Here is a 55,730-nt window from a genome sequence, read left to right on the forward strand (position 1 = left end):
TCTCCACCGCGTTCGCCCCGTTCACCGAAGGCGTGGACATCCTGGGCGATGGCTCGCTCGTAGCGGTGGAACTGCCGGGCCATTGCCCCGGCCACTGGGGCCTGGCCGTTCGTGACAGCGCCCATGGAGACCACTTCATGGTGGCCGACGCAGCCTGGTCGCTCGATGCGATCCGCCGCAACATGCCCGCACTCGCGTTGTCGAGCGGCTTCCTCGGCAACACAAGCAAGACACGCGCGACGCTGCGAATGCTGAACGAGCTGTCCGTCCGCAACCGCGACATGCGCATCACGCCTTGTCATTGCCCCGAACGCGCCGCGCAGGCGCTGGCACGCCCATGACGCGGCGCATCCTGATCACCGGTGCGCGTGCTCCTGTCGCCATCGACCTGGCGCGTTCGTTCGACGCCGCGGGATACGAGGTTCACCTGGCCGACTCCGTGGTGCCGTGGGCCGCCAAGTGGTCGCGTGTGGGTAGCGGGCGTGTCCACCGCTTGCCACCCGCGCGATGGGCCTTCGACGACTACGCCGCCGCGTTGTCGGCATCGGTAACCACGCTCGATGTCGAACTGGTCATCCCCACCTGCGAGGAAGTGTTCTACGTGGCAGCGGCTGCGGCACAGCGGGGCTTCGCGGACCGCACGTTCGCACCTGGCCTGCAGACGCTGCGCACGTTGCACTCCAAGATCAGCTTCGCGCAGCTCGCCCGAAGCGTCGGGCTGTCAGCGCCGCAAACCTGGGCTGTTGCCAACGCGCAGGAGTTGGCGTCACTCCCGCTCCCCGCAGAGCAACTCGTGTTCAAGCCGGAGTACTCACGATTCGGCACGGCGACTCTGATCCGGCCAGACAGCAAGCGTCTCGCGCGCATCAACTTCGCAGATGGCCAGGTCTGGGCCGCGCAGCGCTTCGTCGAGGGAACGGAAGTCTGCCTCTGGTCTGCGGCCGTGCGCGGGCGAGTCGTGGCCAGCGCCGCGTACCGGCCCGCCTGGCGATTCGGGCACGCGGCATCCTATGCGTTCGAGCAGTTCCATCACCCCGCCGTCGAGGCCGTGGCCACCCGTGTTGCAGCCGAGACGGAGATGACGGGGCATCTCAGTTTCGACATCATCCTCTCGCCACAGGGCGAAGCCGTCCCCATCGAGTGCAACCCGCGCGCCGTGAGTGGCTTGCACCTGTTCGATGGCAGCGCGGCTTTGGCTCATGCGCTGATGGGTGAAGGGCCGCCGCTTCAGCCGCCGCCGGGGTTGCGCTACCTGGCGCCGGCCATGCTTGTCCTCGGCGCGCCGAGTGCGATTGCGTCCGGGCGTTGGGGCGAATTCCTGGCCGACTGGCAGCGTGGCGCCGATGTGCTGGGTCGGCCCGGCGATCGCCTGCCAGCCGTGGGCGCACTGGTCGACGCAGCGCGGTTCGCGATGGCGGGCCTCAAAGGACGGCGCAGCGCGGCCGGCCAGAGCACGGACGACATCGAATGGAACGGCGAGGCGCTGCCTTGATGCCGGCCGTGTTCGACCCGCTGCACGCCGACAGCGCCGCCTGGCCGCAGAGCAACGACTTCGCCCGCGCTTACATGAGTATGGTCGCGCAAGCGGGCGTGAATGCCCTGGTGCGCAACGTGCGCACACGTTGGCTGGCGCTGCGCTCGGGCGAACGCGTGTTCCCCCTCACGGTGAACGACGGCGAAACAGGCGACAGCTACGTCTGTCTGCCGCACAGCGCCTACTGCCTCTACGCCCGCGAAGAGCTCGACATGGTCGATGTGGGCGCCATGAAGCCTGTCGCCAAAGCGCTGATCAGCGTGATCGGCGCGTTGCTTCAATCGGCGGGCATCAATCGCATCGTTCATGTCGACAACTGGCTGCTCTCCACCAACCTCCATGGCGACTGGAAAGGTGACGACATACCGGCCATTCGCGACGCGCTCACAAAACAGTTCCCGCAACACATCATCGCCATCCGTTCGCTCGACGCCTGGTCTTGCCCGCAACTGCTGGCCGCGGTGCGGGCCGACGGCTGGACCTGTGTCCCCAGCCGGCAGATCTGGGTGACGGACGACCTGGAACGCAACTGGCGCGCCAGCCACTCCGCCGGCAACGATCGCCGGATGATGGCGCGCCAAGGTCATCGTGTCGATGAACTGGCGCAGCTGCGCGAAGGCGATGCCGAGCGCATCGCCGCGCTCTACGAGATGCTCTACGTGGGCAAGTACTCGGCGTTGAACCCGGTCTTCACGCCTGAGTACATCGCCGCGACGCACGCGGACGGCACTCTGCGCTACCGCGGGGTGCGCGATGCGGCAGGTGACATCGTCGCGGTGGCGGGGTGCCTCGTGCGTGGCGACGTGCTCACTGCGCCCATCGTCGGCTACGACACCGGCCGGCCGCAATCGGAAGGCTTGTACCGCGCCGCTTGCTACCTCTTCAGCGACATGGCCGCTGCAGCCGGCTTGCGTTTGAACGGCTCCGCCGGCGCCGCCGACTTCAAGCGCCACCGGGGCGCCCGCGGTGAGATCGAATTCACAGCCATGTACGTCGGCCACGTGTCGGCCTGGCGCGCGTGCGTCGTGCGATTGCTAGCCGCGGTGCTGAACGGATTCGCCGTCCCTATCATGAAGAAGAGAGGGCTATGAGATTCCCCCCAGAACGAGCGGGCTGGTATGCCATGGCACAAGCTCGCGAACTGCACCCCAACAAAGCGCTGCGGCGTTACCTGTTCAACACGCCCATTCTTCTCTTCGGGTCGGCGGCACAGCCCCGAGCCGTCGTCGACCGGTGCCCGCATCGCGGCGCACCGCTCTCGCAAGGCCGCGTCGAAGGCGACACGGTTCGCTGCGGCTACCACGGCTGGACGTTCACGGGCGATGGGCGCCTTGCCGACATGCCCTGCCTCGCCGGTGAACTGCCCGGCGTCAAGCTCCACACATTCGAGACGTGCGTTCATCTGGGCCTGGTGTTCATCAAGCTCGGCCAAGCGCCGGATCGGCCGTACACGAATCCCCTGGTCTCGCAGCTCAAATTCTGGCGCGCCCTGCCCGGGGACGCCGACGCGGAGCTGGCGGACGCCGCAGAAAACTTCCTCGACCCTTCGCACACCTACTTCGTGCACAAGCACCTCGTGCGCGGCAAGAAGGCCGTGCCCACCACGGTCGAAGTCACAGCGGGGGCGGATCGGGCCGAGGCGCGCTACTACGGCGAAGGTGCTGCGGGCGGACTCATTCCGGCCGTGATGGGCGAAAAGGAACGCGTGTTGTCCGTCGGTCGGTTCATCGGGCCGAATGTGTCGGAAGTGGAGTTCCACGGACCGGCCGGCGTCAACTTCGTCATGACGGGTTACATGACACCGGCGCGAGACGGCGAAGTCACCGGGTACGGCGTGGTGGGCCTGCCGGGCGGCAAGCCGTGGGCCCGGCTGAAGTTCATGCTGCTGTGGCCGTGGATCCGGCTGGTGCATAGCCAGGACAGGAACATCCTCAAGACCACGCGCGACAACAACGTCGAGTTCGGCGATGTGAAACGTATGGCGGGACCATTGGACGTGTTGCGCCCGCAGATCGACGCCATCCTCGCCGGCAAACCGCCGCCCGCGCAGGCGCAGCCCACTCGCGTCACGATGCTGCTATGAGGGAGGCGGGCTCCACTCGCGACGCACCCGGCGCAGCTTGACGCCGGTGTCCGCTGTGATGCCGCGCACAACGGCGACGTTCACGCCGGCCACGCCCAAGCCGTCGCACAGCCGCTGAATCGACGCCACCACAGCGCCATCCACCTCAGGCGACAGCGCCGCGTCGAGCGACACGCGCACTTGCGCGGGGCCGGTCTGTACGATCCTGAAATCCAGGATGCGCCGGTCGGCGTCCACCACGGCATTGCGCAACACATCGGGCGTGGCCATTCTTTGCCCGCCGTCTGCCGTGGCAAGGAGGAAGATGTCGTCCTGCCTGCCGTCGATGCGCGCCACGGCCTGGAACGGCGAACCGCAGAGGCATGGCGTGTGCGACAGCTCCAGCAGGTCGTTCATCCGGTAGCGCGCCATCACCTGCACCTTGCGCGTGAAGTCTGTCACCAGCGGGCTGAGCAAAGGGCTTTGCGCGGATGGCTTTTCCCAGCCGAAATGCACCACGTCCTCGGCGAGATGCAGCGTGCCATGCGGGCAGGCCACACCGAAGAGTCCCTCGGTTGCCATGTAGATTTCGCGCACACGCCGACCGGTAGCCTCTTCGATGATGCGGCGGTCCAGCGGATCCAGCACCTCCGCACCGCTGAAGAGCGTTTGCGCCTGGAGCATGCCGCGTTCGGCAAGATGGCGCAGCACCTTGGGCTGCGCCACGATGGTGTCCGGCGCGAAGGCCACGAGGGCATGGGCCCACGCATCGACACCACGCGCCAGATCGAAGAACCCGAGCTGGATGCGGCTGCCGCTCGCGGCCGACTGGTACAAACTGGAAAGCCCAGGCAGCGCCAGCGCGACGCGATGGCGGCGCCACAGCGCATCGGGCAGCGCCTTGGCGAGCAGCGTGCCCAGCCAGACGAATCGCTCCCTGTTGCTGATGACGTAGTAGCCGCGGTTGCCGCTGGTGCCGGTGCTCTGACCCACCACGTAGTTGCCGATGCGATCGCCACCCGCGCTCAATGTCGCCTGCACCTGTTCCACGGTGAGGCCGCCGGCGTTGAGCTGCGGGAAGTTGGCCAGGAGCGTGCGCTTGTCCATTGCCGGCAGTTCTTCCAGCAACTTCGCAGATTTGTCACGATAAAACGCGCTGGGACTGACCGTGTCCCGCAGCATGTCGCGGATGCGCGCAGCCTGATAGCGCTCCACATCCGCCCGCGTGCGCAGCCGTTTTGCGAGCCAACGCGTCTTGGCGAAGGCTCCCGCGGCGCTGAGCAGGTCTGTGATGGCGGTCGGCATGCGCTACGCTAAATCAAATCCAGGACGCCACGCAAGGCTGGCACAGGACATGCAAGACAATAACTGGCATAGCAACCCCGAGCCTTTCATGCAAAACCCAGAATCAGACACCCTCAGCTCCACAAAAATCCACCTGATCGGCGGTGAAAAGGGCGGCGTCGGCAAGTCCATGGTGTCGCGCCTCCTGGCGCAGTATTTCATCGACCACGACCTCCCCTTCATTGGTTTCGACACGGACCGTTCCCATGGCGCGCTGCTGCGCTTTTACGCGGACTACGCGTCGCCGGTGTTGATCGACCGGTATGAAGCGCTCGACGAGATCGTCGAAACCGCCGTCGAGCAATTGGGCCGGCGCGTGCTGGTCGATCTGGCGGCGCAGACGGACGCGCCGCTGGTGAAATGGATGGACGATTCCGGCGTGCTGGACATGCAGACGGGCGGGTTCTTCACGCTGACCTACTGGCACGTGATGGACGCCGGCCGCGATTCGGTGGACCTGCTTGCCCGCCTGCTGGACCGCTTCGGCACACGCGTGAACTACGTGCTGGTACGCAACCAACTGCGCGGCGACGATTTCAGCCAGCTCGAAAAGTCCGGTCACCTCGAGCGTGCGCTCACCATGGGCGCGAAGGTCATCTCCCTCAAGCACCTGCAGGACACCGTGGTGCAGAAGATCGACGCCCACAACAGCAGCTTCTGGGCGGCCCAGAACGCGCCCCGCGCGGACGGCCCCGGCCTGAGCCTGATGGAGCGCCAGCGCCTGAAGATGTGGATCAACCATGCGTACGGGGAGCTGGCGGCAGCGGGGGCTTGAGGCGCCTGCGGGCGCTGGGATACGCGTCCCGCCTTGCCTACACCTTGTCGGACTTGGGGTCCAGCAGCTGCAACAGCTTCGTATCGCCTGTCTTGCGGGCGTGATCCGGCGCGGTGGTTCCTTCATAGCGCAACTTGGCGTAGTCCACGCCAGCGCGTTGCATCAGGCGGATGCCTTCGATGTCTCGCCGGACCACCGGGATCAGCGCGGCCGGCATCTTCTGCGGCCCGACCTCGGCAACCGGATTCGCCCCCAGCCGCAGCAGCCGTCGCGCGCCGGCAACGTCGCCTCTGCTCAAAGCGTGCGCGAGCGAATCGAGCTGTTCGCCGTCTTGCATGCCCAACTTCTCGCCCGTGGCGACGAGCTGCTTGATGACTGCAGCCCCCTTGTCACTGGAAGCCAGTGCGTAAAACAAGGCCGGGTTCACGGGGTGGAAAGCGCGCGCCTGGCGCAACAACTCGGCGCGCTCGGGCTCCGCGCTGCCTGCCCACGCCACATAGCGGACCAGCCCTTCCACCAGGCGTTTGCGGTACTCATCGCAAGGCGTGATCGGAATGTCGCGCAACACGGCCTGCGCTTCTGCCGCCTGGCCGCGCTGCAGCACGATGAAGTGTGCGTAGTCGATGGCGAAGCAACCCTTGGCCGGGTATTCCGTGGCCCGCTGCTTCAGCAGCGCCTCGGCACCCGCGAGATCGGTACGCTGCTGCAACAAAGCCAGCAGGTTGGTATAGGCGTCCCAACGCGCCCGGTCGTAAGTGTCTTGCGTCGGCGGCCTTTTGACTGCCTCGCGGTATTTCTCGATCGCGGCGTCCGTCTTGCCCTGCATGGCCAGCACCTGGCCCCAATTGGCCCACAGCCACAGGTTGGGCGGGTTCGTCGCGGCGGCTTCCGCGAAGAGTGCCTCCGCCGGCTTGTGGCGGCCTTGATGCGCATACACGTAACCCAGCAAAACCTTCGCGTTCACACTGTCCGGACGGATCTGCAAGGCCGAACCGATCAGGGTCTCGGCGTCACGCAGGCCGCCAGCGTTCCACGACGTTTTCATGGCGACGCGGGCCAACTCGACATAGGCGGCATCCGTGCCCGGACTCAGGTCCACCAGCGTCTGCAGCAGCTTGCGCGCTTGCTGCAACTCATGGTCCTCGTTGGAGTCGATCATGCTCACCGCCTTTTGCAGCACGTCGTCCACCTTGCCTGCGGCCAACGCCTGCGCAACTTCCGTCTTGACGGGATCGGGCCACTGGATGCGCTGGTTCAGCGTGACTTTGGCAATCTGCTGCTGCTGATGCGTGAACAGCTCCGCGAACACCTTCTCCGTCGCATACATCTCTCGGGGATTGGGATTGCGTAAAACCGCGCTGTGATGATGGGTTCCGGGCTTTGCTGCTTGCGTATAGACAACCAAGTCGATGGGCTTTGGGTTCGTGGGCGACGTGATCACTTGGAAAATCCGCACAGACGCGTACTTCGGCTCGCCCGTGTAAGCGTGGTCAAAACTCACCATCCAGCGCCCATCCGCCTCTTGCTTCAGCGCAAGATTCGAGATGCCGTTCGTCTTTGGAAGGGGACCGGTGGGCACTTCGGCAGCCGGATGCGCGAAGGTCGGTCGGTAGTAATGATTCTGGATCGTCGGCCACGTGAAGTACGCACCGATCAACAGCAGCAGAATCGCCATGAGGATGGCAGGCCGTTTCGACGACATGGGTTTCTCCCTCTCCTTGATTTGTTCTTGGCACTATAGCTGAGCAGTTCGCTCACGGAACAACAGGCAAGGAGATTCAGGGCTGTTTGTCGCGCTCATCCTCCGGCGGTGTGATCGATTCCCGCTCCTTGGGCTTCGGCGACATGAAGTGCGCCACCGCCAGATACCCCAACACACCCGCCACGATCACGACAAAGATTTCGACAGCGCTCACACCAGGCTCTCCTTGCGTTGGGTCAGTTGAACGTGCCGGGTGGAGCCGGCGTCTTCCGACTCGAGTTCATCGTCGATGCGCATCACGAGGCTCTCCGCCGCATCGGCCCATTGCGATGGCGGCAGCAGACGCCGGCACGCGCTCACGAAATCTTCATCGACCGCACGCTGCAGCGAAATCCGGCGCGGCAGGTTCACCGCCACCGGCGGGCACAGCAGCATCTCGGCGCCGAGTTTGAGGCAATACGCCGACGACAGCTCCAGGCGATGCCGCGCCAGCCACAGCGCGATCCACACGCCCACGATCGATGTGTACGTCAGCGCGAGCAACGTCAACACCGCGGCATCCCCCGCCCGCAACACCAGCGCGAGCGGGAGCAGCACCATGATCACAACAAGCAAGAACGCAGCCGCCCACTGAAACGGCCGCAGCCGCTGGCCATACGCCTCCCAACCCGGCGAAGCAGGCGCATCCGCCTCCATCGTCCACGCGAGCTTGAACAGCAGCGTGTTGGGCGGCAGCACGCCGCCGACGAACACGTGCTTGCCCAGCAGCGTGAAGCGCCGGGCGGCAAAGCGCGCGGCCCATTGGCCGCGCACGCCCTGCGCCAGCATCGCCTGGTTGCCCGGCAGCAGGGACACCGAGTCGTTGAGGTACAGCCCGATGATGAGGAGCGCCAGCAGCGACTCGGCCGCCAGCGTCATTCCTTCTGTTTCTTCTTGAAGATCGCGCCGATGCCCGCCAGCAGGGCGACGCCCGCGCCGATGATCAATTTCCAGAACGCCGCGAAGAACGCCGCCGCCGCCGCCCAGAAGCCCTTCTTGGTGGCCATGGCCGCGGCCCCGCCCACGATCAACGCGCCCAGCCCGTAGGCGGCGATCTTGTCGCCCTGCTTGAACTCGGCATACGACTCGCCCGGCACGTATTGAACGGTCTTGAGGGCGGCCTTGAACTCCGCCACGTCGCTCGTGAAGTTGGCCGGATCGGACACCAGCACCGCCGTGGTGTAGCCGCGGCGCGCCAGCAGCTTGGTCGAATAGTTGACGACCTTCTCGCCGCCGTCGGAATGCAGCACCGTGGCCCATTCGAGCCGCTTGTTTTCCGCGTCGTACTGGGGCGGCATCTGCCAGCCGTCGAGAATGAGCGACGGCAGGCCGCGCTTCTTGCGCTCCTGCGCGCCGGCCTCGTTGCCCTCTTTGAGAACGGCCAGCAGCTTGGCCGCGTCGATCTTCTCATCGTCCTTCACATAGCCTTCGGGCACGAAATCGAGCACGGCAAACCACGCCAAGTCCTTGCGCCCGAGCAGGTACGAGTTCTGCCGAGGCAGGTTGCCCGTCAACTGCATGAACTTGTCCGTGGCCGCCGAATCCAGGAACCGCATCCCCGTGAGCGGCACGGTGGCCTTGTCGGCGATCTTGCCCACGGCCGGCTCCACCTGCCAGGGCAGATCACGAATCTTTTGTGAGTTCTCACTGTCTTGCGCGAGCGCGCCGGCGCTCAAGGCGCAAACGACACCAGCCACCAGTGCGGCGCGCGCCGCGAGTTTGCGAAGTCCGGGCATGTGGGTTTCCTCCTGGGGAAGGATTCTGCTGCTTAAGTAGTAGAAAGCCAAGGGGAAAGCGGAAACGTGACGGAACATTTGCCGGATCGCGACATCTGGTCAATACCAAATGAACGCCCCTTACGATAGGCAGCACCGGAGGATCCAATGATTGACATGACCATTGACATGGAGTTGCCCCTTCCTTGGACAAAAGGGAGATTTTTGACCTCAAAGGTGGGGGCCATAAATTACTTGGTAGGTGCCAACGGGAGCGGCAAGTCTAGATTCGCCTCGGTGCTCAGGACTCAGTTGCCGAAAGTTAGATTGCTGAGTACAGACCGTCTTGCCGGAATGGAAGGCGAGGGGGGGCTAAGAACTGTAGTTGGAGACCACTTCCCAGATGGATTCGCGAAGAGCAAATTTGATCGGTATAGGAACGCGGGCTTGGCTGTTGGTTCTGGCATAGACACTCTGATGCTCCTTGAACAGCGGCTTGATTTGAGAATCCAGGTAGAAGCAACGCTGGGCCACATATTCAACAGACGCATCAACTTGGAGTGGGTATCAGGCAATCTAGTGGCGAACGCGACGCTCGGCGCAACAGGAGCTGCATACCGTATCGACCGGGAAGAGTGCCACGGCATCAAGGAACTACTTGTGCTCTTGACTCATCTCTACGACGACGAACACGACTCGATAATCATCGATGAGCCCGAGCTGAACCTTCACCCGCAGTACCAAGCTTTCTTTATGCAGGAAGTCCGCCGGGTTGCGGGAAATCCTAAGGTGGATCGCACAAAGAAAGTTGTATTTCTCATTACCCACTCGCCTTTCATCCTGGATTTTCGGTCCATCGACGATGTGAGGTCAGTGATTTCCTTCGACCTAAAACATGAAGCGCCCCGGCACATCTTTGAAATGTCCGAGTACGAAGCTGCGCGACTGAAATCAATAGTGCCTAGGCTAAACGTTCATCACAAGCAGCTATTCTTTTCGGACAACCCCATCTTTGTTGAAGGAATTATCGACGCACAGATTGTCGAAGCCGTCCAGGAAGCACGAGGCATTTCGACAGCAGCAGCTGGCAGCTGCGTCATTGACGCGGGTGGATGCGAGGAAGTAAATCAGTACTTCACGCTATGCACAGCATTTGCGAAGAAGGCCTATTTTTTGTACGACCTGGACAGTCTGTTCAGCGGCAATCTCCGAGCGTGTGTAAAAGGTTCGGATTCCGTACAAAGCTTTCTAGCCGCAGCTGGAGTAGGCGGGAACTTTGCGAAGTATTGCGGCGAGCTTGATAGTCGTCTAACAGCCGTAATTGATACGTTCCTGGCTTCAACGAACACTCCAAACTCGCTAGCTGATCTAAGATCTTTCTTGACAGAATTCGGCCCGCGCCCGCAGTGGGCTCAAGATCGGTATCCTCGGGCGCGCGCTGCGATGATGTCCGCGATTGGCAGAGTTAGAGCAGACATCATCCTCGCCACCTCCGAGTCGGTAGTGGCTGATGTCGAAGGCAGGCTGAGACAGATCTGTCACGCGCTTAAAGAGAAAAACATCTTGCTTCTGCCCGGCGGCCCCTTGGAGCGATACCTTCCGAGCTTTTCAGGGCATCCGTACAAATTGTCGAATGACGCGAAAAACGCAACGCTCCCAATAGAGCTTGCCGCGCTGGCTTCAGGCATGACGGATCTGGATCTCCGGCAGCGTTACGGCGAACTGTTTGATCTGATCGCCTTGCTTCCGGGGAAAACTGCCGTCGATATGGAAAGCGTGCTACGTGAATACCTCAGCAGTTATGTGCATGACTTGCAAGGGGCGATTTTGACAAATTCCACATGGGAGCTCGAAGAGTTATGCACATTTATGAAGAGGAAGCAGGCCACGACATTGAAGACATTCTCGCTCGCATCTTTGAGTCGCGAAGCGGGTGGCAAGTTTCGGTGTGTCGTCGCGGTCAGTCCTCTAGCGGGACAATCAAGGCGCCATGTTGTTGTCACTGAGACCACGAACGCGGGAATGCGAAGTTTTCCGATTGAAGCTGAGTCAGCTTAAGTCGATCAGTGACCTAACCAATCACGCCGTAGAGGGTACGGACGCGGATTTCCTTATAGACGCCTCGCAATTCTTGGAGCGAACATGGTCCTACTCGAATTCGCCATGGCCCCTCACGGCCAAGGCGAGAGCCTCAGCGCCCACGTCGCGCGCATCCTCGACGTCATCGACAAGAGCGGCGTGCCCTACCAGCTCACGCCCATGGGCACCATTCTGGAAGGTGAATGGGAAGACGTGATGGGCGTGGTCACGGCCTGCTTCAAGACGCTGCAGGCCGACTGCGCGCGCATCGGCCTGAACTTGAAGGTGGACTACCGCGCGGGGCACGAGTCGCGCTTGCGCAGCAAGATCGACAAGGTCGAAGCGCAATTGGGTCGCAAGCTGCGCACTTGATGCGGCCCAAAAAAAGGGCTCCCGCCGAAGCAGGAGCCCTCAAGACATGGATTGCGGGTCGAGCCCGCAATGACAAATCAGTGCTTATCGCAGGAGTTGGCAGGGGCGGCAGGATTCGAACCTGCGATACCCTGGTTCAAAGCCAGGTAACTGAGCCGCTCGTTTACGCCCCGTCAGTTGTTGGTTGGTACGCGCGCCCGGCATCGAACCGGGAACCTCCCGGTTAAAAGCCGGGTGCTCTGCCTATTGAGCTAAGCGCGTGTGTTGGTTGGTCCCCTCGGTCCGAGTCGAACGGACATGCCACGTGGGCACCGGCTTCTGAGACCGGCGCGTCTGCCTATTCCGCCACGAGGGGGGGTGTTGATGGGGTGCGTGGTTGGAATCGAACCAAACGACGGCCGGGATCACAACCCGGAGCGCTGCCACTGCGCCACACGCACCACTTAAGTGAACGCCTATTGCAGGGCAATCCCGCGCGCCTTGGCCCAGCGCACGAGCACGCGCTGTTCGTCCGCGTGGGCCGGCCGGTTCGCGAACCCCCGAACCTGCACAGCGCGACCCTGCTGGTCGACTTCGATGGTGAGCAGCCGGTCGATCTTGTCCTTCGTGCACCATCGCAGCGACCAAATGGATGCGTGGCCCGCAACGCACTTGGCCGCATAGCTCGACACGCAATGACGCATGGCCCGGCTTTCCATCACCAGGTCTTCGGCCTGCTTCAGCTGGCGGACCACGAAGCGCTCGCCCTTGGCTTTGGCATCCTTGTCCGAAGGCTTCCACTCCCAGTCGGCAAGCGGTGAGCCGAACCATGCGGCCGCAGGCGCGACTGCACTCGAGCCACGGTAAGCGCCGCGTCCCGCAGCACGGCGACGGAGTGCCTCGATGCGTTCGATGGCGGCCAGGTCGCGGTGCCACTCATGCATCCGTCGGTTGAGCGACGTCAGCGTACGGCCCTGAATGCTGTAGCCCGGGTCTTGCCGGCGGCACTCTGCCAGATAGTCGCAAAGGTCATCGATCGTCTCCACCGGTGCGGGGTTGACGCAGAAGAACCGCACAACGTCACGCCAGAAACCCATCTCACCGCGCGGTGCGCGCGAGATCTTGGAGCGCGCGATGCACGTCGCGAGAGCGGGTGCGCTGGCGTAGGAGCAAGCAATCGCATGCCACAACGCTTCGTCAAAACCCAGTTCGGCGGGCGGATTGAGAAACGCATGGACTTCCTTGCGCGTCAGCCACTGGCTGGCGCCTGCCTTGAACAGCGACCCACCGCGCGCCGCCACCACGTACCACTGCTTGCGCAGTCGCACTTCTTCGGGCGTCAGTCCGGCGTCGTTGAGCCAGATTCGTTCCAGCATCGCGGGCACTGGATAACCAGCGAAGAGGTGCCGCGCGGCGGCAAGGCGCAGGCGCGCGGGGTCTCGCGTTTTCATTTGCGGGTGCCACGACTGCGGGTCGCGCACGACCTCGCCCGCAAAGCCCGCTTCGGCTTCCTTGATCGCCTTGTAAAAGTCGGGCGAAGGTCGAGGCTGGCGGGCCACGCGGCGAAGCGTGGCTTCGTAAATCTCGATTCGTTGTTGCTCCGCGTCCTGCCGGAGCTGGATTGCGGAGCGTTTCATGATGTCCTTTAGTAGGTAGGTTGAGGTGAAGTGAAAGAAGTGGTGCCGCAAGATGATTGCGGCAATGTGTTGGCGGCTCGTGCCGGGATCGAACCGGCGGCCCTCTCCTCGACAGGGAGACGCTCTACCACTGAGCTAACGAACCAAATAGGTTTCCGGTCACGGGTTCCGGAGCCGCCCAATTTTTGCGGCCGGTTTACGCCCCACGCGTGAGAGCACGGGGCTTCGGGTTTTGGTTGCAAGGCTCGCGGCCGGCCAGTACCGGCGCTGCCTCGCAGCAACTTGTTAAGGAACGTCGCCGCACATTCATGCAGCGTTGCGGCGCGATGGCCGCATGCCCAACGAAGGGCGAGAGAAAAACAAAAAGGCCCGGTTCCATTCAGGAGACCGGGCCTCTGCAAGAGAGATGGGCGGCGTGTGTCTACACGTCTCCCTGACCCGGTTTGTGCTGATCGCGCGCAAACGACATCTCGCCCGCAAAGCGGACCTGATTCGTTGTTGGCTCTCGTAGCGATTTCACGTTGGACCTTTGAAAAATTCTTTGGCGCTTGCGCGCCCTGTTCAATGAGGAGCGGACTGTAAATAGTCTTTACTTGGCTGTCAAGCGCTGCGAAAAACTTTGCGTTGCACGCGAGACACAAGGTGCCATACTGCCAACACGCACTTTGCGAGGAGGCGTCATGCCAAGCATGCTACAGGAGCTCGACGTCGCGATCGTCGGCGCCGGAATCGGTGGGGTCATTGCGCTTCACTACGCGCGGCGGGCCAGGCTGCGCGCCCGCGTGTTCGATGCGCAGCCCGGCGTTGGCGGGCTGTGGCGCCAGCTACCCGCCTGGCAGGACATCCAGATCGCCGCCGCGGACTGGACATTGGGCGATCTGCCGCTGAGCGGAACGTTCCAGCCCCAGATCCTCGCCAACATCCGGGCGTGGGTCGATCGCTTCGACCTGGCGGGGGACATCTCGCTTTCGACACCCGTGCGCGCGACACCCCGTCCAGGCGGCTGGTCGCTTGTCACACCCGGGGGACCCGTGGGTGCCAAGCACCTGGTGGTCGCCACGGGTGCGCACAACCGGCCGTTCACTCCTGCGGTACGGCGCACGGCGAGCACGGTGACGGAACTCCACTCGTCCGCGCTCGAAGATCCGCGCCAACTCGCCGGCAAGTCGGTGCTGGTCGTCGGCGCGGGCGCATCGTCGCTCGACCTGCTGGACCTCGCGATCCAGCACGGCGCCAGCGAGATCGCGTGGGCCCACCGCGGCCTGCGCTGGTTCATGCCGACGCGCAAGCCGAAGGCCATCGCCGGAAGTGTGCGGGACTTCTCGCGCCTGCAGGCGTCGGGCATGACGCATGCGCAGCAAAGCGCGGCGATCGGAGCGGACCTGCGCGGACGCTATGACAAGTTCGGTCTGCAAGCTGTCGTTCCGGCGTTCCCGTTCGACCTTCTGCACCAGCAGCTGATCCCCGGGCGGCACCGCATGATCGAGCACTTCGCATCGATCCGCCGCATGGTGTCGAACGTGGAATCGATCGAAGGCGGCACCGTCACTCTTTCCGACGGGACTGCGCTTCAGCCGGATGCCGTGCTCTGGGGCACCGGCTACAGCACCGACCTTTCCTGGCTCGACGTGCCCGCGCTGGCCACGGTGCGCAACACGCACGACTTGCGGCTGCGCTGCGGCGGCGGATTTCGCAGCCTCGACGCGCCGCAGCTTTACTTCATTGCCGTGGGCCTCGACGGCGTCGGCTCGACCTCGTTCGCGTTTTCACTTTCGTGCCGCTCGATCATGTCGCACATCCGCGGCACTGCGGATCTGGGGCTGGAAGCGGTCACGCACAACATCAACCACTTCGACCTGGTTCCCTTCCTCGCGGCGCGAGACCCGGCCAGCTTTCCAGCAGGCTGGCAGAAGCACTACCGCGAATTGCAGCTGGGCACGCCCGACGACCAGCCGTACCCGATTCCCAGCTGAACCAGTTCGATCTGGACGCCGAGCTGAAGATCTGGATCTCAGTGCGTGTCCATAGCAAGTCGTAACAGATTTCATACGCCCTGTGCCTTTTCGTCGCCTGCAAGTCCAGTGCTTGGGTGCATCATTGAAGGGAGGTCAGCCCTTCTTTGTTCATGCTCGCTCTCGGCCAACCCCAACCCTTGCAGCCAGCACCTCGGCCGGATCAACCCGCCGCGGAGGCACTCGCCAGTTCTTCAGCTGTCGCCGCTAGCTGGTATCAGTGGATTGCCGAGTGCCTGCTCCGCAACTGCACAGTCGAGTCGATGTTGCAGACCATGGTGGCGGCAGGAATGCCGCGCGCTGTGGCGGCGACCGCCGTTCAGGAAATGCACAGCGATCCCGTGTTTGCCGCGGCGATGAGGATGCGTGAGCTGCGGGACAAGCAGGTCTCAGTGATGCAGAACTTGCAGAGGCTGTGGGAGCAGGCACCGTACTATGACCACGTTGAGAAACGGAGCCGAGTCTCAAAGGACGAGTTCCTGACACGCTACGTCTACAGCTGCCGCCCCGTGGTTCTGAGAGACTTAACCACCGACTGGCCCGCCATGCAGCGTTGGAGCCCCGAAGATCTGAAAGCGCGGTTCGGCCATCTGGAGGTGGAGATTCAAGCCGAGCGGTCGGGTAATCAGCTCTATGAGGTGGACAAGCTAAAGCACAGGCGGCAGGTCAACCTGGGCAAATTTGTTGACCGTGTGACGTCCACCGGGGTGTCTAACGACGAGTACCTGACAGCCAACAATGAGCTGCTGCGCCGACCCGAGTTCGCGCCGTTGCTGGAGGACATCGGATCGTTGCCTGATATCTGCGACAGGTCGCGGCTGGCTGAGAGCTCGTCATTCTGGTTCGGTCCCGCCGGAACTGTCACACCGCTCCACCACGACACCCTCATGCTCTTCCACACGCAAGTAGTTGGCCGCAAGCGCTGGCGATTCGTCTCACCTCTGGAGAATCACCGCGTGTACAACAACTTCGAGGTGTACAGCCCGGTGAATCTCGATGCTGTGGACTTGCATCGATATCCGGAGTTCGCGAATGTAAAGGTGCTCGACGTCGTTGTCGAGCCAGGTGAGACGATGTTTCTGCCGCTTGCTTGGTGGCATCAGGTTTCGTCGCTGGATGTGAGTCTGTCGTTCTCCTACTCCAACCTGTCGGTGCCCAACGAGTATTCGTTTGTGAATCCCAAGATCACCAACTGGTAAGTGGGCCAAGCGGCACACAATTGCACCTGTCATCTGCGTGGCAGCAGCGTATCGGACGACAGAGAGTGCGTGGACGCCGCCCCTGCTGACACACGCGGGAGCGATTCCGCGCCATGATGCGCTCCAGAAAAGGAGCCGCCATGACCATCCAAGACCGCGTCGTCAACATCGACGAGCTCGCGCTCGAGCACCAAACCCACGGCGACAAGTTCGAATCGCGCTGCGCGCGCGTGGGGGCGCGCCTGGGCGCGAAAGAGCTGGGCTATTCGTACGACGTGCTGCCGCCCGGCAAGACGGGCTGCCCGTTCCACAGCCATCACGCGGAAGAGGAGATGTTCTTCATCGTCAGCGGTTCGGGCTTGTTGCGCTACGGCAGCGAGACGCGCAAGATCCGCGCGGGTGACTTCATCTGCTGCCCCACCGGCGGTGCGGAAACGGCGCACCAGATCGTCAACGATTCCAGCGAGCCGCTGGCCTTCGTGTCCGTCAGCACCATGATGCCCGCCGAGGTGTGTGAGTACCCCGATTCCGGCAAGATCGGCGCCTATGGCGGCCAGACCTTGCGGCACATGACGCGCCCCTCACACGCGGTGGACTACTGGGACGGCGAGTAAACGGGGAGTAAGCGGCGCATCAAACCGGCGTCGGACTCATCCAGACCGTGCCCCACAGATGGCCGTCCGGGTCGGCCAGGTCCCGCGAATACATGAAGCCGAAGTCTTCGGGCGGGTTCGCGTCGGCCGTGCCGCCGTGGGCCGCGGCTGCGCTGTTCATCGCGTCGACGGCCTCGCGGCTGTCCATCGCCAGCGAGAGCATGTGCCCGGCCGAGCCCGGCGCCGGGAAGGGCCGCTGCGTGAAGGTGCGCCACTTGGGGTGGGTGATCAGCATCACCTGGATCGCCTCGCTCCACACCATGCAGGTGCCTGTGTCGTCGCTGAGTTTCGGGTTCGGCTCGAAGCCCAAAGCCTTATAAAAGGCGGTCGAGGCCGCCAGGTCGGCAACGGGCAGGCTGATGAAGATCGACTTGGTCATGAGGTGCTCACTCGGTTGGTTTAGGGGGACGAGGCTCCGCGTATTCGGCGCCTCCACCCGTACGACGAACGGGGGGCGCCAAAATCGACAAGCCCTACACTCGCTCGAGATAGCTCTGAAACACGCCGACGTGGACGAGCGCGGCGTCGGCGCCGTTCGGCCACAAGTCTTCGGAGCGGAAACGCACGTCGTACGTCGGCTCATCTTCCGCCGCCACCCCATGTGCGTGCGCATCGGGGAATGGGTACGCAGGCGACTCGCTCACGACAACACCGGTCTTGCCGCGGATGTAGCCAGGCAGGCGGATGTGGCCGGGCACAAAATCCAGCCGCACGCGCACACGGTCGCCAGGGCGGAAGCGCTCGCGCTGCGGCGCGTTGCCGCGGCCCGGCGCGCTCGGTGCCGCGAGCGGGAAGGCGCCGCCGGCGCGCTGTTCGAGTTCTTCACGCGGTACCACGCCCTTCTCGACGCATAGCGTTGCGAGGCTGGTGAGCGTGCGCTCGTAGTAGCTGGCGCCCAGGTAGTGGCGCGGCTCCATGCGCTCGATGGCGTGCCGGTATTCGTCCATGTTGAAGACGCCGCGCCGCACGGCGTGGGCATAGAGCGCATTCGCGCGCACTTCCCAGGTTGCGTGGAACGCGGGCGCGTTGAGCGTGTAGCGCACGCGGCCGAAGCCCTGGCGCCCACCGAGGTCGTGAACTCCGTCCATGCGGCTGCTCCTAGAGGCGCGCGACGCCGATCATGGCGTCCCGCGTGACGATGCCGGCTAGCTTGTCTTCCGGCCAACCGATGGTGTGCGCGGGTTGCTCGGGCAACACCATGTAGCGCGTATCGGCGGTGGTGTCCCACACCCGAATCTCCACCTCGGCCGGCAGGTCGAGGCCCATCTCTTTGAGCACCGTCCGCGACTCGCGCACGACGCGGGCGCGGTACTCGAGATCCTTGTACCAGTCGGGCGGCAAGCCGATGATGGTGAAAGCCGTGCACGAACACAGCGTGCAGCAGATCACGTTCTGCACCGTGGGCGTGTTCTCCAGAACAACCAGGTGGCGGTGGTGCTTGGGCATCGGCAAGCCCAGCTCCATGACGGCGGCGCGGCCGTCGGCCATGAGGCGCTCGCGGAACGCAGGATCCGTCCAGGCCCTGGCCAAGACGCGCGCGCCGTTTCGCGGCAACCACTCCTCCTGCGCCATGTGGCCGAGCTCATCGACGGCTTGCGACGCTTCGAACCCGCGCGCATCCAGCGCTGCCTGGATCGCGTCGACGCGCTGCTCGACGGTGGCGGTCTGCCTGACGGCGTAGTCAACTTGAGCCACGAAAACTCCTTGGGCTTGCAGATCGCAAGGATACCGCGCTGAACTGCGAAGGGGCGCCGTCAATCTTTCAAATGGCTAGAACGCTCCGACAAGGAAGCCGCAGGGAACCCTCTTGGCAGGACAAAACAGGGAGCTTTGTCCCATTCATTTCGTTCGTCACGAGGGATCAAAATTGCTTCGGCAATCGACGAATCGATTCCATTCAGCTCTGCACTGCAGGAGGAAGCATGCATCCATTCCGATTGGCTCCCTGTACCTTCTCTTGCTCCGCCTTGCGACGAACTCTTTCCGTGATGGCGCTAGTGGTTGCCAGCGCGGGCTCCGCGGCTGCCGCGAGCTACCAGGTCACGGACCTCGCGACCTTTGCGCAGGGGCATCCGGTGGTCGTGCGCGGACCCAACAGCGACGGGGTGGGCGCCGCCGGGGGCAAGGTCGTGGGATCAGGCGGTGCGAGCGCACAGCGTCGCGGCTTCCTGCTTCGCAACGGCACAGTGCAGATGGTGGCCGGGCTGCCGGGCAGCGACAACACGGTCGTGCTGGGCATCAACGACGCGGCCACCTTCGTTGGAAGTTCCAACACGGCCACGGCCGTGCGGGCCATTGTGGGTGCCTCCGCAGGGCAAGTGCGCGAGCTCGCGCCCCTGCCGGGGGACAAGGGCAGCGTGGCATTCGCCGTGAACAACCTCGGCATCGCCGTGGGCTACTCCAGCGGGGCCGGCGGGCAACGTGCAATCATGTGGACCGCCAGCGGCACGCCGACCGCCTTGCCGGGTGCCACCGGCCTGTCACGCGCGACGGCCATCAACCAGCGCGGCGACATCGCGGGCACGTCCGGTCCCACGGGCGCGCCCCGTGCTGTCGTGTGGCGCGCCGGGCAGGAGCTCGTCGCACTTCCGCTGCCCGCTGGGCAAGCGGCGAGCGAGGCTTATGCTCTCAATGCACGAGGGGATGCGGCAGGCTATTCGGCAGGCCGGGCCAGCGTGCGCCGAGCCACCCTGTGGCCATCGACTGGCGGCGTGGTCGACCTTGGGGTCCTGCCAGGGGGCGGGTTCAGCGTTGCCTACGGGAGCAACGACGCGGGCGCGGTGGTCGGGATCTCGGGCAGCAGCGCCGGTAGTCGCGCCTTCATCTGGACGCAGGCGCAAGGTCTCCAAGACCTGAATGCACTCATTGCACAACCAGCGGGTTTCGTGCTGACGAGTGCGATGGGTATCAACGCGCAGGGGATGATCCTCGCCATCGGGCATGACGTCGATCCCGGGCATTCGCACGGCGGCCATTCGCACGACGACCACGCCCATTTTCCGGTGCGGGTCTTCCTGCTCACCCGCTCGGGAGGTGCCCGATGAACGCCACACGCATTCTCGGTGCCTTGCTGCCGGCACTTGCGCTCGCGGCGTGCCTGTTGCCGGCAGCCGGCAGTGCACAAACGGATCCGGCTGTTGTTGGGCAGTGGGCCAAGCTGGCCAATCTTTCGATCGTACCTATACACACCCATCTGCTGCCGGACGGCAAGGTGTTCATGTGGGGCGGCACGGTTGCGGCATACAGCCAAGCCGACGGAAATACACAGATCCTGTGGGATCCTGCCAACCCCAGTGCCGGAACCCCGGCCGCCAAGATCGGGTATGACGCGTTCTGCACCGGTCATTCGTTCTTACCCGATGGCAGCCTGCTGGTCATGGGTGGGCACATCTCGGACGAGGTTGGCCTCCCGAATGCCAGTCGTTACTTTCCGGCCACCAATACCTGGACGGCCGCGCCCGACATGAATGCCGGCCGCTGGTACGGCACCGCCACCACTTTGCCGAATGGCGATGCCTTGGTAGTGTCGGGTGAAATTTCTCATGCGGATGGGGTCAATCTCCTGCCGCAGGTGTATCAGACCGCGACCAACACCTGGCGCGACCTGACCGGAGCGCAGCTCTGGCAGGCGCTCTACCCCATGATGTTCGTCGCGCCCAATGGCAAGGTGATCGAAGTGGGGCCGAGCACGCAAACCCGTTACCTGGACACTTCCGGTACCGGCGCATGGACGTGGATCGGCGAGCGCATGGCGGTGTGGCGGGATAGCGGCTCCGCTGTGATGTATGACGCCGGGAAGATCCTCATCGTGGGCGGTCAGGATCCACCGACCTCCTCAGCGGAAGTGCTCGACCTGAATGCGGCCACGCCCGCGTGGAAGCCGACCGGATCGATGAAGACGCTCCGCCGGCACCTTGATGCGACACTGCTGCCAGACGGGACGGTCCTGGCGACCGGCGGCACATCGGGTAGCGGGTTCGAAGACCTCACCAAGCCCGTCATGGCACCGGAATTGTGGAACCCGAGCACTGGCGTTTGGACCACCCTCGCGCCTGCCACCGTTCCCCGGATGTACCATTCCACGGCGCTGCTTCTGCCGGACGGGCGGGTGCTGAGCTCCGGCGGCAATGGCCACACCGAAGTGGAAGTGTTCTCGCCTCCCTATCTGTTCAAAGGGCCTCGGCCGGTCATCTCTTCGGCACCGACGGCCGTCGCATACGGGCAGCGGTTCGCCGTCCAGGCGGCTAGCGCGGCACCCATCGCCAAAGTGACCCTGATCCGCCTGGGCTCCGTCACGCACAGCTTCGACCAGAACCAGCGAATGAATGTGTTGACGTTTGCAGCCGCCTCCGGTGGGGTCGAGGTGACCGCGCCGGCGAACGCCAACCTTGCGCCACCCGGGCACTACATGTTGTTTGTGGTGGATGCCAATGGAATCCCTTCCGTCGCAAGCGTGGTGCAGCTCGGCGGCACGGCCAGCCCGCCTCCTCCAGCGCCTGCTCCTGCATTGACCAGTCTCTCACCCAACAGTACCACCGCAGGCAGCCCGGGGTTCACGCTGACGGTGGATGGAACAGGGTTCGGTGCGACGTCCCGGGTGCGCTGGAATGGCGTGGAGCGTGTCACAACTCTGGTGAGTGCAACGCGGTTGACCGCCACCGTCCTGGCCGCAGACGTCAGCGCCGCCGGCACCGCGCAAGTCACAGTCGCCAATGGAGAGACAGTGTCAGGCGCTCTTGCCTTCACGGTGACGGCACCAACCCAGTCGGCGCCTCGTCTCTCGGTCACCCGGGCCGGAACCGCTTCGACTCGCGGCACCGTCACCAGCCAGCCTGCCGGGATCAGCTGCGGGAATACCTGCACAGCCACGTTCGCCGGGAGCTCGCCGACAACCGTCGTGCTCACCGCCACCGCTAATGGCAATGCGATCTTCGCGGGGTGGACGGGGCAGTGCAGCGGCACCGCCAAAACTTGCACCCTGACCATGGACGCCAACAAATCGGTCACGGCGACATTCAACCGAAAGTAGGCGAGCTGGCTTTCACCGAAGCGTGGCAACTCTGCGTTACCTGCGAAGAGACCCCCGTGAGTCCCAAGCTCACTGCACACGAGGCTGACGTCATGCCGACCCTTCGGATTTTGGTCACCGATGCAGACCAGCTTCCCGCACTCAGTGCGGTGCGATCGCTCGGTCGTGCTGGACACCACGTGGTCGTGGGCTATCCACACAGTTCGCCTCGAGCCGCCGCAACGTTCTCGCGCTATGCACGGGAACGCCTTACACACCCTAATGCGTGGCACCACCAGCAAGAATTTCGCGGATGGTTGATAAAGGAGCTTGCGGGGGGCGCTTACGACGTGCTCCTTCCGATCTCCGAAGCTGCGATCATGGCCGCAGCTGCACACCGCCAGGAGCTCTCACGTTACGTGCAGCTTCTGATGCCCTCCGACGAAGCGCTGAATTTCACGCTCAGCAAGTACAACGCAACTCAGGCAGCACTGCGATGCGGGCTCAGCATCCCGGCAACTGTCTTCCTCCGGAATTGCAACCAGGCCGCAGATGCTTCAGATGCCGCACACGTCAAAGAGAGCCTCGCTTCACTAACCTTTCCGATCATCATCAAGGTAGACAATCATCTCGAACCAGGGGGCCGATGTGTGCAAGGCAGCGTCCGCGGTGCTGCCACATTAAGCCAGGCCGAAGCCATTCTCGAGGAGTATCAGGGCCTGTCAGTGTCCATCATCGCCCAAGAGAAGATCAGGGGATATGGTGTTGGCGCCTTCTTGCTTCGCCATCAAGGTTGCTCGGTGCTGACCTTTGCTCACCGGCGCCTCCACGAGTTTCCCTATACCGGCGGAATATCTTCATTGCGTGCCGCGTCAGCCGATCCGGCCGTCATCGGCGCAGGGGAAAAGCTGCTTGCGGAAATCGGGTATGAAGGCTTGGCCATGATCGAGTTCCGGCAGCCCGCCGGCGGTGGGGCCCCTCGTTTCCTCGAAATCAATGGGCGCATATGGGGATCGATGGCACTTGCTCTGCATGCGGGCGTTGATTTCCCGAGGGCGTGGCTTGAATGCCGATGCAATGGCACGACGAGTGTTGTGCAACCCCGCTACTCTGAATCCCTGAGGTGCCGCAACACGATTCCGGGCGAACTCTTGTATCTGCGGTCGGTGCTCCGCGCCGATGCGCGAACTGCTGAATATCCGCCACCTTCCAAGCTTGGAGCGCTAGGGGAGTTCATCCGGTTGTCCCTCGACCCCAGGGTACGCACCGATTCGCTCTCGCTGTCTGATCCCGCTCCCTGGTTGGGTGCGATCTATGCGACGGCTCGGCTCCTTTTGATGCAAAGCGCGCAGCATGTGGTGCGCCGACTGAGGCGATTGCGCAACCTCCAAAATCTTCGAGAGTCGCGGCGCACTCACGAGCAGCGCGCTCAACAAGAACGCTACTTCCCAGCACGCATTGGCAGAATTTTGTTCGTGTGTGCCGGCAACATATGCCGCAGCCCTTTTGCCGAGAAGTATTGGAATCAGCACATACGTGAGCAGTGGCCGAACGCACCGCTAGCTTCCTCAGCTGGGTTTATCGATAACACTGGAACGTCGTCCCCGCCGCATTGTGTGGCAGCCGCACGGCGTTTCGGCGTTGACCTCACATCGCATAGCTCGCAGGTGCTCGGGCCGGATCTACTCGAGCAGGCGGACGCTGTCTTCGTGATGGATTTGAGCAACCACCGGATCCTGAAGCAGTCCTACCCGGGCGCCCTGAACAAGGCCACACTGCTGGGCCTGTTCGAGCGAGCCGGGACGGCCGAGATTGCAGATCCGTATTCCATGGGCTTCCGTGAAACTGTTGATGTTTACGACCACGCCGTACAGGCGCTCCACGGCTTGGCAGAAACAATCGTGCTCCCCGAGCCGCAGCCCTGCGAAGCCAGGGAGCCCGGCTCGAGCGGCGCAACTCCGCTCTCTAGCACACGAGGTCCGGAGTCAATCCCGGCTCGGGCGGCTGAATGAAGGACGGCATCGTGTTTGCTTACGGCTGCAACATCGCGGTGTCTTCAGTAACGACGTTGGCTCGATCAGCATGCACCTCCACAAGCCCACTGCCCATGTGACCAGGTTCCCTGGCGGCGAGCCCACCAAGCCCGGCACTTTTATACTGAGCTTCGACTGTGAAGGTAAGTGGGGGTTGGCGGATTGCCTGACCGATCGACGCGATCGGCTCTACACCACGCCGAACCTCGAGACCGCGTATGGACGGCTTACCGGGCTTCTTGAGAAGTACCGCATTGCAGTCACGTTTGCCTTCACCGCAGCCTTCACGCTGACGGCCGACGAATTCGAGGCGCTGACCCCGGATCTCACCGAACTGATGGCCGAGGCTGCACCCTGGATGACGAGTGCGCTGGCCGACATCCGCAAGCCCGGTTCTCAGGGTTGGTTTTGCACCAAATGCTTTGACCTGGTTCAGCGCGCGGGGTGCCATGAGATCGCATCGCATGGCTTCTCGCATTTGCCGTGGAAAGCACCGTACGCCAGCCGGGCCGCGCTTGATGCCGAGCTGACGATGTGTCGCAAGGTTGCGGCGTTCAGTCAAGACGCCGTCACGACGTTTATCTTTCCGCGGAATCAGATAGCAAACCTCGATCTGCTGACGGCGCACGGCTTCCTCGCGTACCGCGAAAGTCGCTCCTCCCGCAGCCGCGCCGCCAGTCTTGCCAGCGAGTTCAACATACTTTCACGCAGTGACGCATACGACGTCAGCGACGAGGTTCCCGTGCCGATCCCGGCTGGCCGTTTCCTAAACTGGAGACACGGGCTCAGGCGCTGCGTGCCCGCTGCGGTGACCGTTCGGCGCTGGCAGAACATGCTGCGCGAGTCGGCTCGCAGCGGCGGCATCGTTCTCGCATGGACCCACCCAGAGAACTTCATGGACGGGAAAGACATGTTCCCCATGCTCGAGGAGATTCTCCGATTCGCAGTCGACGAGCGCGACGCAGGTAGGCTGCAGATCATGACCATCGCTGACTTCCTGACGCGCAGGCAGGACCGGACCACGAAGGAGCCCTCAGCCGCCGTGTAATGAGCGCGGCGGGAGCACGAGCGGGAGAGCAGGAGAGCAGGAGGGGATCAGCCACCAGGGGGCGCTTTTGGCCGAAAGCGGACATGCGATTCGGAATAGGAGGGCCGAAAGCGGCCAGCCAGTTCCCGCCGCCGCGCCCAGACTGCGCGTCTTCTTCAAAGGAAAACACCCCATGAAACTCAAAGGAAAAGTTGCCATCATCACCGGCGCCAGTTCGGGCATCGGGCGGGCCGCGGCCATTCTGTTCGCCCAGGAAGGCGCCAAGCTCGTGCTCGCTGCGCGCGGGAGGGAGCGGCTGGATCAACTGGCTTCCGAAATCCACACGCAGGGCAGCGAGGCGATCCGCGTTGCGGGCGACGTGCGTGACGAATCTTTCGCACAGGAATTGGTCGAGACTGCGCAGCGCCAGTGGGGCCGCCTCGACATCGCGTTCAACAACGCAGCCACCTTGGCCGGTGGCGGGCCCACCACGCAAGTGTCGCAAGAAGACTGGCGCACCGCGGTCGACACGAACTTGACCAGCGCTTTTCTGTCCGCCAAGCACCAGATTCCGGCGCTGCTCGAGGCAGGACAAGGCTCGCTGATTTTCACGTCCTCGTTTGTGGGCCATACCGTCGGCTTTCCCGGTACAGCCGCTTACGCGGCCACCAAGGCCGGCCTTGTGGGCCTGACACAGGCCCTGGCCGCCGAGTTCGGCCCCAGAGGGCTGCGCGTCAATGCGCTTTTGCCCGGCGGTACGGATACGCCGATGGCGCGGGAAATGAATGGCACGGCCGAAGCCATGGCCCATGTCGCAAGCCTGCATGCACTCAAGCGCATCGCCAGGCCCGAGGAGATTGCCCAGGCGGCGTTGTTCCTGGCGTCGGACGCATCGTCCTTCATGACAGGCGCCGCCATGCTCGTGGACGGCGGCGTTTCGATCACCCGGAGTTGAGCGACTTCGCTCGATCAGGATGCCCGCCCTTTCGGCTACGCTTCGCGCATGCGGATTTCTGACCGGTTGCGCGCATGGGCCAAGAGCATCAAGCGGGAGGGCGTTGCCCTCTGGTTTGCGGCGCGCGACCCGCGCACGCCGTTCTGGCCCAAGCTGCTGTGCGCATTTGTCGTCGCCTATGCGCTGAGCCCCATCGACCTGATCCCCGATTTCATTCCCGTGCTCGGCTATGTCGACGACGTGCTGCTGCTGCCCGCCCTGATGTGGCTCGCCATCCGGTTGATGCCGCCGGCGTTGATGCAAGAGAACCGGCTGCGTGCCGACGAGTGGCTGCAACAAGGCAAAGAAAAGCCTCGCAGCGTCATCGGCGCGGTCGCGATCGTGGTGGTCTGGCTGGCCGTGTCCGCTGCGCTCTGGTACGGGTGGGCCAAGGTGCGTTGACACGAATCAAAAAGCCGGCTCACCTTTGCACCAGGTGTTGCGCACGATAGGCATGCCAGCCAGTTCCTTGACGCGGATGATGTCGGCGCGCTTGCGGCAGCGGCTGGGCCCAGGCCGGCACGGCGGCAGGCTTGTGCGAACCATGCAGGCTGCCGATGTGGTCGCCGAGAGCCGTCGACGGGCCGTCGTACACCACGCGGCCGTGGTGGAGCGCCACGGTGCGCGCGCAGTAGCGCATGGCCACATTGACCTGGTGCAGCGAGACGACCACGGTGCAGCCGTCTTCGCGGTTGACCTTGGCGAGGATGTCCATGACCCGGCGCGACGACTCGGGATCGAGCGACGCGATCGGTTCGTCGGCCAGGATCACGCGGGCGCCCTGCACCATCGCGCGGGCGATCGCGGCGCAGCGCTTCCATGCCCTTGGCCTTTTCTTCCGTCGTGAAGGCACGCGTCAGGCTGCGCCACAGCGGCATGCTGTGCAACATGCCGGCCAGCACGTTGACCAGCACCGGCAGCCGGTCCACCAGGTTGAACTGCTGGAAGACGAAACCGACACCCGCCCGCACGGAACGGATGTCCCGGGCCACGCGGCCGTCCTGCTGCACGGTACGCCCATGCACCTCGATCTGGCCGGCGTCGCCGGCCATGAGCCCTGCCATGTGCCGCAGCAGCGTGGACTTGCCCGAACCGGACGCGCCGATCAGGGCGCACATTTCGCCCGGCGCGATGCTCAGCTCGATGTCATGCAGCGCCTTGCGGCCACCGGCGAAAGTCTTGCTCAAGCCCCTGACGCGAATCGCGGCATCCATGGAAATCCCCAAACGCAAAGTTGGGGAAATGCTGGGGGCTCAATATGACGGTTTGATGGCACGGCCTGTGTGGCTAGCCCAGCTCGAACAAGTCGGCGACCAGGCCGTTGCCGCCGACCTGGCGGCGTGGCGCGGGACTGTCATACACCACCAGCAGCTCCGCCTTGGCGCTGCCCTTCGAGCGGAAGAGCGCGATGCCTTCTGCGTGATCGCAGCCCTTGCCGTACGGAACCTCCAGCACATGCGCCAAAGCGCCCGCTTCCAGTACGCACGCCTCCTGGCAATGCGCTGCGCCGCTCCAGCGGACCTCGCGCACCGGCCCGTCCAGGCTCATGGTGGGACCGCTCAAGACCAGCAGATCGTCGCCTTGCAAGCACAGGTCGCGCACGCCCAGGCCACCCAACTGCAGAAAGTGCTTGCGCACGCGCACGCCCTTGCTCCCCTCGAGCGGCTTCAGCTTCAGCCACTTGCCCTCGCCGACGGGCCGAATCTCGAGCACCACCGCCCATCCGCCCAGCACCGGCCCGCGCAGTCCCAGAAAGACGCGATCGCCGACGACGGCGAGGCCCTCGACGTCGAAGCCATTCTCCTTGCCCGGCAAACCCAGGAACGGCCCCAGGTGCTTGTCCTTTCGCAACAGACGCGTGAGCGCATTCCCATCCTTGCCGCTGCGCAGGCGCTGGGCGGGCCGTGATTTGCTCTTGGCAGCCAGGGCCGGAAGGCCGCTGCCGTCCTGCATCGGGATGCGCGCAAGCACGTACCGATTCGCCTCGGTTTCGGTACGGGCCAGCTCCTTGATCTGCGCTGCGGCCGGGTCCTCGCTGTCCACCTTGCTTCGCTTCAGGCTGTGGGAGCCGACGATCCACAGGTAGCCGTCAGCGAGGTCCATGCCTTCGACGTCGACCTCGGGGGTCGTCCCTTCCTGGTCGGACGGCGTGGGCAAACCCATGAAGTCGCGCAGCTGGAACTGCGCGTGTCCCGCGGTGCTATCGCCTGTCAGGGTGAGTCGTTCCAGACTGGCCGACTCATCGTTTCCGAGCCATAGGGTATTGCCGATCTGCAGCACAGTCGACAAGCCATCGCGGAGTTGCTTGCGTTCACCCGCCTCCAGGGAAGGCTCGAACATCAGCTTGAGAGAACGGCGCCCGGGTTTGGTCATGCGCCAAGAATACCTGCCATTGCCCGCTGCAGGAAGTCACCGAACTGTCACACGCCCGCCCCACACTAATAGGATGACCGACGATGAAAAAGTGCAACGCCTGCAGGCGGACCTGGTGGACAGCTACGACGAGGAATTGGAACTCCACCTGGAAGACCACGATCTCGAAGGCACCGCCCGGCCGGTGAGCGACGCCGACAAGGCCGCCCGCCGCCAGTACTTCCGCGAACTCTTCCGCCTGCAAGGCGAGCTTGTCAAGCTGCAGGATTGGGTGCAGTCCAGCGGGCACAAGCTGGTGGTGATTTTCGAAGGCCGTGACGCGGCGGGCAAAGGCGGCGTCATCAAGCGCATTACCCAGCGCCTGAATCCGCGCGTGTGCCGGGTGGCCGCGCTGCCCGCCCCGAACGACCGGGAACGCACGCAGTGGTACTTCCAGCGCTACGCGGCGCATTTGCCCGCGGCCGGGGAGATGGTCCTGTTCGATCGCAGCTGGTACAACCGCGCCGGTGTCGAACGGGTCATGGGCTTTTGCACCGACGACCAGTACGAAGAGTTCTTCCGCAGCGTGCCCGATTTCGAGCGGATGCTGATCCGCTCGGGCATCCAGCTTCTCAAGTACTGGTTTTCCATCTCCGACGAGGAACAGCACCTGCGCTTTCTCGGCCGCATCCACGACCCGCTCAAGCAGTGGAAGCTCAGCCCCATGGACCTGGAGAGCCGCCGCATGTGGGAGGACTACACCAAGGCCAAGGAAGTCATGCTGGAGCGAACGCACACCGCCGATGCCCCGTGGCACCTAGTGCAGGCAGACGACAAGAAGAAGGCGCGCCTGAACTGCATCCATCACCTGCTGGAGCAGGTGCCCTATGCCGAAGTCGAACACCCCGGTATCCAGTTGCCGGCCCGCATCCGCCACGAGGACTATTCGCGCCGGCCCGTGCCGGCCGAGATGTACGTTCCGCAGCGCTATTGAAGCGCGGCGCCGCCATCGTCGCCCACGACTATTCGGGTCGCAGGTTGATCGCTTTGCCTATGCTCTGGTAGCGCGCGATCTCAGCCGAGTAAAGGCGTGCCGCCTGAGAGGGTGTCATTGGCTTGGCGGGCACTGCACCCGTGGCTTCGATGTCCCGGCGCACCTGCTGCTGGTTCAATGCGTCTTGCAGGGCTGAAGATAGCTTGGACACGACCTGCTCCGGAGTGGCGGCTGGGACCATTAGTGCGCCCCACAGATCAAATTGAAAGTCTTTCACGACATTCGATTCGTTCATCGTCTGCACGCTGGGGTAGTCCCCGTGGCGTCCAGGCCCGGCAAATCCGATCGCCTTGAATCTGCCAGTCTTGATCAGACCGGGGATCGGCCCCCCCATAGCCAAGAACGCCATGTCGATCTGTCCTCCGGCAAGGTCCGTGATGAGCTGCTGAGCGCCCTTATAGGGAACGTGCAGCAGCTTGGAGCCTGTTTCATTGCCAAATCTCTCGGCCACCAGGTGGTAGGCCGAGCCACGCCCGACGCTGCCGAAGCTCAGCTCGCGCTGCCCCTGCTTTTTGGCCAGTGCCGCAAATTCCGCGACGGACGTGACCGGCAGATCTGGCCGAACCAGCATCATCAGGTAGGTACTCGCCATCAAGCCCACCATGCGAAAGTTCTCGGGCTTGTACTTCACGTTCGCCACTGCCATCGGGGTCTGGACCAATTCGATGGGCGTGCCAAAGTAGATGGTGTGGCCGTCAGCAGGAGCGGCAAGTGCCTTTTGAGCGCCGAGAGAGCCGCCTACACCGGCCGCGTTTTCCACGACGATCGGCTGGCCCAAAGCCTTTTGCAGTGCGGGCAAAAATATTCTGGCCGTGGCGTCGGCCTGACCTCCCGCCGGGAAGCCGACCAGCATGGTTATGGGACGACTCGGGTATGACTGCGCCTGCGCGCCAGTGGCTGCGAAGACGCTGAACGTAGAGGCCGCGATCATCGTTCTGCGGCTTATGCCGGTACTGAAGGCTGAATCGTAATGATGGGACATGGATGGTCTCCTGAAGGGTCACTGTTGAGGCGGATGAACTCACGAGTTCGCGAATTGCTTGCCGGCTACTTCTGAGGGCCAAGTTGACGCAAGAGCCAGGCGGCGGAGAAGTCGAGGTGGTCCTTCATGTTCAACTCGGCCGTGTGGCCGTCCGAGCCGTATATCAACTGAGTGACATTGAGCCCAAGTGCTGCGAGCGATGCCGGCTCGTCTCTCGCAACCAGGTCTTCATGAACCCCGTTGACCATCAGAATCGGCTTGCGCAGCTGCGCCGGCGTTGGCGCTTTCAGCTGCCTGGAGAGTTGGAACTCCTCGTAATACGTGCAGACGGCTTGTCGCGTGGCGCTACGCGGGTCCATGTTTCCAAAGAGCGCGTACGGCGCAATGATCCAGGCCGGCGCGACCTTGCAGTGCGCTTGCCCGAAGCTCGTGTCGCTAGGACCTCCAATGTTGACGATCGCCTTGTAGAGATCGTTGCGCAGCCCTCCGAGGGTCGCCAGATACCCCCCCATGCTCCAGCCGTAGATGGCCACACGGCTTGCGTCCAACTCAGTGCGCGACTTGATGTGATCGGCAATGGCGTCGAACATCACATGCGCCTCGGGCCTGAAGCTCAGCTGGTTTTCGCCTGTGTCAGGGTTTTCTACGATGAAGGTTGCGATACCCCGCGCAACGAAGTGGTCGCTATGGCGGATCATCTCGGTCTTGAAGTTGTCCAGTCCACCGAGGATCACCACCACGGGCGGTTTGACCGAACTGAACATGCGAGTGACCGGAGCTCTGTAGTAGCCGATGAACTCCTTGCCGCCTGTTTTGAATGTGACTCGCTGCAGAGGCTTGCCAATTGCGGCATGCGCTTTCTCCGTTGCCTGCAAATCGAGTGCGGGGCTTCGCTTGGGAAGGCGATTCATGCGGTGGTAGAACGCCGCCTTCTTGTACTCGGCTGATGCCATTTTTTTGTCGCCGCGGTCTTCGGCCAACCTGGCAAGTTCCGCATGCGCAAGTGCCGGTTTGCTAAAGGTCGACTGCCACGCCGGCTGAAAAGGGGACGCATGGGGCGGCAAAGACTTTGCCACCTCGTCAAACGTTGTCGCCTCGATCCCGGCGTCCTCCAGCCACCAGCAGATGTTGAACTTGAACGAGGGATGCGTGCCCGCTACACCCTCGGGGTACTCCGCCGGGCCGGATTGGCAGAAAGCGGACATGCTTTCGGCGGCTTTTTTCTGCGGCGCCGACTGTGCGAGGGTGGTCCCTGTGGCGGCGGCAAGGCCTCCGGTCCAAAGGCATGCGGCTACTTTCCATGTCAACTTGTTCATCGTCTGTTCTCCTCTTTGAAACTCCGCGCCACCGAACGGTTTCAAGTACCGCTCAGTCGTGACATACTTAATAGTATGCGAAAACCTATTGGTATTCAAGTCTTGTTTGGTCCAATTGCGCATTGAGACGCAGACGTTTGCAGTACAAGGGTCGCCAAGTGCAGGTGAGCGCCCGTGTAAGCTAGGGCAGGTGAGGAACAAAACTGAATGACCCAGCCGCTTAAACCCAGGTTGAGCCGCGAGGACAGCCGGGCGCGCACGCGAGCACTTTTGCTCGGCAGCGCGCGCACCGTCTTTTCCAAGCACGGTTACGTTGGCGCATCAATCGACGAGATTGCGGAGTCCGCGGGATTTTCGAAGGGCGCGTTCTATTCGAATTTCTCGACGAAGGAAGAGATATTCCTTGAGCTGCTTGCGGTTCACATGCGTGACGAGGCTCAGATGCTAGGGGAGTTCCTCAGCCGCGCGAACAATGCCCAGGGGGTTCCCGAACTCCTCAAGGAAATCGGCGATCTCTATCGCCTCTTCGAGACCGACGTGGACTGGGGCCTGTTGGTTCTGGAGTTCAATCTTCAAGCCGGACGCGATGCTAAATTCTTCGAAACGTTCAGCAAGCGCTTTGTGGATCATCGCGCAAAGATGGCCGATCTCGTTGAGGGCTTGTTCAAGCTGGCGGGCGCGAAGATGCCGTGCTCATCGCTGGACTTGGCCATCGTGCTGATCGCAGTCTCTTATGGGATCCCCGTGCAACGCCTTGCCTTTCCTGCAAGCATCCCGCGCGGTGCTCTGGGCAACACGATCGAGATGCTCTTGGCCAGTCTGCTGAAGGCTGGAATGGAGCCGGAGAAGCGGCCCAAGTCCCCCGCAAAGAAGGTAGCGGCGCCGTTGAAGAAGACGAAAGCTACGCGAGCTAAGCCCACCTAGGCTGCGCCACGACATTCATGAGCGCACCAATACCCTCGATTTCCGAAACTACGGTATCACCAGGCTGGCAGTAGCGCGCGGCTTTGACGGTCGCCTCCCCACTATTGCTGGGCGCCCATTTGCCGCCCAGCTCAGGGTCAGCTGACCAGGCGGTGCCCGCAGGTGTGCCTGTGATGATTACCATTCCGGCGCGAAGCGTCATGTTCACAGAAAAATGGTGTATCAATTCCGCGCAGGACCAGATCATCTCGGCCGTGTGCGCGGCTTGCCGTAGCTCGCCGTTGATGCGGGTGCGGATGAAAAGCTGTTGCGGGTCGGGAATATCGTCAGCGGTTGTGATGCAGGGACCGAATGGCGCAGACGTGTCGAACACCTTCCCCCGGCCCAGGTCGTACCAAACCGATCCGTTGGGGCCCTGCCTGACCTGACGATCGCGGGCGGTAACGTCGTTCACAATGCTATAGCCGAAAACGTGATTCAGCGCCCTGTCGATTGGGATGTGCCTTCCGCCGCGGCCGATGACAATTGCCAGCTCTGTTTCGCAGTCGAGTTTTTGTGTGAAGCGCGAGTCACAGACGATGCTGTCCAAGGGACCGATAACACAGTCACCAGTCTTGACAAAGAATTCCGGCTCTTGGCCAGACGCCGCCGCGCCCATCTTCTCGTCGTTGTGGGCCTTGTAGTTGCTGCCGGCGCAGAGAATCGTGGTCGGCACAAAGGGAGCGAGAATTCTCACTTGTGCGACCGGCACAAGCCGTCTTGCGTCCGCCTGTGACACAGCCACCAGGTGACGAATGGATTCTTGCCCATCCTCGGCGTACTTGATGAAGCTCACCATGTCCTCGTCCAGGCCCGTCGGCTGCAGGTGCTCGCCGTGCACGAGCCAGCCCAGATGAACGACATGCTGGTCGACCAAGGCACCGATGCGCGCACCGCGTTGCCCCAAGGTGTGATAGCGAACAATCTTCATTTACTCTACTTTCCCGATCTTTTTGACAACGGCAGCAAGCCGCCTTTGTTCCTGGTCCAAGTACCGCTCAAGCTTTGCGCCTTGCATGAATCGGATCGGCGTGTTCGCAGCACTCATCGCCGCGGTGAACTCTCTGCTGTTGACTGCGTTCTGAGCCGCATCCCGCAGTTTTGCCAGCCGGTTTTCAGGCAAGCCGGCTGGCGCATACAGCGCAGTCCAGATGTAGAACTCGACGTCATAACCTTGCTCTCTGAGCGTGGGCAGGTCAGGGAAGGCGGCGAGCCGCTCAGCGCCCCACGTCGCCAACAGGCGAACGCGTCCTGCCTTGAGCAGTTGCGCCACGGTGCCTGGCGCTTGGACCGTGACATCCACCTCGCCCGAGAGAAGCGCAGTTAGTGATGGCCCTCCGCCAAGGTAGGGGATATGCCTGACGTCGACTTTGGCACTTTGCCAAAGCATGGCCTGCGCCAAGTGCGTTGTTCCGTACAGGCCCGAGGAGGAGCACGTGATCTCATCTGGCTTTGCCTTTGCATCGCGCAGCAGATCTTCCAGCCTCTGCCACTTGCTCTCGGCCTTCACCACCAGGACCGTGGGATCAGCGGTCACGAGTGCGATCGGAGAGAACTGGGATAGCTCGTAGGCGGGACGCCTGCCCAGAATCTTGTCGGCTTCCGGGATCACCACAATGCTGGAGAGCGCCATCAACAGCGCAGACGAGTCCCCCCTCAGCCGCGCCACCTGAGCCATGCCCACGGAGCCGCCTCCGCCAGCACGGTTCTGCACAACGACCGGCTCACCAAGCTCCTTTCCCAGTGAGATCGCCAGAGGCCGGGCCGTGATATCGGCAATGCCGCCCGGGGCGAAGGGCACTACCAAGTTCAGCGGCCTTTGTGCGAAGGCACGCGCTGGATGGCTGGCGAGGAACGCTGCGGCCATCGACAGGAAAACCTGCCTGCGCGAGCGAGCGTCCACCCCGCGCGGGTGTTGATCGGACATGGTGCGTCTCCTTTGTTGTGGGTAAACCCCTATGGGTACCGTTCGGTTTCTCCATACTATCAGGTATTCGAATTCAAGTCAGTACGGAAATGACAAACTTTTTTTGGAGAAGCAGATGGATCAACGAGACGGAGTAGCTGGCAGCAGCCAGACATCTTTCGGCCGAGCCAAGGCGCGACTCGTCCTTGCCTCATTGACCGCGGCAGGCTGCGCGGTTCTCTATGCTTGCGGCGGAAGCTCGGGCTCAGGCTCGAGCGTCGCAGCGCCCCCGCGCGGCAATGTGCTTGCAGTGGAGTCCAGAGGCACAGCTGAGACCTGGCTGATGGAAGGGATCGCGCAATCGACCGGGCTGGAGGCGCTCACGGGTAAGCCGAAGTGCAACGTCGAACTCAAGCACTTCGAATACGACACCGTCGGCCCCGATGGCAAGGGAGCGACTTCGTCCTCGGCAATGATGGTGCCTCGGGGCACCGATGCGGCCTGCTCCGGGGCGCGGCCGGTTGTCATGTTCGCGCATGGCACTTCATTTACCAAGGTCAAAGACCAGACGGCGATTCTCACGGACCTCGAGAACGACCCGATGTTCATGATGATGATCTTCGCCGCGCAGGGATACATCGTCGTCTCGCCGAACTTTCTCGGCTACAACGATTCATCTCTTGGCTACCACCCGTACCTGGTCGCCGAGACGAATGGCGCGGAGTCCGTAGATGCGCTGCGAGCCGGCAGGAAGGTGATGGCAGGTGATGCATCCGTGAGCTTCTCACCGAAGCTCTTCCTGTACGGCATCTCCGAGGGCGGCTATGTCGCCATGGCCGCGCACAAAGTGATCGAGCGCGACCATGCTGCCGAATTCACCGTACGCGCGAGCATGCCCTCCGCTGGGCCGTACAACTACTTCAAGTTCTACACGAACTTGTTTGCCCAGCCCGGCAACCCCGCGTTCGATGTCTCGACACAGCTGGGGATCACCGAAGGCGCAGAGATTCTCGTGCCAATGCTTTTCGAGTCACTGCAGAAGACCCACGGCGCGATCTATCAAACGTCGCCGGAGGAAGCGTTCAACGCCCCGTACGACAAGACCATTCCGGGATTGTTTCCCACGGACGCTCCTGTTGCCGACCTCGTGAGGATGGGCAAATTGCCGTTACCCACTCCCCAGCTGAACAAGCTAACCGGGCCCGGTCGTTTACTCAGCGAAGAATTCCGGCAAAAAGTGGCCTCCGGTGCCCTGCCCAAGCTGGATCAAGCCATTCGCGACAACACCTTGCTGGGCTGGACGCCCAAGGCACCCATGGCACTTTGCCACGGCCCGCGCGACAAGGTCGTTCCGTTCTACAACTCGACCGACGTGGTAGCCGACATGAAGGCACGCGGCGCCACCAACGTCAACTTGCTGAACATCGACGACCCGTCAACGCTTTCTATCGCTGGTCCGGTGGCACCCTTCGCTTTCGGTGCGTTCCAGCAAGCCTACCGAACTGGGCCCGTGGTCAACGGCGGACTGGACAGCTACCACTACATCTTCCATCTGATTTGTCCGATCTTGGCCAAAGGCTACTTCGATCAGCTGTGACTAGCTTGAACTCAATAGCAGCACTAAAGGAATTCACTATCATGTTCCAGAATTTGATCCTGAGGAGTCTCGTCGCGAGCGCGGCCCTCATCCTGGCGCCTGCCACGGCAAGTGCCGCTGGCGCGGCCGACGTTGCTCAACTTACGCTGCCGGCTGGCGTTTTTGCAGATGGTTTGGCCGTTGCCGCGGACGACACGGTCTACATCTCTGGGGTCTTTGGCGGGGCGGGAGTCTATCGCGCGCTGCCCGGTGAGACGGAAATGAGGCGCTTCATCACCCCCCCTGAAGGCGAGCAAGTGCAATACAACGGCATTGCGCTTGACAGCTCCCAGACGCTCTTGCACGTCTGCGTGAACCGAAATGTGTTCACATCGGCGCCTCATCGAATCCCCGAGGTCCGTGTCTACGAGCGCCAGACCGGAACGCTCGTGAAGTCCTATCCGTTCCCTGACTTCGGAACCTGCGATGACATCAGCTTTGACCGAAACGGAAACCTCTACATCACCGATTCAATGGGCACCAATCCCGACGGTGTGCGTCTGGGAACCGCCAGGGTGTTGGTACTGCGCGCCGGCACGTCGTCAATCCAGGAATGGGTGAAGTCACCTGAGCTTTATGGCGAGATTGCGCTCAATTTTGACAACATCCAGGTCAATGGCATCGCCATCATGGATGACCAGGTGTTCATCAACAGCACGGGAACGTTCAAAACACACCGAATCCCGATCAAGGCCGATGGCACCGCTGGGCCACTTTCCCTCGTGCAAGTCACACGCCCGCTGGACACACCAGACGGGATGTGCGTGGCAGCCGGCAAACTGCTCATCACGGAGGTCGGAATTGTCTTCTCCGCCCGAGGTCGCAATGGGAAGATCGTCGAGGCGGCACTGAGCGGCCCGCCTGGATTTATCTCCACTGCGCGGATCAAGAAGCCCTTGGCAGTCGGCGATTCGATCTCGACGTGCGCGGCATCCTCAAAGTACTTCTACTTCCTCGAGTCGCAGTTCGGCAAAGCCTACTTTCCCGACCGCATGGCAGAGGGACTAAAGCCCAGCGTCATTCATCGCCGTTCGCTCGACACCCTGAACTGAGTGGCAACAGAAGGACGCAGGAATGATGTATATGCAAACCGCTTTCGTGACGGGTTCTACCGGCTTGCTCGGGAGCAACCTTGTTCGGCAGCTGGCAAGCGGTGGCGTCACGGTACGCGCGCTGGCCCGGGACGCGGCAAAGGCAAAGGCACAGTTCTCAGATCTGGACCGGCGACAAGTTGAAGTCGTTGTTGGCGATTTGAAGGCACCAGAGAGCTATCGGCGGCATTTGCCTGGCGCAACAACTCTCTACCACACCGCAGCCTACTTCAGAGACAGCTACAAGGGCGGCAAGCACTGGCCCGAGCTGTTCAGAACCAACGTCGTGGGTACGTTGGAGCTTCTTGGGGCCGCCTATGCGGCCGGTATCAGGCGCGTGGTCCACGTCAGCTCCATCGCAGTGCTGGGTGATAGCCGCAACGGGCTGATCACCGAAGACATGCTGCAAAGCAACTTGGATCTCGTGGATGACTACTATCGCAGCAAGATCGAGACGGATCGGGGCATCCGCGCCTTTATGGACAAGCATCCGGACATGCACGTGAGCTTTGTCCTTCCTGGGTGGATACACGGCCCCGGAGATATGGGTCCGACCTCGGCGGGCCAGTTCGTACTCGACTACATGGCCGGTCGCCTGCCGGGAATTGTGGATGCAACGGTGTCGGTTGTTGATGCCCGTGATGTCGCCCAGGTGATGATCCGTGCTGCGCAGGCTGGGCATAACGGCGAACGTTACTTGGCCGCCGGGCATGCGCTGTCGATGGGCGAGCTGCTTGCAGCAATGGAGCGAGTCACAGGAGTGCCCGCCCCTAAACGAGCTGTTCCGAAGACGCTGCTGTTTGCAGTGGCACTTGCGCAAGAAGCTTGGGCTCGGCTGACCGGAAGACCGGTGCTGCTAAGTCTTGCTACGGCCAGGGTGATTTCCACGGACTATGGGCGGCGCTTCTCGTGCGAGAAGATATCAAGAGAGTTCGGCATCAAGTTCCGCGCGCTCGAAAGTACGTTGCGAGACGAGATTGAGTGGTTCGCTGCCACGAGGAACGCCGCCGCCCGGAGCAGAGTCGGCTGACGCAGTCGGTGCCGATCGCCCAGTCAACCGGTTCGGTAGCTACGCTGCGCTGTCCGGTGCGGGAACGGTGGAAACACCTTGCGCTGCCGCGGCGGCCTCTTGCGATTGCAGGGCGCGACGGTAGCCCTCGCGCTGTTGCAGGCGCTCCCAGTAAGCCTTGACTGCGGGCGTGAAGCGCGACGTGAGCCCAATGTGTTGTGCCAGCAGCAGCGCATACCCGACCGACACATCCGCTGCCGTGAAACGTCCGGCGCACAGATGCTCCTGTTGCGCGAGCAGCGGCTCCAACGTGCGCAGCCTGGCCAGGAACCACTTGCCGTAATCTTCCGCGACGGCTGGCAACTTTCGATGTTCGGGCTCGAAGCGTGAGTAGCGCAGCACGAGCGTCTGCGGGAACGTCAGCGTGGCCTCGCCGAAGTGGAGGTAGTTGAGATAGGCGCCATATTCATCTTCCGCGGGTTCGACCTGCAGCGACGTCGGCGCGCTGAGCGCGCAAAGGTACTGGCAGATCGCTGCCGACTCCGTCATGCGCGTGCGGTCGTCGATCATCAGCGGAACGGTGCCCAGCGGGTTGACTTCGAGGTACGAACGCGCCAACACCCGAGGTGGAAATGGCAGCATTCTCAGTGCATAGGGCAAGCCGAGTTCTTCCAGCATCCAGAGCGGACGGAACGAACGCGCGCTCATGCAGTGATAGAGAGTGATCATGAGAGCGGAGCATAGGTCGGGTGGCGCGCGCTGGTGCGCCATTTGCGTTGCGGATCGCGCCAGGGCGGCCCATCGCAGACGGGGCCGGGTGAGTTGATCGGTAGGTCGTCGCCACTATTCAGGGCGAGGTGCAGGTGTAGCTCGTTGCCAGTTTTGCAGCCGCAGCGTCGTTGGCCGGACCGGTATACCGCGGGTACTGAGGATGCTGGCACAGCGGTCGCGTGAAGGCGGTTGCCCCGGCCTCGTTGCGCTTCTCCGCGGTCAAGGTTCCTGGTGCGGTGCTCTTGGTCACCCACTGGTCGAGCGCGGCGAGCAAGTCCGAGGTGTCCGCTCCTGGGCCGCCGAAGCAGTGATCGACCCCAGGCGCAATATAGAAGCGGGTCGAGGCATCGGCGTTGGCCGCGCCCACCGCGTTTCGCATGTTGGCGTAGTACTCGGCGGTCGAGTTCGGGCTGAGAGCCGAATCGTTGCCGCCATGCCAGAGAATCAGCTTGCCGCCGCTGTTGATGAAGGGACGAATATCCGGGTTGGTCGCGTCGTTCAGCGCAGCCATCGAATAGAGCGCATTCTGGTTCTGGTCCCAGGGCGCGTAGGTCAACGAGTTGGCGGCCGGATCGCGCGCGAGGTAGTTCTTGACGGTCGTATCCTGGAAGAGGAACTGCAACGACGCGCCGAAGGGGCTGCCCGTGCCGGTGAGCCAGAGGCCCCATCCGGCCGGATCGTCCTCGTTGCCGGTCAGGCTCCAACCAGCGTTGCGGAAGGTGGCGCTGCCGGCAAATACGGCATCGCTGGTCCAGAACGTCACCACTGCAAGCTGCGCGTCCGACAGGCAACTGTCACCGGTGTCGGCGCCCGCTGCACAACGCAGCGCGGAAACATTCGCTACCGCCGGCGTGCAGGCCGCCCGATTCGAGACGACGCCGTCGACAATACCGTCCAGACCGTCACAGGCGTTGCGCACGTGCTTTGCCAGTAGCGCCGTCTTTGCCGGGCTGATCGCGCCTCCAGGCGCCGCCAGCGCCTTGGCCGTGCGGTTGAATGCGCCCATGAAACCCACCCAGTTGTAGGCAGGTGCCCGCGAGATCACGCCGTCGAACAGGTTGGGGGAGCGCTGTACGGCCATCAACGCCTCACGCCCGCCGTTCGAGCAGCCCTCGAAATACGACTTGGACGGCGGCGCGCCATACGCCGCAGTCAGCGTTTCCAGCGCGGTCGACATGACCGTCGGCACCGAAAGGCTGCCGAAGAGCTGGGCGGCGAAGGTGTCCGTCAAGGCGAAGTCTGCCGAAACAAGGCTGGCCTGATGCCCGGAGTCGCTGCCGACAACCGCATAGCCCTGGCTCAGTGCCGGCACGGCAAACTGGAGTGCGATCGCCCCGTTGTAGCCGCCTCCGCCCGCGTAGTAGAGCTTTCCGTTCCACGCGTCCGGCAACTCGATCTCGAAGTTCAGCGCCGGTGCGATGGTGCCCGTGACCTTGCAATAACTCGGAACGGCCCCGCTCGCGGCCACCATCGCGGTGGTCAGCGTCGCACCGGCAATGGTCTTTCCCGATAAGGCACTGCAGGCTTGCAGTGCGCTCACCGACTGCGCCGGCAAGGCGCCATCGCCGTCACCGCCGCATGCTGAAAGCAGCAGCGCGGCAGATGCCACGGCGGCGAGCCTTGCCGAGTACATCGAGGGTGCTTTACAGAGTCCAGCGTTCATGTCTCTTGTCTTTCGTCAGTTTTGGAATGGTCTTGCCAGCCACGCGTTGTCTCCAGCGAGGCGAGCTGATTCTGAAACTGGCGGCGGAAACTAACTGTCAGTGCATGAACATTTGGGCGCCGCTTTGCATAGGAAAACCCTAGGAGCTCACTTTGTCTGGCGCCGGGCGTACTCGATCAGCGCCTTGAGTTTCGCGGGCTGATCGTGCCTGCTCGGATAGTACAAATAGAAGCCGGGAAAGGTCGGCGAGTATGAGGTCAGCACCCGCTTGAGCCGCTTGGTGCGAATGTGGGGCTCGACCAGTTCCTCGAACGCATAGGCCAGCCCGATGCCCTCGAGCGCGGCGTCCACGCTGAAGAGTGTGTCGGTGATGGTGAGGCTGCCCTTGACTTCGTATTCCACCAACCGGTCTTCTAACTGGAACTCCCACTTGTAGATCATTCCTGAGCCGCCGAAGCGCAAGCGAATGCAGTTGTGACCCACGAGCTCGTCCGGGTGGCGAGGCGCGGGAAAGCGCCGCAGATAGTCCGGAGAAGCGACCACGGCCACAGTGACCGGGCCTCCCAATGGCAGGGCGACCATGTCGCGCTGCACGCTCTCACCCATGCGGACGCCCGCGTCGAACCCCTTCTCCACGATGTCGATGAAGCCTTCATCATTGGTCAGCTCGAGCTGCACATAAGGATTCTCTTGAAGGAACCCGGCGAGCATCGGTTGCAGAACCATTGCCGTGGCTATTCTGGCTGCGTTGAGACGCAGCGTGCCGGACGGCCGGCCTTGCATGACATTCATTTCCTCCCCGGCCGTTATTACCTCGCCCAGCGCCGGGCCAACCCGCGCGAGGTACGCCTCGCCTGCCTCCGTCAGGCTCACGCTCCGGGTCGTCCGGTTCAGCAGCCGAACGCCCAGCCGTGTTTCCAGCTGACGGATGGCTTGGCTGAGCGCAGAGGGAGAAATCTCCAGCTCCGCAGCCGCCGCGGTGAAGCCCTTGTGCTCGGCCACCTTCCAGAAAGCCACCAATCCATCCAGTTGCTTGAGCTTCATGATTTGAAGCATAGCTTCACAAGGCTTGCGGCGTTAAGCACTTTTTCCTTGAGATATGCATCCGTACAGTTCACGCTCACATGAAGGAGTTCTCCACCATGAGCAAGGGTTGGTTCATCACAGGCGCGGCATTCTAGAACGCACATGTCGCGCCGACTGTCATCGCGTATACATTTCGCACGCGCTCGGCGAGGCAGACTCGGGCTCCCTGTTCGTTTCTAGAAAACTCTCCCGTGTCTGAATTGCGCGCCCCCATGCAAGATCGCCTCCTGGAATCTCCCTGGGCGCTGCACCTTGATCCCGCCCAGCGCGCGCGCGTCGAGCAGGAAACGCAGGTGCTCAAGTACCCCGCCGGATCCGTGATTTGCCCGGAGGGCGTACCGGCCCAGCATTGGGTGGGCGTTCTCGATGGAATGGTCAAGGTCGACACCGTTTCCGCCGATGGACGCGGCACGACATTCATTGGCGTGACAACGGGTGGATGGCTGGGCGAGGGTTCGCTGCTCAAGCGCGAGCTGCGGCCTTACGAAGTCGTCACGCTGCGCGAAAGCTGGATCGCGTTGATGCCCTTGGCGACATTCGAATGGCTGTTCCAGACGAGCCTTCCCTTCAACCACTTTCTTGTGCGCCAGTTGAACGCGCGACTCGGCCAGTTCGTTGCCGTGGTGGAGAGCTGCCGCATTCAATCTCCCACGGCCCAGGTGGCGGTGTGCGTCGCCGAGCTTTTCAACCCGACGCTTTGCTCGGCGACGTCTGACGTTCTGCGCATTTCACAAGAAGAGATCGCGCGCCTTTGCGGGCTCTCTCGCCAGATCGCACACCGCGCTCTTCACGAACTGGAGCAAGCGGGCCTGGTGAAGATGAAGTACGGGACGATCCACGTGCTGGATGTCGATCGCCTGCATGCCTTCGGCCGAGGCATGGCCCCTGTCGAAGGGGTTGCAGGACGATCTTGAAGAAACTCTTCACAAGGCGTGCACCTTTTGATGCTGTTTCTTTGAGGCTCGCGCACCTAGGATGCGCCCTTCGGCCCAATCTTTGGCCGAGCCGATCCAACGACATCCAAGGAGAGTTGACCCGCCATGAGCACGCTCAACATCAACGGCAAGACCCATCAGGTTGATCCCGACCCCGGCACTCCCATTCTCTGGGCCTTGCGCGACACGCTGGGCATGACTGGCACCAAGTTCGGTTGTGGCGTCGGCATATGCGGCGCCTGCGTCGTTCACGTCGACGGCGAGCCGATCCGTTCCTGCGTCACGCCCATCTCAGCGGCCGCGGGCAAGAAGATCATCACGATCGAAGCCGCGACCACCGGCGGCGACCGCGTCGGCTCCGCCGTGCATGCAGCGTGGGTCAAGCACGATGTCGCTCAGTGCGGCTACTGTCAGAGCGGCCAGATCATGACCGCCACGGCCTTCCTCAAGTCGCTTCCCCGCGGCAAGCAGCCCAAGGGCGCCGAGATAGACGCTGCCATGGCCAACAACATCTGCCGCTGCGGCACGTATGCCCGCATCCGCGCCGCGGTGGCTGATGCCGCCAAGGCCCTCGCCTGAAGGAGCGATCATGTTGCCCAACATCGACTACCGCGAACTGCCGCGTGCCCTTCAACACATGATGGACCGCGAGCAGCCCGACGAAGCGGGAACGCTGCAGCGTCGCAGCTTCCTGAAGATGGCGGGCGCCAGTGGCCTCGCGCTCGGCGCCTTCCCGCACATCGCCGCGGCGCAGACCAATGGCACCGGCCAGCCCACGAGCCTCAAACCGACCGAACAGCCGTCGGCCTTCGTTCAGATCGCTCCCAACGGCGAGGTCACCGTGACGATCAACCGGCTGGAGATGGGCCAGGGCGTGCAGACCGCCTTGCCGATGATCCTGGCCGAGGAGCTCGATGCGGACTGGAAACTGGTGCGCAGCCGGCATGGCTCGAGTGACGCCGCTTATGTCGACCCGATGTTCGGCATGCATCTGACGGGTGGCTCCAACTCGGTCAAGAACAGCTACACGCAGTACCGCGAACTCGGCGCGCGCGCCCGGGCGATGTTGCTCGCCGCGGCGGCCGCACGCTGGAACGTGGAGGCGTCGACGTTGCGCACGCAGGCTGGCACGGTGCTGGGCCCGGGTGGCCGCAAGCTGAGCTATGGCGAGCTGTCGAATGCCGCCATGGCCCTGCCCGTGCCCGAGAAGGTCACGCTGAAGGATCCGAAGGACTTTCGCATCATTGGGCGGCCCACCACGCGCCTCGACGCGCGGGCCAAGAGCAGCGGGCGGCAGGACTTCGGCATCGACATTCGCCTGCCCGGGCAGCTCACCGCGGTGGTCGCACGCCCTCCCGTATTCGGCGCCCGCGTGAAGTCAGTGGATGACAGCGCCGCGCGCGCCATCAAGGGCGTGAAGGCCGTGCTGCGTGTGCCTCTGGATCGTGGGGCCGAAGGCATCGCGGTGATCGCCGACGGCTACTGGCGGGCCAAGCAGGGGCACGATGCGCTGAAGGTGGAATGGGACACGGCCGCCGTGGAAAAGGTGGACAGCGACAAACAGCTCGTCCAGTACCGCGAGCTGGCCGGACGCCCCGGCCCTCGCCATTTCGAAGCCGACATGGCGCCGATGGCCACGGCGCCGCGGCATTTGGAAGCTGAGTTCGTCTTCCCCTATCTGGCTCACGCGGCCATGGAACCGCTCAACTGCACCGTCGCCCTCAGCGACGGCGGCGCGGAAGTATGGACAGGCTCGCAGTCCCCCGGCCAGGATGGCGCCGCGGTCGCGCGCGTGCTGGGCCTCAGGCCTGAGCAGGTCAAGATGAATGTGCAGATGTCGGGCGGCGGCTTTGGCCGGCGCTTCTCGAGCACGAGCGACTTCGTGGTCGAGGCCTGCGAGATCGCGAAGGCCGCGCGGGCCGCCGGGCTGAAGGCGCCGATACGCACGATCTGGAGCCGCGAGGACGACATGAAGGGAGGCTACTACCGCCCCATGCACCTGCACCGCGCACGCATCGGCTTTGACGACACGGGCAAGGTGCTGGCCTGGGACCATGTCATCGTGGGCCAGTCGATCCTCACCGGCTCCGTGTTCGAGAAGTTCCAGGTGAAGGATGGCATCGACGCGTCCGCGGTCGAAGGCATGCGGGAGCCTTACCCGCTGCCGATGCGCCTGACGGTTCATCACCCCAAGCTCAACGTGCCGGTGCTGTGGTGGCGCAGCGTGGGTGCCACCCATACCGCCTACGTGATGGAAACATTGATCGATGAGATCGCCCGCGCCACGAAGCAGGACCCGGTGGCCTACCGCATGAAACTGTGGGGCGACAAGCACCCGCGCCACCGCGCCGCGCTGCAACTGGCCGTGGACAAGAGCGGTTACGGCAAGAAGCAGCTTGCAAGCGGCCGCGCCTGGGGTGTGGCGGTGCACGAGTCCTTCTCGACCGTCGTTGCCTACGTCGTCGAGGCGTCGGTGCAAGAAGGCCGCGCGGTGCTGCACCGCGTGACGGGCGGCATCCATTGCAACCTGGCGGTGAACCCACGCACCATCGAAGCCCAGGCGCAAGGCGCGGCTGTGATGGGGCTGTCGATGTGCCTGCCCGGCGCCGCCATCACGTTGAAGGACGGCGAGGTGCAGCAGAGCAGCTTCGGAGACTTCACCGTCGCGCGCATCACCGACATGCCGCAATTCGACGTCCACGTCGTTCCGAGTGCCGCCGCCCCCACCGGCATGGGGGAACCCGGCTTGCCGCCGCTGGCGCCGGCATTCGCCAACGCGATCGCCCGACTGACCGGCAAGCCGCAGCGTCAGTTGCCGTTCAACCTGGCGTGAGCCGCCGCGTTCCCAAGGCTCCGGTTTCGTGCCGTTCAGGCCAGCCCCAAATCAGCGAGAGGCAGCCGGCGCACTGGCCGGCCAGACAACGCCGAGGCGGCGGCCGCCAGCGCGGGCGCCAGCGGTGGTACGCCGGGCTCGCCCACCCCACCGAGCGGGGAGCCGATCTCGACGATGCTCGTGATCACTTGCGGCTCTTCCCCCATGCGCAGGATCTGGTAGTCGCCGAAGCTGGACTGCTCCGTGCGACCGTCCTTGATAGTGACCTTGGCGCGCAGCGCGACAGACATTGCATCGACCACGCCACCGCTCATCTGCGCTTCGATCTGGCCAGGGTTGATTGCCCGGCCGCAGTTGATGGCGACATGCACTTTCTCGACCTTGATGCGGCCGTCCCGCAGGCGCGCCTCCACGATCTGGGCAACCGGGCTGCCGTAACTTTCCACAACCGCGAGGCCGCGGGCCACACCTGCGGGTGCAGGGCTTCCCCAGCCGGCGCTTTGCGCGACGCGATCCAGCACAGCGAGCATGCGCGGACGGCCCTGCAAGTGCTGGCGGCGGAACTCCAACGGGTCCTTGCCCGCGGCCGTCGCGCATTCATTGATGAATGCCTCCACGAAAAAGCCCGTGAACGAGTTGGCGATGGAGCGCCACGGAGACAGCGGCATCGGCACCGGCACGACCGCATGCTCGACGAGCAGATTGGGGATCTGGTACTGCATGTCGACGATCCCCCCGACGGACCAGGGATCTGCCACCCCGTTGATGAGGGGGATTCCGAATTCCCGCCCCATCTGCGGGCCGGCCACGCGAACACGCAAACCGAGGATGCGGCCATCGGCGTCGAGCGCCGCGCGCATGCGGCACATCATGGTCTGGCGGTAGCGCCCCTGCTGTATGTCATCGGCGCGGGACCACAGCACCTTGACCGGCAGGCCACCCACGGCGCGGCTCGCCAGCGTGGCTTGCACGGCCGCGTCGGACTGCGTCTTGCGGCCGAACCCCCCGCCGAGGTAGGCGTTGTGGAAGAAAACCTGCTCGGGCTTGTAGCCGCCGGCCTTTCCGCAGTCGCGCAACAGGTTGTCCTGGCCTTGCGTCCCGGTCCAGAGGTCAAGCCGGTCGGCTCCGGCCTGCGCCATGCAATTGATCGGCTCCATGCACACATGGGCAAGCAGCGGCACCGCGTAGTCGGCTTCCACAAGTTTGTGCGGAGCGCGAAAGGCGGCGTCCACGTCACCACGCTGGAGCGCGGGCGGCACCGCGCCACCGTCCAGCGCAGCGCGCATCAGATCGTCGAGTTCCGGGGTGCTAGCGCGGTCGTTGGGCGTCGCCTTGAATTGAATCGTGAGCTTGTCTGCCGCCTGCTTGGCTTGCCACCAGCTGCGTGCGACCACCACGGCGCCGCCGGGTACGGGCACCACGGCCACCACGCCTGGCATTGCGCGCACGCTGGCCGCGTCCATGGATTCGACTTCGGCGCGAAACACCGGAGACAAGCGAACCGCTCCATGCAGCATGCCGGGCGCCTTCATGTCGACCGCATACAGGGCCCGGCCGGTCACCTTGTCCGGTGTGTCCACACGGCGCATCGTCTTGCCCGTGAGCTTGCGCTGTTCCACCGGACGCAGCACCGGGTTCTGCGGCACAGGCAGGGCTGACGCCGCCTGCACCAGCGCGCCAAACTGAATACGACGGCCGGTCGCCGCATGGGCGATATGGCCGTCTTCGGCCATCAATGACGCGGGGGGTACCAACCACCGCTCGGCCGCCGCCAAGGTCAGGAGTTCACGCATCTGCGCGGCGGCGCGTCGCAGGGGGTCGTGCCAGAAACGGACGCCGTAAGAGCCAAACGAGGCCTGTTGGCCCGTGGGCAAGCGGTAGTCGGGCGCGACCTGCTCGGGCATGGTCGTGCGGACCCGGGTCCAATCCGCGCCCAGCTCCTCGGCCAGGATCATGGCCTGGGCCGTGTGAATGCCTTGCCCCATCTCGCTCGTGGGCAGCAAGAACGTGACGAGACCATCGGCAGCGATGCGGATGAATGAGCCCGGTGCGTGGACGACCGGGGGCCGCGCAGCCGGCGGCGGCGTTTGCGCGCCCAGCGGGATGGCGACCGTCAGCACGGCGCCGCTCGCAGCCAATGTGAACCGGCGGCGCGTCAGACGGGGCTCGCCGGACGGAAGGGATTGGGCTGCGTCAACAGGGGTGGTGGTCAACATTCGAATCTCCTTCAAACTGACAGCGCGCGTGCTGCCTGGTGGATGGCCGTTCTGATGCGGTCGTAAGTTCCGCAGCGGCAGACGTTGCCCGCCATGGCTTGCGTGATGTCCGCGTCGCTCGGCTTGGGCGTGGTGCGCAACAACATCGCCGCGCTCATCAGTTGCCCGCATTGGCAGTAGCCGCACTGCGGCACGTCATTCGCGATCCAGGCGGCCTGCAACGCGCTGCCGACGCGATCTTGTGCAAGGCCTTCAATGGTGCCAATCTGCTGCCCAGCGAGAGATCCGACAGGCGTGATGCACGATCGCGCGGGACCATTGCCCACATGCACGGTGCAGGCGCCGCACAGGCCGACGCCGCAGCCATACTTGGTGCCGGTCATGCTCAGTTCCTCTCGCAGCACCCACAAGAGAGGCGTCTGCGCCGCCGCCTCGACGCGCACTCGGCGACCGTTGATCTGAAGTTGAGTCGTCATCGTTGGTTCCTGTTTCCGCCGGTGGCGGCTGCAGGTATTTGAGTGGGGCCAACACGCAGGAAAGCGACAGCGGCATTACATTTCCGCAATCTTCGGCCTGCCCGGCAGATGACGAATTTGTAATGCCCGCCGGGCCTGTTGCTGCGATCATTGCGAGTGTGCAGGTTGAACAGAGGCAAGCGATGCGGGTGCTGGTGGTGGAAGATGAAATCCGGCTGGTGGACTACCTTGTGAAGGGGTTGACCGAGCACGGGTACGTGGTCGATGTGGCACGCGACGGCATCGAAGGCAGACGCCTGGCCGAAGGAGGCGACTACTCCGTCGTTCTGCTGGACGTAATGTTGCCCGGCATCGATGGCTTTGGTGTCCTGCGCGCCATGCGTGCACGCAGCAACACCCCGGTGCTGATGCTCACGGCGCGTGACAAGGTGGAAGATCGCGTGCGCGGTTTGGAGGAAGGGGCGGACGACTACCTGGTCAAGCCGTTCGCATTCTCGGAACTGCTGGCTCGCATCTCCGCACTGATGCGGCGCGGCTCGGGCGGCACATCGATGCATCCGACGACTCTCAAGCTGGCCGAGCTTGAAGTGGATTTGCTGGGGCGCAAGGCATGGAGGGACGGCCGCCGTCTCGAGCTGACGGCCAAGGAGTTCGTGCTGCTCACGGTGCTGCTTCGCCGGCGCGGCCAGGTGCTGTCTCGCACCACTCTGGCCGAACAGGTGTGGGACATGAATTTTGATTCCGACACCAACATCGTCGAGGTGGCTGTGCGCCGCCTGCGCGCGAAGATGGACGACCCGTTCCCGCAACGCCTGCTGCATACGGTGCGCGGCATGGGCTACGTGCTGGAAGAACGCTCCACATGAAAAAGGCCGGCTACTCGTTGGCGAGGCGCCTCTCCATGCAACTCGCGTGGCAGACGGCCCTGGGCCTGGGCCTGTTTTGCGCGGGCATTTTTGCGGCAACCCAGTGGTCGTTCGAAGACAAGCAACGGACCTACCTGGCTGCCAAGCTCACCGCGACGCGTGACGTTGCGCTCTCGGCGGAACGCGCCGGCGGCCTGGCGGAGATGCGCAAGCAGTTGCAAACGGGCGTTGCGCGCCGGGTCGGCACTTACCTCGAGTTGCATGCGGCGGATGGCGAGTTGCTGTACCGGGATCCCGAAGTCCCTCAAGGTTTCGCGAAGGCCCAACGTCTGGACTTCGTGTTGCCGCTCGCGGCAGGCGACGCGCGAGGCGTGCTCCTGCTGGATACCGCGGAGGACTCCCGCATGCTGGGGCGGCTGGCGCTGATCCTGCTGGCCGCCACGTTGCTGGGTGGCTTGTCCGCAGGACTGGCCAGCGCCTGGCGGGTCCGCCGCACCTTGCGGCCCCTGCGCACGCTGGCAGACCAGACGCGCGCTATCTCACCGGAACGAATGGACCAGCGCCTGTCGCTGGCCGAGCCGGTCGCCGAACTACAGCCCTGGATCGATCAGTTCAACGCGATGCTGCGGCGGCTGGAGTCGGCCTATGTGCAGCTTGAAGCATTCAACGCCGACGTTGCGCACGAGTTGCGCACGCCCCTGGCCGCGCTGATCGGCCACACCGAAGTGGCGCTGTCGCGTGAGGACCGACCGGCCGAGGCACTGCGCGAGACATTGACGGGGAACCTGGAAGAGTTGCAGCGGTTCGCGGCCCTGGTCAATGACATGCTGTTTCTGTCACGCGCGGACCGGGGCGCGACGGCGAGATGTGGTGCGCCATCCCGCCTCGCGGACCTGGTACGCCAGGTGGTGGATTTTCACGAGGCACCTTTGAGCGAGGCGCAACTGCGTGTCGATGTCGAGGGTGATGCCGAACTCGCTGTCGATCAGCCGCTGTTCAAGCGCGCGGTGTCGAACCTGCTCGGCAACGCCACACGCTACGCGGCAAGAGGCTCCGCCATCACGGTGCACATCGGCTTGGACGCGCAGGGCCGCGCCGAAGTCGCCGTCGAAAACACGGGGCCCGATATCGATGCGCTGCATATCCCGCGGCTGTTCGATCGATTCTTCCGCACCGACGAGTCGCGTGCGGACGGGCACGTGCATCACGGGCTTGGGCTGGCCATCGTGGCAGCCATTGCACGGATGCATTCGGGTCACACCATGGCCGTCTCTGGTGAAGGGCGTACCCGCATCGGGTTTGCGGTCAATCGCACGCCGAAGCTCTGATTCGAGTCGGTGCGTCCCTAGATCGGATTTCGCGATCCGCTTGGGCCAGACTCAACTCGAAAGTTCTTCTCAAGCGCGTTGCAGCAAAGGGCTCACGCGATAGCGCTCACCGCGGTAGCACTGGTCCAGGGCTTCAAGCACGCTGACGATACGCTGCGGCCCGAGCCGCTCGAGCCACTCGAAGGGGCCGGCAGGGTAGTTCACGCCGAGCTTCATGGCGGCGTCCGCGCCTGACGGCGAACAGACGCCCTGGTGCACGGCATCGGCCGCCTCGTTCACGAGCATCGCGAGCGTTCGGGCGACGACAAGACCCGGAGCGTCCGCGACTTCATGCGGATGCCATCCGAACGCCTGCAGCCATGAAGGCGCCTCGGCGCGCCAGGCCGGTGATCCCGTCTGGGCGTATGCCAGCGCTCCGCCGGGTTGACCCGGCAGTTCATCGAAGACAGCGATGTCTGCCACGCCGGTGTCACGGGCCACCTGCCAGGCGGGCCTGCCATCGGTCAGCCGCAGTTGCCGCGAGCCGATGGCGATGCCGATCCAATCGCTTTCCGGCGACGTCGCGGGTTCCGGACCGTTCAGGGCCATGCGCGCGGCGACCAGCAGTGTTTGCGCGACGGCGCCGGTGCCGTGGATCGTGACGCCTTTGCCGCCGTCGGGCGGGGGCTGCTTCGGCGCAGCAACCACCGGCGCGCCTTCCGGATACGCGTAGAACCCGCGTCCTGACTTGCGCCCCAACAACCCACCCTCCACCAGCTCGCGCTGCACGAGGCTCGGTGTGAAGCGCCGATCGAAGAAGTTGGCTTCGAACACCGATTGCGTCACTGCGAAGTTGGTGTCGTGCCCGATCAGGTCCATCAGCTCGCACGGCCCCATCCGGAAGCCGGCGGCGCGCAGCAACGCGTCCAGCACTTCGGGGCGCGCGGCTTGCTCCTGCAGCAGCATCAGTGCTTCGGCATAGTACGGCCGCGCGATTCGATTCACGATGAATCCGGGCGTACTGCGGGCCTGGACCGCAACCTTCCCCCACGCCCTGGCGAGCCGCTCGATCCGCTGCGCGACCTCGGCGGGGGTGCGCAAACCGCTGACCACCTCGACCAATGCCATGAGGGGCACTGGATTGAAGAAGTGCATGCCGACGACGCGTTCCGGATGCTGCAGCCCGGCCGCGAGTGCCGTGATGCTGATCGAAGAAGTGTTGCTCGCCAGCAAGGCGTCGACCGGCAAGAGAGCTTCGAGTTCGCGTAGCAGCGCGCGTTTCGGCTCCAGTTTTTCGACGATGGCTTCAATGGCGAGGTTCGCGCTTGCTGCGTCTTGCAACGAAGCGGCCGGCACCAGCCTGCCCAGCGTCGCATCCGCTTCAGCGGGTGTGATCTTGCCCTTGTTCACCAGCCGCGTCAGGACTTCGGCCAGTTGCTTGCAGGCTTGCTCTGCAGCGCCTTCGCGTTGGTCGAATACGAACACGCGATGGCCGGCCTGCGCGGCCACCTGGGCGATGCCGATACCCATCACGCCGGCACCGACGACGAGTACGTCTTGCGCGCTCATCGCGGTGACGCCGGGTTGCGGAAGCGAAACCTGAATCGCAGCCATCAGTAAGTTTCCAGATGCAGCCGGCCATCCCGCTTGAGTGCCGCACCGATGGCGCCCCAGTCCAGCCCGGCTTCCGTCGCGATATCGCGCAGCGTCAGCACGACGCCCTCCTCCATCGCCTTGAGCCCGCACACGTAGAAATACGCGTTCGGGTCCGCTAGCAGTGGCACGAGGTCGGCGGCACTCGCGCGCATGAGGTCCTGGACGTAGCGCTTGGGCTGGCCGGAAACGCGGCTGAAGGCCAGGTTGACGTCGATGAAGTCCTTGGGCAGCGACTGCAACGGCCCGAAGTAGGGCAGCTCCTGCGGCGTGCGCGCGCCAAAGAACAGCATCAGCTTTCCGCTGTCGAACTTGCCGGACTTGCGCAAGCGCCGCCGCCACTCGGTCATCGCTCGCATGGGCGCGCTACCGGTGCCGGTGCAGATCATGACGATGTGACTCTTCGGATGGTTCGGCATGAGGAAGCTCGCACCGAACGGGCCGATCACGTCCACTTTGTCGCCAACCTTCAAGTCGCACAGGTAGTTGCTGGCCACGCCAAGCACGGGGTGGCCGCTGTGGTCCTCGAGCACGCGCTTCACTGTGAGCGAAATGTTGTTGTAGCCCGGCCGCTCGCCGTTGCGCGCGCTGGTGACACTGTACTGGCGCGCATGGTGCGAACGGCCCTTCGAGTCGGCGCCCGGCGGAACGATGCCAATGCTCTGCCCCTCCAGCACCGGAAACGGCGTGCTTCCAAAATCCAGCACGATGTGGTGCGTGTCGTACAAAGATCCGACATCGGTGACGCGCACATTGCCCGACACGGTTGCCGTCAAGCTACGCGTGGCCGACTTCGGGCCATAGAGGTTGGTGTACGCATGCGCTGCGGACCAAGGCGGGAGTGTGGATCCGGCATCGGCGCTTTGGAACTCCGCGGCTTCATCGGTCTCACCGGCGACGGCCACGCCCTGGGCGAGCTCGGCCACCGCGTCAGCCGCCACTCCTGTGGCTTCGGCGAGTTCGCTATCCGACAGCGCCTCGGGCAGCGACTCCCATCCGAGCTGCTCTTCGATCGAATAGGCGTTTGCCTTGGGCACCGTCCGCCAGTTGTCGATGCTGCCGGTGGGACATGGCGGAACGCAGGCCATGCACAGGTTGCACTTGGCCGCGTCCACCACGTAGTTGTTGTCGTCGTGCGTGATCGCGTCGACGGGGCACGTCGCTTCGCACGTGTTGCACCGGATGCAGATCTCCGGATCGATCAGGTGCTGCTTGATGAAATGGATGTCTGACGTGCCCATGTCGATCTCAAGCGAAACGCACGTACTCGAAGTTGACGGGCTGGCGGTTGACGCCGATGACAGGCGGCGCGATCCAGTTGGCGAACTTGCCCGGCTCGACGACGCGGCCCATCAGGCCGGCCACGAAGGCGCGGTCCGAAGGTGTGGGCAGCCAGTCATCCACGCGGGCTTTCCACTCGGCGTCGCTCAAGACATTGCCTTGGGGCGAAACCTTGACGCCGGAAAGCGCACCGATGTTGCGGTGGAAGGCCTTGTGCGGCACGGTCAGGCGCGTCGGAATGCCCGCCTTTTCGATGACCTTGTTCCAGCGGCCCACGCCGGACATGCTGTCCTTGATGTAGTCGTCGCGCAGCACTTCGTTGAGCGCGTTGAGCATCGGCACTTCCTTCTCGATCAGCTTGCCCTCCACGACATTGAGCACCTTGTACGATTGGCCGCGCAGCTGGTGGTCGTCGGCGCGCTTGCCTTCGTCGAAGCGCCCCTTCAGGCCGGTGCTGTAGAAGGTCGCGGCATTGCTCGACTCGTCCGCGCCGAACAGGTCGATGGTCACGCTGTAGTGGAAGTTCAGGTAGCGCTGCACCGTGGGCAGGTCGATGACGCCGGCTTCGCGCAACTTCTTCGGATCGTCGGTCTTGAGCTCGTTCATCACCTGGCAGGTGCGCTGGATCACGCGGCTCACGCCGGATTCGCCCACGAACATGTGATGCGCTTCCTCGGTGAGCATGAACTTCGTGGTGCGTGCAAGCGGGTCGAAAGCCGACTCGGCAAGGGCCGACAGCTGGAACTTGCCGTCGCGATCGGTGAAGTAGGTGAACATGAAGAACGCGAGCCAGTCGGGCGTCTGCTCGTTGAACGCCTGCAGGATGCGCGGGTTGTCCACGTTGCCGCTGCGGCGGTCCAGGAGCGCTTCGCCCTCTTCGCGGCCGTCCTTGCCGAAGTACTTGTGCAGCAGGTACACCATGGCCCACAAATGGCGCCCTTCCTCGACGTTCACCTGGAACAGGTTGCGCAGGTCGTACTGGCTCGGGCAGGTCAGGCCGAGGTGGCGTTGCTGCTCGACGGAGGCGGGCTCGGTGTCGCCCTGCGTGACGATGATGCGGCGCAGGTTCGCCCGGTATTCGCCGGGGACGTCCTGCCAGGCGCCCTCACCCTTGTGGTCGCCGAAGTGGATCTTGCGGTCCTTGTCGCCCGGGTTCAGGAAGATGCCCCACCGATAGTCGGGCATCTTCACGTGGCCGAACTGGGCCCAGCCCTCAGGGTCCACGCTCACGGCCGTGCGCAGGTAGACGTCGAAGTTCTGGGAACCGTTCGGTCCCATGTCGTCCCACCAGCTCAGGAAGTTCGGCTGCCACTGCTCCAGCGCGCGCTTGAGCGTGCGGTCCTCGTCGAGGTTGACGTTGTTGGGAATCTTCTCGCTGTAATTGATCGTGCTCATGTCGTTTTCCTCGGTCAGACTCTGTTGAAATCGAATGCGGCGCGGTCGCCCTTGCCGTACACCTTCAGGGCACCCTTGTCGCCGACGGCATTGGGCCGCTGGAAGATCCAGTTCTGCCAGGCGGTGAGCCGGCCGAAGATGCGGGTGAACATGTTTTCGGGGCCGTTGAAGCGCAGGTTGGCTTCCATACCGGTGAGGGCGTCGGGGCTCATCGACACGCGCTCCTCGATTGCGAGCCGGGTTTCATCGGGCCAATCGATGTCGTCGGGGTTGCTCGTCACCAGGCCGAGCGCATAAGCAGCATCGGCATCGAGCGGCTGACCCGCCTTGGCGCGTACAGCTTCCATCGCGGGCACCTCGTCGTAGAAGCGGCGGCCCAGGCGGCTCTGGCCTGTGACCATCGGGAAGAGCCCGAAGTTGGTCCCGCCCACTTCGATGATCGGTGAGGCGGTGGGATCGGACGGCAGCGCGAGGTGGTAGCTGCGGTCGCAGGCCAGCGAGAGCTCGAGGTAGCTGCCCACGAAGCACGAACCCGGCTCGATCAACGCGAACAGGCTGCGGCTCGACACATCGAGGCGGCTGAACGTGCGGCGCAGGTAGCCCACGGTTTCGCGCACGAGCCAGTGGTTCGGGTTGGCGAGCAAGGCCGCATCCATCGAACGCACGTTCGCGGCGCTGCCTTCGGTCTTGATCAGCCAGGTGCCGATGTCCAGCTCGTTGGTGCGCATCGACAAGATGGCATCTTCCAACTCGCGCGCCAGTTGCAGCGGGAACC

General features: G+C 63.6%; 49 protein-coding genes, 5 tRNA genes and 1 pseudogene (2 of these 55 running past the window's edge). 26 read left to right on the forward strand and 29 right to left on the reverse strand.

All coding sequences use genetic code 11. From position 1 onward, the window contains the following. The 4 genes in view from EEB15_RS17335 to EEB15_RS17350 are tightly spaced (each overlapping or abutting the next) and all read left to right on the forward strand, a layout consistent with a single transcriptional unit that may run on beyond the window. Window positions 1–341, forward strand: the 3' portion of a protein-coding gene (locus EEB15_RS17335; RefSeq protein ID WP_141511133.1) for an MBL fold metallo-hydrolase. The gene continues 502 nt to the left of window position 1, outside the view; 341 of the gene's 843 nt are visible here — the last part of the coding sequence; the start codon falls outside the window, past its left edge; the stop codon is at window positions 339–341. Continuing rightward, complete coding sequence (locus EEB15_RS17340) at window positions 338–1,492, forward strand: hypothetical protein (RefSeq protein ID WP_141511134.1); 1,155 nt, start codon at window positions 338–340, stop codon at window positions 1,490–1,492. Before EEB15_RS17335 ends, EEB15_RS17340 begins: the two co-directional genes overlap by 4 nt. Next, window positions 1,468–2,625 carry a GNAT family N-acetyltransferase gene (locus EEB15_RS17345; RefSeq protein ID WP_141511135.1) on the forward strand — a complete coding sequence of 386 codons (1,158 nt, stop codon included), beginning with the start codon at window positions 1,468–1,470 and terminating at the stop codon, window positions 2,623–2,625. The genes EEB15_RS17340 and EEB15_RS17345 overlap by 25 nt, the downstream gene beginning before the upstream one ends. Next, the gene (locus tag EEB15_RS17350; protein WP_141511136.1) at window positions 2,622–3,617 is read left to right on the forward strand and encodes a Rieske 2Fe-2S domain-containing protein; all 996 of its coding nucleotides are present in this window, start codon (window positions 2,622–2,624) and stop codon (window positions 3,615–3,617) included. The genes EEB15_RS17345 and EEB15_RS17350 overlap by 4 nt, the downstream gene beginning before the upstream one ends. Here EEB15_RS17350 and EEB15_RS17355 read toward each other — a convergent pair. Then, window positions 3,612–4,901, reverse strand: a complete 1,290-nt coding sequence (locus EEB15_RS17355) for a F390 synthetase-related protein (protein WP_141511137.1) — start codon at window positions 4,899–4,901, stop codon at window positions 3,612–3,614. The two genes, EEB15_RS17350 and EEB15_RS17355, sit on opposite strands and share 6 nt — an antisense overlap. An 88-nt stretch (window positions 4,902–4,989) precedes the next feature. Between EEB15_RS17355 and EEB15_RS17360 the strand changes: the two genes are divergently transcribed. Beyond that, window positions 4,990–5,715, forward strand: a complete 726-nt coding sequence (locus EEB15_RS17360) for a mobilization protein (RefSeq protein ID WP_141511138.1) — start codon at window positions 4,990–4,992, stop codon at window positions 5,713–5,715. A 37-nt stretch (window positions 5,716–5,752) separates the two neighbouring features. Here the strand turns inward: EEB15_RS17360 and EEB15_RS17365 are convergent, their stop codons facing one another. The 4 genes from EEB15_RS17365 to EEB15_RS17375 all read right to left on the reverse strand — a co-directional run bounded on the left by EEB15_RS17365 (window position 5,753) and on the right by EEB15_RS17375 (window position 9,192). After that, the gene (locus EEB15_RS17365; RefSeq protein ID WP_141511139.1) at window positions 5,753–7,417 is read right to left on the reverse strand and encodes a tetratricopeptide repeat protein; all 1,665 of its coding nucleotides are present in this window, start codon (window positions 7,415–7,417) and stop codon (window positions 5,753–5,755) included. Window positions 7,418–7,493: 76 nt separating this feature from the next. Further along, on the reverse strand, window positions 7,494–7,631 hold the full coding sequence (locus tag EEB15_RS33715) for a hypothetical protein (RefSeq protein WP_158290154.1): 138 nt from the start codon (window positions 7,629–7,631) through the stop codon (window positions 7,494–7,496). Further along, on the reverse strand, window positions 7,628–8,335 hold the full coding sequence (locus tag EEB15_RS17370) for a hypothetical protein (protein ID WP_141511140.1): 708 nt from the start codon (window positions 8,333–8,335) through the stop codon (window positions 7,628–7,630). Before EEB15_RS17370 ends, EEB15_RS33715 begins: the two co-directional genes overlap by 4 nt. After that, the gene (locus EEB15_RS17375) at window positions 8,332–9,192 is read right to left on the reverse strand and encodes a DUF2167 domain-containing protein (protein WP_158290155.1); all 861 of its coding nucleotides are present in this window, start codon (window positions 9,190–9,192) and stop codon (window positions 8,332–8,334) included. Before EEB15_RS17375 ends, EEB15_RS17370 begins: the two co-directional genes overlap by 4 nt. A 156-nt stretch (window positions 9,193–9,348) precedes the next feature. On the opposite strand from EEB15_RS17375, the gene EEB15_RS17380 reads away from it, so the two are divergent. Both EEB15_RS17380 and EEB15_RS17385 read left to right on the forward strand, forming a co-directional pair. Beyond that, entirely contained in the window at window positions 9,349–11,229 is a 1,881-nt protein-coding gene (locus EEB15_RS17380) for an ATP-dependent endonuclease (RefSeq protein ID WP_158290156.1), read from the forward strand. A gap of 84 nt (window positions 11,230–11,313) precedes the next feature. Then, the gene (locus EEB15_RS17385; protein WP_141511143.1) at window positions 11,314–11,622 is read left to right on the forward strand and encodes an MTH1187 family thiamine-binding protein; all 309 of its coding nucleotides are present in this window, start codon (window positions 11,314–11,316) and stop codon (window positions 11,620–11,622) included. Window positions 11,623–11,719: 97 nt separating this feature from the next. Here EEB15_RS17385 and EEB15_RS17390 read toward each other — a convergent pair. The 6 genes from EEB15_RS17390 to EEB15_RS17415 form a co-directional block, all read right to left on the reverse strand. Next, window positions 11,720–11,795 (reverse strand) — tRNA-Gln (locus tag EEB15_RS17390). 12 nt (window positions 11,796–11,807) lie between these two features. Continuing rightward, window positions 11,808–11,883, reverse strand: a tRNA-Lys gene (locus EEB15_RS17395). A gap of 8 nt (window positions 11,884–11,891) precedes the next feature. Next, window positions 11,892–11,977 (reverse strand) — tRNA-Leu (locus tag EEB15_RS17400). 9 nt (window positions 11,978–11,986) lie between these two features. Further along, window positions 11,987–12,062, reverse strand: a tRNA-His gene (locus EEB15_RS17405). A gap of 15 nt (window positions 12,063–12,077) precedes the next feature. Beyond that, window positions 12,078–13,238, reverse strand: coding sequence for a PcfJ domain-containing protein (locus EEB15_RS17410; protein WP_141511144.1), 1,161 nt, complete (start codon window positions 13,236–13,238; stop codon window positions 12,078–12,080). 70 nt (window positions 13,239–13,308) lie between these two features. Further along, a tRNA-Asp gene (locus tag EEB15_RS17415) sits at window positions 13,309–13,383 on the reverse strand. 535 nt (window positions 13,384–13,918) lie between these two features. Between EEB15_RS17415 and EEB15_RS17420 the strand changes: the two genes are divergently transcribed. The 3 genes from EEB15_RS17420 (at window position 13,919) to EEB15_RS17430 (ending at window position 17,063) form a co-directional block, all read left to right on the forward strand. After that, complete coding sequence (locus EEB15_RS17420) at window positions 13,919–15,211, forward strand: FAD-dependent oxidoreductase (RefSeq protein WP_141511145.1); 1,293 nt, start codon at window positions 13,919–13,921, stop codon at window positions 15,209–15,211. 302 nt (window positions 15,212–15,513) lie between these two features. After that, complete coding sequence (locus EEB15_RS17425) at window positions 15,514–16,449, forward strand: cupin-like domain-containing protein (RefSeq protein WP_158290157.1); 936 nt, start codon at window positions 15,514–15,516, stop codon at window positions 16,447–16,449. Window positions 16,450–16,589: 140 nt separating this feature from the next. Then, window positions 16,590–17,063 carry a cupin domain-containing protein gene (locus tag EEB15_RS17430; protein ID WP_141511147.1) on the forward strand — a complete coding sequence of 158 codons (474 nt, stop codon included), beginning with the start codon at window positions 16,590–16,592 and terminating at the stop codon, window positions 17,061–17,063. Between the two features lie 19 nt (window positions 17,064–17,082). Here EEB15_RS17430 and EEB15_RS17435 read toward each other — a convergent pair whose 3' ends face one another. The 3 genes from EEB15_RS17435 to EEB15_RS17445 form a co-directional block, all read right to left on the reverse strand. Next, entirely contained in the window at window positions 17,083–17,481 is a 399-nt protein-coding gene (locus EEB15_RS17435) for a VOC family protein (RefSeq protein WP_141511148.1), read from the reverse strand. 94 nt (window positions 17,482–17,575) lie between these two features. Then, the gene (nthB, locus tag EEB15_RS17440) at window positions 17,576–18,190 is read right to left on the reverse strand and encodes a nitrile hydratase subunit beta (protein WP_141511149.1); all 615 of its coding nucleotides are present in this window, start codon (window positions 18,188–18,190) and stop codon (window positions 17,576–17,578) included. Window positions 18,191–18,200: 10 nt separating this feature from the next. Then, window positions 18,201–18,797 carry a nitrile hydratase subunit alpha gene (locus EEB15_RS17445; protein ID WP_141511150.1) on the reverse strand — a complete coding sequence of 199 codons (597 nt, stop codon included), beginning with the start codon at window positions 18,795–18,797 and terminating at the stop codon, window positions 18,201–18,203. A 293-nt stretch (window positions 18,798–19,090) separates the two neighbouring features. Here EEB15_RS17445 and EEB15_RS17450 point away from each other — a divergent pair, with 293 nt between their 5' ends. From EEB15_RS17450 to EEB15_RS17475, 6 genes are all read left to right on the forward strand, one after another. Continuing rightward, complete coding sequence (locus EEB15_RS17450; RefSeq protein WP_141511151.1) at window positions 19,091–20,146, forward strand: hypothetical protein; 1,056 nt, start codon at window positions 19,091–19,093, stop codon at window positions 20,144–20,146. Further along, window positions 20,143–22,131, forward strand: a complete 1,989-nt coding sequence (locus EEB15_RS17455) for a galactose oxidase-like domain-containing protein (protein ID WP_141511152.1) — start codon at window positions 20,143–20,145, stop codon at window positions 22,129–22,131. The genes EEB15_RS17450 and EEB15_RS17455 overlap by 4 nt, the downstream gene beginning before the upstream one ends. Window positions 22,132–22,187: 56 nt before the next feature. After that, window positions 22,188–24,122 (forward strand): ATP-grasp domain-containing protein, encoded by a 1,935-nt coding sequence (locus EEB15_RS17460; protein WP_141511153.1) that lies wholly within the window; start codon window positions 22,188–22,190, stop codon window positions 24,120–24,122. A gap of 70 nt (window positions 24,123–24,192) precedes the next feature. Then, the gene (locus EEB15_RS17465; protein WP_141511154.1) at window positions 24,193–25,191 is read left to right on the forward strand and encodes a polysaccharide deacetylase family protein; all 999 of its coding nucleotides are present in this window, start codon (window positions 24,193–24,195) and stop codon (window positions 25,189–25,191) included. Window positions 25,192–25,363: 172 nt separating this feature from the next. Beyond that, on the forward strand, window positions 25,364–26,125 hold the full coding sequence (locus tag EEB15_RS17470; RefSeq protein ID WP_141511256.1) for an SDR family oxidoreductase: 762 nt from the start codon (window positions 25,364–25,366) through the stop codon (window positions 26,123–26,125). A gap of 48 nt (window positions 26,126–26,173) precedes the next feature. Further along, window positions 26,174–26,566, forward strand: a complete 393-nt coding sequence (locus EEB15_RS17475) for a YkvA family protein (protein ID WP_141511155.1) — start codon at window positions 26,174–26,176, stop codon at window positions 26,564–26,566. A gap of 19 nt (window positions 26,567–26,585) precedes the next feature. On the opposite strand, the pseudogene EEB15_RS17480 reads toward EEB15_RS17475, so the two are convergent. Further along, window positions 26,586–27,378, reverse strand: a pseudogene (locus tag EEB15_RS17480) (phosphonate ABC transporter ATP-binding protein). Between the two features lie 73 nt (window positions 27,379–27,451). Next, window positions 27,452–28,537, reverse strand: a complete 1,086-nt coding sequence (locus EEB15_RS17485; protein ID WP_233259526.1) for a DUF3616 domain-containing protein — start codon at window positions 28,535–28,537, stop codon at window positions 27,452–27,454. Window positions 28,538–28,610: 73 nt separating this feature from the next. Here EEB15_RS17485 and ppk2 point away from each other — a divergent pair, with 73 nt between their 5' ends. Beyond that, window positions 28,611–29,510, forward strand: coding sequence for a polyphosphate kinase 2 (gene ppk2 / locus EEB15_RS17490; protein ID WP_141511156.1), 900 nt, complete (start codon window positions 28,611–28,613; stop codon window positions 29,508–29,510). Window positions 29,511–29,538: 28 nt separating this feature from the next. Here ppk2 and EEB15_RS17495 read toward each other — a convergent pair whose 3' ends face one another. Together EEB15_RS17495 and EEB15_RS17500 are read right to left on the reverse strand one after the other, a co-directional pair. After that, window positions 29,539–30,552, reverse strand: a complete 1,014-nt coding sequence (locus EEB15_RS17495) for a tripartite tricarboxylate transporter substrate binding protein (RefSeq protein ID WP_141511157.1) — start codon at window positions 30,550–30,552, stop codon at window positions 29,539–29,541. Window positions 30,553–30,617: 65 nt separating this feature from the next. After that, the gene (locus EEB15_RS17500) at window positions 30,618–31,868 is read right to left on the reverse strand and encodes a S9 family peptidase (RefSeq protein ID WP_141511158.1); all 1,251 of its coding nucleotides are present in this window, start codon (window positions 31,866–31,868) and stop codon (window positions 30,618–30,620) included. A 207-nt stretch (window positions 31,869–32,075) separates the two neighbouring features. Between EEB15_RS17500 and EEB15_RS17505 the strand changes: the two genes are divergently transcribed. Next, on the forward strand, window positions 32,076–32,792 hold the full coding sequence (locus EEB15_RS17505) for a TetR/AcrR family transcriptional regulator (RefSeq protein WP_199236562.1): 717 nt from the start codon (window positions 32,076–32,078) through the stop codon (window positions 32,790–32,792). Here EEB15_RS17505 and EEB15_RS17510 read toward each other — a convergent pair. Then, a complete protein-coding gene (locus EEB15_RS17510) occupies window positions 32,779–33,762 on the reverse strand; it encodes a fumarylacetoacetate hydrolase family protein (RefSeq protein WP_141511159.1) in 984 nt (327 codons plus the stop codon). The two genes, EEB15_RS17505 and EEB15_RS17510, sit on opposite strands and share 14 nt — an antisense overlap. After that, window positions 33,763–34,758, reverse strand: a complete 996-nt coding sequence (locus tag EEB15_RS17515) for a tripartite tricarboxylate transporter substrate binding protein (RefSeq protein WP_141511160.1) — start codon at window positions 34,756–34,758, stop codon at window positions 33,763–33,765. A gap of 115 nt (window positions 34,759–34,873) precedes the next feature. On the opposite strand from EEB15_RS17515, the gene EEB15_RS17520 reads away from it, so the two are divergent. The 3 genes from EEB15_RS17520 to EEB15_RS17530 are packed head-to-tail and all read left to right on the forward strand — an operon-like array spanning window position 34,874 to window position 38,494. Then, on the forward strand, window positions 34,874–36,334 hold the full coding sequence (locus EEB15_RS17520; protein WP_158290158.1) for a S9 family peptidase: 1,461 nt from the start codon (window positions 34,874–34,876) through the stop codon (window positions 36,332–36,334). Between the two features lie 41 nt (window positions 36,335–36,375). Next, the gene (locus tag EEB15_RS17525) at window positions 36,376–37,425 is read left to right on the forward strand and encodes an SMP-30/gluconolactonase/LRE family protein (RefSeq protein WP_141511162.1); all 1,050 of its coding nucleotides are present in this window, start codon (window positions 36,376–36,378) and stop codon (window positions 37,423–37,425) included. A 22-nt stretch (window positions 37,426–37,447) separates the two neighbouring features. Beyond that, window positions 37,448–38,494 carry an SDR family oxidoreductase gene (locus tag EEB15_RS17530; protein WP_233259527.1) on the forward strand — a complete coding sequence of 349 codons (1,047 nt, stop codon included), beginning with the start codon at window positions 37,448–37,450 and terminating at the stop codon, window positions 38,492–38,494. Window positions 38,495–38,533: 39 nt separating this feature from the next. Here the strand turns inward: EEB15_RS17530 and EEB15_RS17535 are convergent, their stop codons facing one another. From EEB15_RS17535 to EEB15_RS17545, 3 genes are all read right to left on the reverse strand, one after another. Continuing rightward, complete coding sequence (locus EEB15_RS17535; protein ID WP_141511163.1) at window positions 38,534–39,202, reverse strand: glutathione S-transferase family protein; 669 nt, start codon at window positions 39,200–39,202, stop codon at window positions 38,534–38,536. Between the two features lie 118 nt (window positions 39,203–39,320). After that, complete coding sequence (locus tag EEB15_RS17540; protein WP_141511164.1) at window positions 39,321–40,907, reverse strand: tannase/feruloyl esterase family alpha/beta hydrolase; 1,587 nt, start codon at window positions 40,905–40,907, stop codon at window positions 39,321–39,323. A gap of 147 nt (window positions 40,908–41,054) precedes the next feature. Further along, complete coding sequence (locus EEB15_RS17545) at window positions 41,055–41,951, reverse strand: LysR family transcriptional regulator (RefSeq protein ID WP_141511165.1); 897 nt, start codon at window positions 41,949–41,951, stop codon at window positions 41,055–41,057. Window positions 41,952–42,205: 254 nt separating this feature from the next. Between EEB15_RS17545 and EEB15_RS17550 the strand changes: the two genes are divergently transcribed. The 3 genes from EEB15_RS17550 to EEB15_RS17560 all read left to right on the forward strand — a co-directional run bounded on the left by EEB15_RS17550 (window position 42,206) and on the right by EEB15_RS17560 (window position 45,761). Then, window positions 42,206–42,907, forward strand: a complete 702-nt coding sequence (locus EEB15_RS17550; RefSeq protein ID WP_233259528.1) for a Crp/Fnr family transcriptional regulator — start codon at window positions 42,206–42,208, stop codon at window positions 42,905–42,907. A gap of 126 nt (window positions 42,908–43,033) precedes the next feature. Then, window positions 43,034–43,507 (forward strand): (2Fe-2S)-binding protein, encoded by a 474-nt coding sequence (locus tag EEB15_RS17555; RefSeq protein WP_141511166.1) that lies wholly within the window; start codon window positions 43,034–43,036, stop codon window positions 43,505–43,507. A 10-nt stretch (window positions 43,508–43,517) separates the two neighbouring features. After that, on the forward strand, window positions 43,518–45,761 hold the full coding sequence (locus EEB15_RS17560) for a xanthine dehydrogenase family protein molybdopterin-binding subunit (protein ID WP_141511167.1): 2,244 nt from the start codon (window positions 43,518–43,520) through the stop codon (window positions 45,759–45,761). A 35-nt stretch (window positions 45,762–45,796) separates the two neighbouring features. On the opposite strand, the gene EEB15_RS17565 is transcribed toward EEB15_RS17560, so the two are convergent. Both EEB15_RS17565 and EEB15_RS17570 read right to left on the reverse strand, forming a co-directional pair. Beyond that, window positions 45,797–47,977, reverse strand: coding sequence for a molybdopterin cofactor-binding domain-containing protein (locus EEB15_RS17565; protein ID WP_141511168.1), 2,181 nt, complete (start codon window positions 47,975–47,977; stop codon window positions 45,797–45,799). A gap of 11 nt (window positions 47,978–47,988) precedes the next feature. Beyond that, entirely contained in the window at window positions 47,989–48,453 is a 465-nt protein-coding gene (locus EEB15_RS17570; protein WP_141511169.1) for a (2Fe-2S)-binding protein, read from the reverse strand. Window positions 48,454–48,635: 182 nt separating this feature from the next. On the opposite strand from EEB15_RS17570, the gene EEB15_RS17575 reads away from it, so the two are divergent. Together EEB15_RS17575 and EEB15_RS17580 are read left to right on the forward strand one after the other, a co-directional pair. After that, window positions 48,636–49,319 (forward strand): heavy metal response regulator transcription factor, encoded by a 684-nt coding sequence (locus EEB15_RS17575; RefSeq protein ID WP_141511170.1) that lies wholly within the window; start codon window positions 48,636–48,638, stop codon window positions 49,317–49,319. Continuing rightward, window positions 49,316–50,647 (forward strand): heavy metal sensor histidine kinase, encoded by a 1,332-nt coding sequence (locus tag EEB15_RS17580; RefSeq protein WP_141511171.1) that lies wholly within the window; start codon window positions 49,316–49,318, stop codon window positions 50,645–50,647. The genes EEB15_RS17575 and EEB15_RS17580 overlap by 4 nt, the downstream gene beginning before the upstream one ends. 69 nt (window positions 50,648–50,716) lie before the next feature. On the opposite strand, the gene EEB15_RS17585 is transcribed toward EEB15_RS17580, so the two are convergent. The 4 genes in view from EEB15_RS17585 to boxC are tightly spaced (at most 14 nt apart) and all read right to left on the reverse strand, a layout consistent with a single transcriptional unit that may run on beyond the window. After that, the gene (locus EEB15_RS17585; protein ID WP_141511172.1) at window positions 50,717–52,240 is read right to left on the reverse strand and encodes a 3-hydroxyacyl-CoA dehydrogenase; all 1,524 of its coding nucleotides are present in this window, start codon (window positions 52,238–52,240) and stop codon (window positions 50,717–50,719) included. Further along, entirely contained in the window at window positions 52,240–53,520 is a 1,281-nt protein-coding gene (gene boxA, locus EEB15_RS17590) for a benzoyl-CoA 2,3-epoxidase subunit BoxA (RefSeq protein WP_141511173.1), read from the reverse strand. The genes EEB15_RS17585 and boxA overlap by 1 nt, the downstream gene beginning before the upstream one ends. Window positions 53,521–53,527: 7 nt before the next feature. Then, window positions 53,528–54,955, reverse strand: coding sequence for a benzoyl-CoA 2,3-epoxidase subunit BoxB (gene boxB, locus EEB15_RS17595; protein WP_141511174.1), 1,428 nt, complete (start codon window positions 54,953–54,955; stop codon window positions 53,528–53,530). A 14-nt stretch (window positions 54,956–54,969) separates the two neighbouring features. Beyond that, window positions 54,970–55,730: the 3' end of a 2,3-epoxybenzoyl-CoA dihydrolase gene (gene boxC / locus EEB15_RS17600; RefSeq protein ID WP_141511175.1), read on the reverse strand. It continues 931 nt past the right edge of the window; 761 of the gene's 1,692 nt are visible here — the last part of the coding sequence; its start codon lies off the right edge, out of view; its stop codon occupies window positions 54,970–54,972.

Origin of the sequence: Ramlibacter sp. WS9 (assembly GCF_003797765.1) — a bacterium.
Lineage (GTDB): Bacteria > Pseudomonadota > Gammaproteobacteria > Burkholderiales > Burkholderiaceae_C > Ramlibacter.

Excerpts from the sequence above, each read along its gene's own strand:
- EEB15_RS17340 (WP_141511134.1), top strand. The coding sequence starts at position 338 with ATGACGCGGCGCATCCTGATCACCGGTGCGCGTGCTCCTGTCGCCATC.
- EEB15_RS17345 (WP_141511135.1), top strand. The coding sequence starts at position 1,468 with ATGGAACGGCGAGGCGCTGCCTTGATGCCGGCCGTGTTCGACCCGCTG.
- EEB15_RS17350 (WP_141511136.1), top strand. The coding sequence starts at position 2,622 with ATGAGATTCCCCCCAGAACGAGCGGGCTGGTATGCCATGGCACAAGCT.
- EEB15_RS17355 (WP_141511137.1), bottom strand. The coding sequence starts at position 4,901 with ATGCCGACCGCCATCACAGACCTGCTCAGCGCCGCGGGAGCCTTCGCC.
- EEB15_RS17360 (WP_141511138.1), top strand. The coding sequence starts at position 4,990 with ATGCAAAACCCAGAATCAGACACCCTCAGCTCCACAAAAATCCACCTG.
- EEB15_RS17365 (WP_141511139.1), bottom strand. The coding sequence starts at position 7,417 with ATGTCGTCGAAACGGCCTGCCATCCTCATGGCGATTCTGCTGCTGTTG.
- EEB15_RS17370 (WP_141511140.1), bottom strand. The coding sequence starts at position 8,335 with ATGACGCTGGCGGCCGAGTCGCTGCTGGCGCTCCTCATCATCGGGCTG.
- EEB15_RS17375 (WP_158290155.1), bottom strand. The coding sequence starts at position 9,192 with ATGCCCGGACTTCGCAAACTCGCGGCGCGCGCCGCACTGGTGGCTGGT.
- EEB15_RS17380 (WP_158290156.1), top strand. The coding sequence starts at position 9,349 with ATGACCATTGACATGGAGTTGCCCCTTCCTTGGACAAAAGGGAGATTT.
- EEB15_RS17385 (WP_141511143.1), top strand. The coding sequence starts at position 11,314 with ATGGTCCTACTCGAATTCGCCATGGCCCCTCACGGCCAAGGCGAGAGC.
- EEB15_RS17410 (WP_141511144.1), bottom strand. The coding sequence starts at position 13,238 with ATGAAACGCTCCGCAATCCAGCTCCGGCAGGACGCGGAGCAACAACGA.
- EEB15_RS17420 (WP_141511145.1), top strand. The coding sequence starts at position 13,919 with ATGCCAAGCATGCTACAGGAGCTCGACGTCGCGATCGTCGGCGCCGGA.
- EEB15_RS17425 (WP_158290157.1), top strand. The coding sequence starts at position 15,514 with ATGTTGCAGACCATGGTGGCGGCAGGAATGCCGCGCGCTGTGGCGGCG.
- EEB15_RS17430 (WP_141511147.1), top strand. The coding sequence starts at position 16,590 with ATGACCATCCAAGACCGCGTCGTCAACATCGACGAGCTCGCGCTCGAG.
- EEB15_RS17435 (WP_141511148.1), bottom strand. The coding sequence starts at position 17,481 with ATGACCAAGTCGATCTTCATCAGCCTGCCCGTTGCCGACCTGGCGGCC.
- nthB (WP_141511149.1), bottom strand. The coding sequence starts at position 18,190 with ATGGACGGAGTTCACGACCTCGGTGGGCGCCAGGGCTTCGGCCGCGTG.
- EEB15_RS17450 (WP_141511151.1), top strand. The coding sequence starts at position 19,091 with ATGGCGCTAGTGGTTGCCAGCGCGGGCTCCGCGGCTGCCGCGAGCTAC.
- EEB15_RS17455 (WP_141511152.1), top strand. The coding sequence starts at position 20,143 with ATGAACGCCACACGCATTCTCGGTGCCTTGCTGCCGGCACTTGCGCTC.
- EEB15_RS17465 (WP_141511154.1), top strand. The coding sequence starts at position 24,193 with ATGCACCTCCACAAGCCCACTGCCCATGTGACCAGGTTCCCTGGCGGC.
- EEB15_RS17470 (WP_141511256.1), top strand. The coding sequence starts at position 25,364 with ATGAAACTCAAAGGAAAAGTTGCCATCATCACCGGCGCCAGTTCGGGC.
- EEB15_RS17475 (WP_141511155.1), top strand. The coding sequence starts at position 26,174 with ATGCGGATTTCTGACCGGTTGCGCGCATGGGCCAAGAGCATCAAGCGG.
- EEB15_RS17485 (WP_233259526.1), bottom strand. The coding sequence starts at position 28,537 with ATGACCAAACCCGGGCGCCGTTCTCTCAAGCTGATGTTCGAGCCTTCC.
- ppk2 (WP_141511156.1), top strand. The coding sequence starts at position 28,611 with ATGACCGACGATGAAAAAGTGCAACGCCTGCAGGCGGACCTGGTGGAC.
- EEB15_RS17495 (WP_141511157.1), bottom strand. The coding sequence starts at position 30,552 with ATGTCCCATCATTACGATTCAGCCTTCAGTACCGGCATAAGCCGCAGA.
- EEB15_RS17500 (WP_141511158.1), bottom strand. The coding sequence starts at position 31,868 with ATGAACAAGTTGACATGGAAAGTAGCCGCATGCCTTTGGACCGGAGGC.
- EEB15_RS17505 (WP_199236562.1), top strand. The coding sequence starts at position 32,076 with ATGACCCAGCCGCTTAAACCCAGGTTGAGCCGCGAGGACAGCCGGGCG.
- EEB15_RS17510 (WP_141511159.1), bottom strand. The coding sequence starts at position 33,762 with ATGAAGATTGTTCGCTATCACACCTTGGGGCAACGCGGTGCGCGCATC.
- EEB15_RS17515 (WP_141511160.1), bottom strand. The coding sequence starts at position 34,758 with ATGTCCGATCAACACCCGCGCGGGGTGGACGCTCGCTCGCGCAGGCAG.
- EEB15_RS17520 (WP_158290158.1), top strand. The coding sequence starts at position 34,874 with ATGGATCAACGAGACGGAGTAGCTGGCAGCAGCCAGACATCTTTCGGC.
- EEB15_RS17525 (WP_141511162.1), top strand. The coding sequence starts at position 36,376 with ATGTTCCAGAATTTGATCCTGAGGAGTCTCGTCGCGAGCGCGGCCCTC.
- EEB15_RS17530 (WP_233259527.1), top strand. The coding sequence starts at position 37,448 with ATGATGTATATGCAAACCGCTTTCGTGACGGGTTCTACCGGCTTGCTC.
- EEB15_RS17535 (WP_141511163.1), bottom strand. The coding sequence starts at position 39,202 with ATGATCACTCTCTATCACTGCATGAGCGCGCGTTCGTTCCGTCCGCTC.
- EEB15_RS17540 (WP_141511164.1), bottom strand. The coding sequence starts at position 40,907 with ATGAACGCTGGACTCTGTAAAGCACCCTCGATGTACTCGGCAAGGCTC.
- EEB15_RS17545 (WP_141511165.1), bottom strand. The coding sequence starts at position 41,951 with ATGAAGCTCAAGCAACTGGATGGATTGGTGGCTTTCTGGAAGGTGGCC.
- EEB15_RS17550 (WP_233259528.1), top strand. The coding sequence starts at position 42,206 with ATGCAAGATCGCCTCCTGGAATCTCCCTGGGCGCTGCACCTTGATCCC.
- EEB15_RS17555 (WP_141511166.1), top strand. The coding sequence starts at position 43,034 with ATGAGCACGCTCAACATCAACGGCAAGACCCATCAGGTTGATCCCGAC.
- EEB15_RS17560 (WP_141511167.1), top strand. The coding sequence starts at position 43,518 with ATGTTGCCCAACATCGACTACCGCGAACTGCCGCGTGCCCTTCAACAC.
- EEB15_RS17565 (WP_141511168.1), bottom strand. The coding sequence starts at position 47,977 with ATGTTGACCACCACCCCTGTTGACGCAGCCCAATCCCTTCCGTCCGGC.
- EEB15_RS17570 (WP_141511169.1), bottom strand. The coding sequence starts at position 48,453 with ATGACGACTCAACTTCAGATCAACGGTCGCCGAGTGCGCGTCGAGGCG.
- EEB15_RS17575 (WP_141511170.1), top strand. The coding sequence starts at position 48,636 with ATGCGGGTGCTGGTGGTGGAAGATGAAATCCGGCTGGTGGACTACCTT.
- EEB15_RS17580 (WP_141511171.1), top strand. The coding sequence starts at position 49,316 with ATGAAAAAGGCCGGCTACTCGTTGGCGAGGCGCCTCTCCATGCAACTC.
- EEB15_RS17585 (WP_141511172.1), bottom strand. The coding sequence starts at position 52,240 with ATGGCTGCGATTCAGGTTTCGCTTCCGCAACCCGGCGTCACCGCGATG.
- boxA (WP_141511173.1), bottom strand. The coding sequence starts at position 53,520 with ATGGGCACGTCAGACATCCATTTCATCAAGCAGCACCTGATCGATCCG.
- boxB (WP_141511174.1), bottom strand. The coding sequence starts at position 54,955 with ATGAGCACGATCAATTACAGCGAGAAGATTCCCAACAACGTCAACCTC.